The organism is Paenibacillus artemisiicola (assembly GCF_017652985.1).
GTDB classification, from domain to species: domain Bacteria; phylum Bacillota; class Bacilli; order Paenibacillales; family Paenibacillaceae; genus Paenibacillus_Z; species Paenibacillus_Z artemisiicola.
Map to the genome: position 1 here is coordinate 230160 of NZ_JAGGDJ010000001.1, position 56720 is coordinate 286879.

General features: G+C 63.9%; 53 protein-coding genes (2 of these 53 cut by a window edge). 40 read left to right on the forward strand and 13 right to left on the reverse strand.

Features of this window, described 5'->3' with window-relative positions; genetic code table 11:
• The 3 genes from I8J29_RS01015 to I8J29_RS01025 form a co-directional block, all read left to right on the forward strand.
• On the forward strand, positions 1–420 hold the 3' portion of the coding sequence (locus I8J29_RS01015) for an AEC family transporter (protein ID WP_208845729.1). The gene continues 498 nt to the left of window position 1, outside the view; the window shows 420 of its 918 coding nt (coding positions 499–918); its start codon lies off the left edge, out of view; the stop codon is at positions 418–420.
• Positions 421–627: 207 nt separating this feature from the next.
• Positions 628–1278 carry a VanZ family protein gene (locus I8J29_RS01020; RefSeq protein WP_208845730.1) on the forward strand — a complete coding sequence of 217 codons (651 nt, stop codon included), beginning with the start codon at positions 628–630 and terminating at the stop codon, positions 1276–1278.
• Between the two features lie 175 nt (positions 1279–1453).
• The gene (locus tag I8J29_RS01025) at positions 1454–2122 is read left to right on the forward strand and encodes an RNA polymerase sigma factor (RefSeq protein ID WP_208845731.1); all 669 of its coding nucleotides are present in this window, start codon (positions 1454–1456) and stop codon (positions 2120–2122) included.
• A 221-nt stretch (positions 2123–2343) separates the two neighbouring features.
• On the opposite strand, the gene I8J29_RS01030 is transcribed toward I8J29_RS01025, so the two are convergent.
• Together I8J29_RS01030 and I8J29_RS01035 are read right to left on the reverse strand one after the other, a co-directional pair.
• On the reverse strand, positions 2344–3180 hold the full coding sequence (locus I8J29_RS01030) for a phytanoyl-CoA dioxygenase family protein (RefSeq protein WP_208845732.1): 837 nt from the start codon (positions 3178–3180) through the stop codon (positions 2344–2346).
• A 50-nt stretch (positions 3181–3230) separates the two neighbouring features.
• Positions 3231–4112: a phytanoyl-CoA dioxygenase family protein gene (locus I8J29_RS01035; protein WP_240545808.1), complete on the reverse strand. Its 882-nt coding sequence runs from the start codon at positions 4110–4112 to the stop codon at positions 3231–3233.
• A gap of 109 nt (positions 4113–4221) precedes the next feature.
• Between I8J29_RS01035 and I8J29_RS01040 the strand changes: the two genes are divergently transcribed.
• The 7 genes from I8J29_RS01040 (at position 4222) to I8J29_RS01070 (ending at position 12775) form a co-directional block, all read left to right on the forward strand.
• Positions 4222–5061 carry an AraC family transcriptional regulator gene (locus I8J29_RS01040; protein WP_208845733.1) on the forward strand — a complete coding sequence of 280 codons (840 nt, stop codon included), beginning with the start codon at positions 4222–4224 and terminating at the stop codon, positions 5059–5061.
• Between the two features lie 335 nt (positions 5062–5396).
• Positions 5397–7169: a type 2 periplasmic-binding domain-containing protein gene (locus tag I8J29_RS01045; protein ID WP_208845734.1), complete on the forward strand. Its 1773-nt coding sequence runs from the start codon at positions 5397–5399 to the stop codon at positions 7167–7169.
• Positions 7170–7267: 98 nt separating this feature from the next.
• Positions 7268–8176, forward strand: coding sequence for an ABC transporter permease (locus I8J29_RS01050; protein ID WP_208845735.1), 909 nt, complete (start codon positions 7268–7270; stop codon positions 8174–8176).
• Between the two features lie 22 nt (positions 8177–8198).
• Positions 8199–9080 carry a carbohydrate ABC transporter permease gene (locus I8J29_RS01055; RefSeq protein ID WP_208845736.1) on the forward strand — a complete coding sequence of 294 codons (882 nt, stop codon included), beginning with the start codon at positions 8199–8201 and terminating at the stop codon, positions 9078–9080.
• Between the two features lie 164 nt (positions 9081–9244).
• On the forward strand, positions 9245–10567 hold the full coding sequence (locus tag I8J29_RS01060; RefSeq protein WP_208845737.1) for a spore germination protein: 1323 nt from the start codon (positions 9245–9247) through the stop codon (positions 10565–10567).
• Positions 10568–10571: 4 nt separating this feature from the next.
• Positions 10572–11681, forward strand: coding sequence for a GerAB/ArcD/ProY family transporter (locus I8J29_RS01065; RefSeq protein ID WP_208845738.1), 1110 nt, complete (start codon positions 10572–10574; stop codon positions 11679–11681).
• Positions 11678–12775 carry a Ger(x)C family spore germination protein gene (locus I8J29_RS01070; RefSeq protein ID WP_208845739.1) on the forward strand — a complete coding sequence of 366 codons (1098 nt, stop codon included), beginning with the start codon at positions 11678–11680 and terminating at the stop codon, positions 12773–12775. The genes I8J29_RS01065 and I8J29_RS01070 overlap by 4 nt, the downstream gene beginning before the upstream one ends.
• 282 nt (positions 12776–13057) lie before the next feature.
• Here I8J29_RS01070 and I8J29_RS01075 read toward each other — a convergent pair whose 3' ends face one another.
• Positions 13058–13960, reverse strand: coding sequence for a LysR family transcriptional regulator (locus tag I8J29_RS01075; protein WP_208845740.1), 903 nt, complete (start codon positions 13958–13960; stop codon positions 13058–13060).
• 195 nt (positions 13961–14155) lie between these two features.
• Between I8J29_RS01075 and I8J29_RS01080 the strand changes: the two genes are divergently transcribed.
• The 5 genes from I8J29_RS01080 (at position 14156) to I8J29_RS01100 (ending at position 19652) form a co-directional block, all read left to right on the forward strand.
• Complete coding sequence (locus I8J29_RS01080; RefSeq protein ID WP_208845741.1) at positions 14156–14626, forward strand: DinB family protein; 471 nt, start codon at positions 14156–14158, stop codon at positions 14624–14626.
• Positions 14627–14827: 201 nt separating this feature from the next.
• Positions 14828–15634, forward strand: coding sequence for an NAD-dependent epimerase/dehydratase family protein (locus tag I8J29_RS01085; RefSeq protein ID WP_208845742.1), 807 nt, complete (start codon positions 14828–14830; stop codon positions 15632–15634).
• Positions 15631–16425: an aldo/keto reductase gene (locus I8J29_RS01090; RefSeq protein ID WP_208845743.1), complete on the forward strand. Its 795-nt coding sequence runs from the start codon at positions 15631–15633 to the stop codon at positions 16423–16425. The genes I8J29_RS01085 and I8J29_RS01090 overlap by 4 nt, the downstream gene beginning before the upstream one ends.
• Positions 16426–16732: 307 nt before the next feature.
• Positions 16733–18907, forward strand: coding sequence for a copper amine oxidase N-terminal domain-containing protein (locus I8J29_RS34365; RefSeq protein ID WP_338113020.1), 2175 nt, complete (start codon positions 16733–16735; stop codon positions 18905–18907).
• Between the two features lie 127 nt (positions 18908–19034).
• Positions 19035–19652, forward strand: coding sequence for a LysE/ArgO family amino acid transporter (locus I8J29_RS01100; protein ID WP_208845745.1), 618 nt, complete (start codon positions 19035–19037; stop codon positions 19650–19652).
• On the opposite strand, the gene I8J29_RS01105 is transcribed toward I8J29_RS01100, so the two are convergent.
• The 4 genes from I8J29_RS01105 to I8J29_RS01120 all read right to left on the reverse strand — a co-directional run bounded on the left by I8J29_RS01105 (position 19634) and on the right by I8J29_RS01120 (position 22582).
• Positions 19634–19804 carry a hypothetical protein gene (locus I8J29_RS01105; RefSeq protein WP_208845746.1) on the reverse strand — a complete coding sequence of 57 codons (171 nt, stop codon included), beginning with the start codon at positions 19802–19804 and terminating at the stop codon, positions 19634–19636. The two genes, I8J29_RS01100 and I8J29_RS01105, sit on opposite strands and share 19 nt — an antisense overlap.
• 35 nt (positions 19805–19839) lie before the next feature.
• On the reverse strand, positions 19840–20742 hold the full coding sequence (locus I8J29_RS01110; RefSeq protein ID WP_208845747.1) for an ABC transporter permease: 903 nt from the start codon (positions 20740–20742) through the stop codon (positions 19840–19842).
• Complete coding sequence (locus I8J29_RS01115; RefSeq protein WP_208845748.1) at positions 20739–21623, reverse strand: ABC transporter permease subunit; 885 nt, start codon at positions 21621–21623, stop codon at positions 20739–20741. Before I8J29_RS01115 ends, I8J29_RS01110 begins: the two co-directional genes overlap by 4 nt.
• Before the next feature lie 170 nt (positions 21624–21793).
• Positions 21794–22582 carry a GNAT family N-acetyltransferase gene (locus I8J29_RS01120; RefSeq protein ID WP_208845749.1) on the reverse strand — a complete coding sequence of 263 codons (789 nt, stop codon included), beginning with the start codon at positions 22580–22582 and terminating at the stop codon, positions 21794–21796.
• Positions 22583–22854: 272 nt separating this feature from the next.
• On the opposite strand from I8J29_RS01120, the gene I8J29_RS01125 reads away from it, so the two are divergent.
• Genes I8J29_RS01125 through I8J29_RS01135 form a run of 3 tightly spaced genes read left to right on the forward strand, consistent with a single transcriptional unit; the run spans position 22855 to position 25889 of the window.
• Complete coding sequence (locus tag I8J29_RS01125; protein WP_208845750.1) at positions 22855–24441, forward strand: spore germination protein; 1587 nt, start codon at positions 22855–22857, stop codon at positions 24439–24441.
• Positions 24442–24486: 45 nt separating this feature from the next.
• On the forward strand, positions 24487–25665 hold the full coding sequence (locus I8J29_RS01130; protein ID WP_208845751.1) for a Ger(x)C family spore germination protein: 1179 nt from the start codon (positions 24487–24489) through the stop codon (positions 25663–25665).
• Positions 25662–25889 (forward strand): hypothetical protein, encoded by a 228-nt coding sequence (locus tag I8J29_RS01135; protein WP_208845752.1) that lies wholly within the window; start codon positions 25662–25664, stop codon positions 25887–25889. Before I8J29_RS01130 ends, I8J29_RS01135 begins: the two co-directional genes overlap by 4 nt.
• On the opposite strand, the gene I8J29_RS01140 is transcribed toward I8J29_RS01135, so the two are convergent.
• Both I8J29_RS01140 and I8J29_RS01145 read right to left on the reverse strand, forming a co-directional pair.
• Positions 25881–26984: a GerAB/ArcD/ProY family transporter gene (locus I8J29_RS01140; protein WP_208845753.1), complete on the reverse strand. Its 1104-nt coding sequence runs from the start codon at positions 26982–26984 to the stop codon at positions 25881–25883. The genes I8J29_RS01135 and I8J29_RS01140 overlap by 9 nt on opposite strands.
• A gap of 95 nt (positions 26985–27079) precedes the next feature.
• On the reverse strand, positions 27080–27949 hold the full coding sequence (locus I8J29_RS01145) for a LysR family transcriptional regulator (RefSeq protein ID WP_208845754.1): 870 nt from the start codon (positions 27947–27949) through the stop codon (positions 27080–27082).
• Between the two features lie 334 nt (positions 27950–28283).
• On the opposite strand from I8J29_RS01145, the gene I8J29_RS01150 reads away from it, so the two are divergent.
• The 14 genes from I8J29_RS01150 (at position 28284) to I8J29_RS01220 (ending at position 44979) form a co-directional block, all read left to right on the forward strand.
• Positions 28284–29039, forward strand: a complete 756-nt coding sequence (locus I8J29_RS01150; protein WP_208845755.1) for an SDR family NAD(P)-dependent oxidoreductase — start codon at positions 28284–28286, stop codon at positions 29037–29039.
• Between the two features lie 61 nt (positions 29040–29100).
• Positions 29101–29436, forward strand: coding sequence for an NIPSNAP family protein (locus tag I8J29_RS01155; protein WP_208845756.1), 336 nt, complete (start codon positions 29101–29103; stop codon positions 29434–29436).
• An 89-nt stretch (positions 29437–29525) separates the two neighbouring features.
• Positions 29526–30068 carry an NAD(P)H-dependent oxidoreductase gene (locus I8J29_RS01160; RefSeq protein WP_208845757.1) on the forward strand — a complete coding sequence of 181 codons (543 nt, stop codon included), beginning with the start codon at positions 29526–29528 and terminating at the stop codon, positions 30066–30068.
• 256 nt (positions 30069–30324) lie between these two features.
• Complete coding sequence (locus tag I8J29_RS01165) at positions 30325–31545, forward strand: MFS transporter (RefSeq protein WP_208845758.1); 1221 nt, start codon at positions 30325–30327, stop codon at positions 31543–31545.
• Between the two features lie 126 nt (positions 31546–31671).
• Entirely contained in the window at positions 31672–32025 is a 354-nt protein-coding gene (locus I8J29_RS01170) for a hypothetical protein (RefSeq protein WP_208845759.1), read from the forward strand.
• A 262-nt stretch (positions 32026–32287) separates the two neighbouring features.
• Entirely contained in the window at positions 32288–33538 is a 1251-nt protein-coding gene (locus I8J29_RS01175; RefSeq protein WP_208845760.1) for a stalk domain-containing protein, read from the forward strand.
• A gap of 487 nt (positions 33539–34025) precedes the next feature.
• Positions 34026–34532 (forward strand): MarR family winged helix-turn-helix transcriptional regulator, encoded by a 507-nt coding sequence (locus tag I8J29_RS01180; RefSeq protein ID WP_208845761.1) that lies wholly within the window; start codon positions 34026–34028, stop codon positions 34530–34532.
• Positions 34529–36106: an MDR family MFS transporter gene (locus I8J29_RS01185; protein ID WP_208845762.1), complete on the forward strand. Its 1578-nt coding sequence runs from the start codon at positions 34529–34531 to the stop codon at positions 36104–36106. Before I8J29_RS01180 ends, I8J29_RS01185 begins: the two co-directional genes overlap by 4 nt.
• A gap of 264 nt (positions 36107–36370) precedes the next feature.
• Complete coding sequence (locus I8J29_RS01190) at positions 36371–37879, forward strand: peptidase G2 autoproteolytic cleavage domain-containing protein (protein ID WP_208845763.1); 1509 nt, start codon at positions 36371–36373, stop codon at positions 37877–37879.
• An 810-nt stretch (positions 37880–38689) separates the two neighbouring features.
• Complete coding sequence (locus I8J29_RS01195) at positions 38690–40117, forward strand: MFS transporter (protein ID WP_240545809.1); 1428 nt, start codon at positions 38690–38692, stop codon at positions 40115–40117.
• 215 nt (positions 40118–40332) lie between these two features.
• Positions 40333–43755, forward strand: coding sequence for a methylmalonyl-CoA mutase family protein (locus I8J29_RS33605; protein ID WP_240545810.1), 3423 nt, complete (start codon positions 40333–40335; stop codon positions 43753–43755).
• A gap of 31 nt (positions 43756–43786) precedes the next feature.
• Entirely contained in the window at positions 43787–44344 is a 558-nt protein-coding gene (locus I8J29_RS01210; RefSeq protein ID WP_208845764.1) for a cob(I)yrinic acid a,c-diamide adenosyltransferase, read from the forward strand.
• Positions 44345–44454: 110 nt separating this feature from the next.
• The gene (locus tag I8J29_RS01215) at positions 44455–44586 is read left to right on the forward strand and encodes a DUF4023 family protein (protein WP_208845765.1); all 132 of its coding nucleotides are present in this window, start codon (positions 44455–44457) and stop codon (positions 44584–44586) included.
• A 189-nt stretch (positions 44587–44775) separates the two neighbouring features.
• On the forward strand, positions 44776–44979 hold the full coding sequence (locus I8J29_RS01220) for a hypothetical protein (RefSeq protein WP_143088877.1): 204 nt from the start codon (positions 44776–44778) through the stop codon (positions 44977–44979).
• A gap of 156 nt (positions 44980–45135) precedes the next feature.
• On the opposite strand, the gene pdxR is transcribed toward I8J29_RS01220, so the two are convergent.
• The gene (gene pdxR / locus I8J29_RS01225) at positions 45136–46587 is read right to left on the reverse strand and encodes a MocR-like pyridoxine biosynthesis transcription factor PdxR (protein WP_208845766.1); all 1452 of its coding nucleotides are present in this window, start codon (positions 46585–46587) and stop codon (positions 45136–45138) included.
• A 379-nt stretch (positions 46588–46966) separates the two neighbouring features.
• Here pdxR and I8J29_RS01230 point away from each other — a divergent pair, with 379 nt between their 5' ends.
• Positions 46967–47920, forward strand: coding sequence for a carbon-nitrogen hydrolase family protein (locus tag I8J29_RS01230; RefSeq protein ID WP_208845767.1), 954 nt, complete (start codon positions 46967–46969; stop codon positions 47918–47920).
• Between the two features lie 275 nt (positions 47921–48195).
• Positions 48196–49092: an aldo/keto reductase gene (locus tag I8J29_RS01235; RefSeq protein ID WP_208845768.1), complete on the forward strand. Its 897-nt coding sequence runs from the start codon at positions 48196–48198 to the stop codon at positions 49090–49092.
• Between the two features lie 104 nt (positions 49093–49196).
• Here the strand turns inward: I8J29_RS01235 and chrA are convergent, their stop codons facing one another.
• On the reverse strand, positions 49197–50381 hold the full coding sequence (gene chrA / locus I8J29_RS01240) for a chromate efflux transporter (protein ID WP_208845769.1): 1185 nt from the start codon (positions 50379–50381) through the stop codon (positions 49197–49199).
• Between the two features lie 223 nt (positions 50382–50604).
• Here chrA and I8J29_RS01245 point away from each other — a divergent pair, with 223 nt between their 5' ends.
• The gene (locus tag I8J29_RS01245) at positions 50605–51915 is read left to right on the forward strand and encodes a VTT domain-containing protein (protein WP_338113001.1); all 1311 of its coding nucleotides are present in this window, start codon (positions 50605–50607) and stop codon (positions 51913–51915) included.
• A 163-nt stretch (positions 51916–52078) separates the two neighbouring features.
• Here I8J29_RS01245 and thpR read toward each other — a convergent pair whose 3' ends face one another.
• Entirely contained in the window at positions 52079–52714 is a 636-nt protein-coding gene (thpR, locus tag I8J29_RS01250) for an RNA 2',3'-cyclic phosphodiesterase (protein WP_208845770.1), read from the reverse strand.
• A gap of 155 nt (positions 52715–52869) precedes the next feature.
• On the opposite strand from thpR, the gene I8J29_RS01255 reads away from it, so the two are divergent.
• Positions 52870–53190: a thioredoxin family protein gene (locus I8J29_RS01255; RefSeq protein WP_208845771.1), complete on the forward strand. Its 321-nt coding sequence runs from the start codon at positions 52870–52872 to the stop codon at positions 53188–53190.
• Positions 53191–53330: 140 nt separating this feature from the next.
• Here the strand turns inward: I8J29_RS01255 and lspA are convergent, their stop codons facing one another.
• Positions 53331–53792, reverse strand: coding sequence for a signal peptidase II (gene lspA, locus I8J29_RS01260; RefSeq protein WP_208845772.1), 462 nt, complete (start codon positions 53790–53792; stop codon positions 53331–53333).
• 210 nt (positions 53793–54002) lie between these two features.
• On the opposite strand from lspA, the gene I8J29_RS01265 reads away from it, so the two are divergent.
• The 4 genes from I8J29_RS01265 to I8J29_RS01280 form a co-directional block, all read left to right on the forward strand.
• A complete protein-coding gene (locus I8J29_RS01265; protein WP_208845773.1) occupies positions 54003–54752 on the forward strand; it encodes a phytanoyl-CoA dioxygenase family protein in 750 nt (249 codons plus the stop codon).
• 92 nt (positions 54753–54844) lie between these two features.
• Positions 54845–55789 carry a nucleoside hydrolase gene (locus tag I8J29_RS01270; protein WP_208845774.1) on the forward strand — a complete coding sequence of 315 codons (945 nt, stop codon included), beginning with the start codon at positions 54845–54847 and terminating at the stop codon, positions 55787–55789.
• 119 nt (positions 55790–55908) lie between these two features.
• A complete protein-coding gene (locus I8J29_RS01275; RefSeq protein WP_090636548.1) occupies positions 55909–56127 on the forward strand; it encodes a hypothetical protein in 219 nt (72 codons plus the stop codon).
• Positions 56128–56399: 272 nt separating this feature from the next.
• Positions 56400–56720, forward strand: partial view of a 3D domain-containing protein gene (locus I8J29_RS01280; RefSeq protein WP_208845775.1) — the 5' portion only. Its footprint extends 219 nt past the window's final position; only the first 321 of its 540 coding nucleotides appear in the window; its start codon is at positions 56400–56402; its stop codon lies off the right edge, out of view.

Here is a 56720-nt window from a genome sequence, read left to right on the forward strand (position 1 = left end):
TACGCCGCGGCCGTCGGCCTCCTGCTGTACGCGCTGCGCATCCCGCTGCCGGACAGCCTCGCGGACGGATTCCGGCTCATCGGCGGCGCCTATGCCGCGGTCGTGCTGCTTATCCTCGGCATGCAGCTGCGGAAGGCCAACTGGCGCAGCGGGATGCGGCGGGAGCTCTGGATCGCCGTCGCCATGCGGATCGCCGGGGTGCCGCTGCTGTCCTGGCTCACGATCTCGCTGCTCGGTCTGCGCGGGCTGGAGGCGTCCGTGCTGTTCGTCCAATCCTCGATGCCGTCGGCGATCAATTCCGTCGTCATGATGGAGAAGTACGGCGGCGATCCGGAGATGACGGCGCTGAACGTCGCGATCACGACGGTCGCGAGCTTCCTGTACCTGCCGCTCATCATCCATTGGGCGCACGGGTTCTGACGCGGCGCGGGAATCGGCGGAGCCGGTGGTGGCAGGACCTGCGCCGGACGCGGCCGCCGGCAGTACGGCGCTTCCCGCGCCGCGCACGCGCGCCGCGATCCGGGCGGCTTTTTAGGAAAACTTAAAAATTGCCCGCTTTCTCTTTAAGGAGTCTGCCTTAAGCTGGTCTTACGCGAAACAAAGACCACCGGAAAGCAGGGATTGCCCATGAAAGAAAAGCTGGCGCATAAGCTCGAGCTCGCGTCGTTCGTGCTGTATATGTACGTATTATTCAAAATCGTCCTCTTCAAGTTCAATCCGATCTCGCCCGGCTATCTGTGGGCGGAATTGCTGCGGAGCGTCCGCAACCCGCAGGACGTCGGCTGGCGAGTGCACGCGGGCAATCTCGTCCCGTTCGAGGAAATTTCGCGGACCGTTCACGTGATGACGCCGCACGGCTTCGTCAACGTCGCCGGCAACGTCGCGATATTCCTGCCCTTCGGCGTGTTTCTCGGCTTGCTGTCCCGCAACGGCATCTCGCTCTTCGGCGCGCTGATCTGTTCGTTCGGCCTGAGCTTCTGCTTCGAAAGCGCGCAGGCGGTCTTCGCCATCGGCCGCTTCGACGTCGACGACATGATTCTGAATTCCGCCGGCGGCCTGCTCGGCTGCATCGGCTACCGTCTCCTTGCGGCGAATCCGTTCCGCGGGCGGACGAACCGGGAGCAGGGCGGCAGGACGCGGGCTCCGTACGACACGGCGCGTCCGACGCCGGATAGGGCGGCGAACGGAACGGGCGATTCGCCGCCGATCGCGGCCGCTTTGACCGGCGCGGCCCAGGGGCGGCTGTTCGCCGCCGAAGCGCGCGACGCGCATACGTAAGCCGACAAGCGGTCCCGCGAGGGGCTGCTTTTTTTATTTTCGGCTATCGTACACGCGGTTCCGTACGACCCCGGGTTACGATTTTATAAAAATTTAAGAATTGCTTTGGTTCTCTTTAAAGTTCATTGTTTATGATGAAACGGACGAAACGGAAGCTCGAAAGCGAGGAAGCGAAATGTCACCAAACACGGAACGGCATCACGATGCTCCGGACGATTCGGGATACGGCGGTTATCTCGCCGCGCGGACAGGCCTCGGCGATTTCGGCGGGGACGCGGGGGAAGGCGAGCCGCGCGGCGCGGCTGCTCAGGCCGGCGGCCCGGCGGCCGCGTACGAGGCCGGGGATACGTTCGACGCCTGTTACCAACGGTATTACAAGCACGTCTATTATTGTGCGTACGCGATTTTGCGCGACCATTTTCTGGCCCAGGACGCGGCGCAGGAGACGTTCATCAAAATATTCCGCCGGCTCGGCGAGACGGGCGCGGCGGACGTTCAGGAAGGCTGGCTGACCGTCATCGCGCGCAATACCGCGATCGACCTGTACCGCAAGCGGGTGCGCAGCCTCGAAATCTCGAGCGAACGGATGGAAGCCGTCTCCGGCGCGGGCGACGGCGGAATCGGGCGGTTTGCCGAGGTGCCGGACGAATACGAGCTGCTCGAAAGCTTGAAGCCGGAAGCGCGCAAGGCGCTCGTGCTCGTGTACGAGTACGGCTTGTCGTACAAGCAGCTGGCGTCGATCCTGAACTTGTCCGTCGGCGCCGTAAAAACGCTCATTCACCGCGCCAAGAAGAAGCTGCAGGCGATGTCGGGCAAGGCGGAGGCGACGGAGACGTCCGCCTGACTTGGCGCCGGCGATGCTTCGGACTGCGGAAGCGCTGGCTTGCATGGCGCCATGAGACGGCTCGCTTGCCGCCGGCGCGAACCTGACCCGCTTGCGCAACCGCCGAAAGGCCCGTTCCTCCCGGAACGGGCCTTTCGTGCGTCCGCATGCCGCCGCGTACACGCAGCCGGCCGGTTAATCCAAGCCAGTCCCGGAAGCGGGCGACGATGACCGTGACGATCTTACCATTCCCACGGCATCATCACCGGATAGCCGACCTTCTCGGCGCGGAGCAGCTGCTGCGAGCGCTTCGGCAGGGCGTCGTAGGTTTCGCGCGGGATTTGGATGGAATAGCCCGAGCCGTACCAGTCGCGGTTGTAGATCAAGGCGATGTTCGTGCGGCGGTAGTCCGAACGGTTCGGCGTGCCGCGGTGCCACATCCGAATGTCGCGGATCACGATGGAGCCGGCGGACATGTACACCTTCTCGGAGTGCATGTACTGCGACGCGCGCACGATGTGCATGTGCGGATTGACGACGCCGCCGAGCGTGTCCTGGTTCGCCCGGTCGCCGTGCAGGTGCGTGCCGCCCGGCCAAACCTCGAGCGGGCCGTTCTCCTCGGTCGTGTCGACGAGCGGAATGTTCAGCACGAGGCTGAAGGGAGGCAGCGGCACCGACAGCTCGGGGAACAGCGGGTTGATGTCGCAATGCACGGCCTGATAGTCCGAGCCGGGCATCGGCGTGTCGGAGGCGAAATAGCTGATCTTGCTGTATGGGCCGAGCACTCCGTCGATGATGGCCATGGCGATCGGATGCTCGAGAATGGACGGGTCGTTGAACGGCGCTTGGAACGGCAGGTGCATCTGGGCGCGGTTCGTGCCGGTATTGTAGCCGCGGCGCTCGATGTACTCGTCGAACAGCGGGTCGAACGATCCGCGCAGCTCCGCCATTTGCTCGTCGCCGTACACTTTGTCGAGCACGATGTAACCGTTTGCTTTTACTTGCTCGACGGCGATCGCGAGCTTCTCGGGATCCAGCTTGCCGGACTGCCGTTCTTCGGGCGTCAGTTGCATTTTCATTGTCGGTACCTCCAGAGGCCCTTGTCGGCCGTATTTTTATGCGGGAGCGGTTAGTCTTGATGCGAATGTTCGGCGTACAGCAGCGGCCAATAGTGATTGTCGTAGCGCTGGCCTTCCTTCGGGCGCGGGCCGAGCAGCCGGATGTTGTCGACGTTGTGATGGCCGTGCTTCTTGTAGGCCATGCCGTCCGGCATGAGATGCGCGACGACGGAGAGGCGCGGATCCGCCGAATGATTTTGGCCGGAGCCGTGGATCGTCAGCGCGTGGTGAAAGCTGGCCTGGCCGGCCTTCAGCGTGACCGGGACTTCCTTCCATTCGCGTCCGGATTCCTGTGCGATGCGGTGCTTGACCGCCTCCAGATCGCGGTTGAAGAACGCGTCGCTGCCCCCGAGCAGCCCCCACTTGTGCGAACCGGGCACGACGGACATGCAGCCGTTCGTCAGGTCCGTATCCTGCAGGGCGATCCAGGCGGTGACCAGATTCGGGGTATCCGTGCACTGCCAGTAGATATAGTCCTGATGCCAGCCGACGTTGCCGGGGGACAAGGCATCCTTCTCGCCGGTGCCGGTGCCGGGCTTGTAAATGACCTGGTCGTACCACAGCCGCGCGCCGGAGCTGTCCATCAGGCCCGCCGCGATCCGGCCGAGCACGGGGTTCGTGACCGTCTTGCGGACGGCGTCGTTGATCCACCAGGAGTTGTCGATTTTGCGGAGCATCTTGGGATTGTTCGACGGGCGCCATTCTTCCAGCGGGTAGCCGTCGCCGTCGTAATCGAACGACCAGATGCGGTCGTGGGCGCGGCGGAGCTCCGCGATTTCGTCCTCGCCGAACAGCACCGGGCTGACCCAGTAGCCGTTCTCCTTGTAAAATTCTTTATCTTCTTGCGTGATATGTCCGACCGTCTCCTTCATGGCCCACATCCCTCTTCGCATGATAGTCCCCTGCAGAACTACTCCGAGTATAGTTCACAATCCGCGATCCGTATTGTATAGTTATTCTATCAATTGTAAAATTGTAAGAAAAACTGGGGGGTGCTGCGCGATGAACAGCTTCAAACCGGCGTCGCATCTGAAATCGCTGATCGAATTGTTCGACCGGGAATGGCACCGGTTTTCGTTCCCGGCGTTCGGCTTCTGGCGGGACCGGGGCTGGAACGGCGCGGGCTCGGGCTTCGAGCTGAACTATTACACGCGGGGGACGAACACCGTGGTGCAGGACAAGCGGACGCTGCGTTTCAAGCACGGCGACCTCATCTACGTGCCCGACGACGTCCGCAGCAGCTTCTGCGAGGAAGGTTCGTTCGATCTCTATTACGTGATGTTCCGGTTCGATGCGCCGGATCTGAACGCGCGCATGGCCGAGCTGTTCCGGCTGCTCGACTTCGAAGCGGCCCCGCTGGCGATGCCGGGCCTGCAGGCGGAATTCCGCGCTTTCATGACGGAGCTGCGCATGGACCGGCACGTCTCGGTGCTGGCCAAGAATTATTTCCTGCACATCTTCGTGAAAATCTACATGGAGCTCGCCGAGCATGCCGGCCACCGGAACAAGCACGAGCTGATCGTCCGGCAGGTCATCGAGGATTTGCAGGAACGGATGGACATCGGCGGCAAAATCCTGCTGCCGGACGTAGCCGCCCGCCACGGGCTGAACGAGCGCTACCTGAACCAGCTCTTCAAGGCGGTGACGGGGACGACGATCGGCCAATACGTGCTCGCCGCGCGCATCGAGAGCGCCAAGCGGCTGCTCGAGACGACGACGATGCCGATCACCGAGATCGCGATCGTCAGCGGCTTCTACGACGGGGCGCATTTCTCCAAGGCGTTCCGGGCGAGCGTCTCGCGGACGCCGCAGGAATACCGCGGGCAGCACGGCTATGCGTAGCGAAGCGGGTGGAGCGTCGATGGCCCCGGGACAAGCGGCAAGCAAAAATTTACAATTGGGGCCGGGTGCCTTAATGAAGCGGGACGGAGGAGGCCCGATCGGCCGAAGGCTGCAGCGGCGCGGAAAGTAGGCTTGAATCGAGGGAGAAACGGCGGCACCCGGGATCGGGGCCGCCATTTTTTTATGACAATTTTACAAATAGCATCGCGATTATACAATACGGCCCAAGGCGCGTGCTCTATAATGCATTCAGATCGTAAAGCGCTTACAACGCGAGACGTCCTGCGCATTTCAAAACGACGGGCTCATCCGGCTCGTACAGGGGGAAATTCAGCATGAACAAGAAGAACGCGGTTGCGCCGCTCGCCGTCGGCCTGTCCTTGACGCTGATTCTGGCGGCTTGCTCCGGCAACGGCAACGGCGGTACGGGGAACGCCTCGGGCGCGAACGCCGGGACGAAGAACGGCAACGCGGCCTCGGAGACGGCCGTGCAGCTCGATCCGAACGCGGAGCCGCCGCAGGATCCGTACGGCAAATACGATCCGCCGATCACGGTCACGACCGTGCACACGAACAACGAGGTGGCGACCAACCTCAAGAAGCCCGACACGCTCGAGAGCAACATCTACACGCGCACGTGGGCCGAGAAGCTCGGGATCGACCTGAAGTTCAACTGGACGTCGCCGGGCGCGCAGGGCGAAGAGAAGATGAACCTCATGATCGCGAGCGGCGACCTGCCGGATTTCTTCTACGTCTCCCCGTCGCAGTTCGAGCGGCTCGCTTCGACGGGACAGCTGGCGGATTTGACCCAGGCGCTGCAGGACTACGGCTCGACATACATGAAGAAATATTTGACCGGCGATTACGCGGGCTTGCTCGAAGGCGTCACCAAGAACGGCAAAGTCTACGGCATTCCGAACGGCCAGACGTACCACGATTCCGGCTTCATGCTGTGGATGCGCTCGGATAACGTGGAGAAGGCCGGCCTGACGCTGCCAAAGACGGTCGACGACCTCGACAAGATTCTAAGCGCGTTCAAGAACAACGACTACGACAACGGCGGCGGCGAGAAATACCCGATCGCGCTCGCGGACGCGAACATCGCGTCGAATTTCTGGGGCATCGGCGACGCGTTCTTCAACATGTTCCATGCCTACCCGAACATCTGGGTCAAGAACGGCAAGGGCGAGCTGGAGGACGGCATGTTCGGTCCCGAGCACCGCGAGAACACGCGCAAGGCGCTGCTCAAGCTGCAGGACTATTACAAGAAGGGCTACATCAACCCCGACTTCGCGACGTTCGACGATACGAAGTACAACGAGTCCATCGTCAACAACCAGTCCGGCGTCGTCTTCGGCGGGCTGTGGGACGCGTGGTGGCCGCTGAATCTGAACCTCGACAAGCATCCGGACAATAAGTGGCTGCCCGTTGCCATTCCGTCGGCGGACGGCGAGCAGGCCAAGTCCTCCGTGACGGCCGCGACCGTGCTCGGCATCAGCGTGGCGCGCAAAGGCGTCGAGCATCCCGAAGCGCTCGTGAAGATGGAGAACCTGTACCACGACTTGAACAACAATCCGGAGACGATGCAGTTCGGCAAGTACAACACCGATCCGAAGGACAATTCCGGCATCTTCCTGGCGTATCCGATGCCGGTGTACAATCCGTCGTTCAACTACGAGGCGTTCCAGGTCGTCAGCAATGCGTTCAAGACGGGCAAGGCGGACGGCATGCCGGAATCCGACAAGCTGTTTTACGACCAAGCGAAGGCGTACGCCGACAAGAACGACAAGGCCGGCTTCCCGTCCTACCTGTCGTATACCGACCAGGGCAGCCTCGCGGTCGTCGACGGCTACATCAAGAACAAGGCGTTCCAGATGAACGAATATACGGCGATGCCGACGCAGGAGATGATCGACAACGCGCCGATCATCAAGAAGGCGTACGACGTCATGTTCCTGAACGTGGTCAAAGGCGGCGACATCGGCCAATACGACGACTTTCTGAAGCAGTACGACGCGATCTACATGTCGGCGGTTTATTCCGGCGTAAACAAGTGGTTCGAAGCGAAGAACAAGGAAAGCATCCAAAGCTGGTTCGACAGCAAATAGACCGCCGGCGCCCGCGGCGGGCCGGCTGCGGACGGACGCTCGCCCGCGGCCGCCGTCATCCCGCGGGCGGCGGAAGCCGAATGGAGTGAAGGGAAGCCATGAAACTGCTGCATGCCTTAACGATCCCGCGCCGCCAGCTGGCCCTCTACGTCATGCTGATCGCGCCGGTCGTCGTCTTGTTCGTCTACGCCTATCTCCCGATGTTCGGGGTCGTCATGTCGTTCCAGCGGTTCGAGCCGAGCCTCGGGTTTTTCCGTTCCGACTGGGTCGGCTTCGATAACTTCCGGCGGCTCGCGTACATTCCCGACGTGAAGCAGGTCGTGCTGAACACGCTCTTCATCGCCTCGATGAAAATCGTCGTCGAGACGCTCGCGGCGATCGTCGTGGCGGTGCTGCTGAACGAGATCGTCTCGAAGCTCTTCCGCCGCGTCGTGCAGACGATCATCTATTTCCCGTATTTTCTGTCCTGGGTCATCCTCGGCGGCATCCTGCGCGACCTGCTCTCCCGGGAAGGGCTGATCAACATGCTGCTCGGCAAGCTCGGCTTCGAGCCGGTCGTGTTCCTGTCGAAGGCGTCGCTGTTCCCGTACGTGCTGGTCGGCACGGAGACGTGGCAAGTGACCGGCTTCGGGACGATCGTGTTCCTGGCCGCCATCACGATCATCGATCCGACGCTGTACGAGGCGGCCGTCATGGACGGGGCAAGCCGGTTCAAGCAGATCCTGCACATTACGATTCCCGGCATCAAATCGACGATCATCCTCATGATGACGCTCAGCATGGGCTACATCCTGAACGCCGGCTTCGAGCAGGTGCTCATGCTGTACAGCCCGCTCGTCTATTCGACGGGCGACGTCATCGACACGTGGGTGTACCGGATGGGCCTGCAGCAGTCGCAGTATTCGCTCGCGTCGGCGATCGGGCTGTTCCGGTCGGTCGTCAGCCTCGCGCTCATCTCGGTCTCGTATTACGTCGCGCGCAAAGTATCGGATCACCGGATCTTCTAGGAAAAGGAGGGGAACGCCGATTATGCCGGATCGTTCTATCGGAAGGCGTACGTTCGCGACGCTGAACGGATTGCTGTTCGTACTCTTCTCGCTGAGCTGCGTGGTGCCGATGATCCACGTGCTGTCCGTCTCGCTCAGCGCGAGCAGCGCGGTCAACGCGGGAGAGGTGACGCTGTGGCCGGTCAAGGCGACGCTCAAGTCGTACGAATACATTTTGAACAAATCGGAGTATTGGACCGCGATGGGCGTCTCGATCGAACGCGTCGTGCTCGGAACATTCGTTAGTATGCTGCTGACGATCCTGATCGCCTACCCGCTGTCGAAGAACAAAGCGTCGTTCAAGCACCAGTCGGCCTTCGCCTGGTACCTCGTCGTGACGATGCTGTTCTCGGGCGGCCTCGTGCCGTCGTTCATGATCGTCAAGTACACGGGCATTCTCGATTCCGTCTGGGCGCTCGTCCTGCCCGGCGCGGTGTCGGTCTTCAACGTGTTGCTGCTGTCCAACTTCTTCCGCGGCATCCCGAAGGAGATCGAGGAATCGGCGTTCATGGACGGCGCCGGCCACTTCCGGATCTTGGCGCGGCTGTACCTGGCCTTGTCGATGCCGATCCTGGCGACGCTCGTCGTGTTCATCGCCGTCGGCCACTGGAACGCCTGGTTCGACGGGCTGATCTACATGAACAACCAGAAGAACTATCCGCTGCAATCGTATCTGCAGACGATTCTGGTGCAGTCCAACTCGCAGGTCATGACGCAGCAGTACGCCAAGCTGATGAGCATGGTGTCCGACCGCACGATCAAATCGGCGCAGGTGTTCGTGGCGTCCATTCCGATCCTGTGCGTCTATCCGTTCCTGCAAAAGTATTTCATCTCCGGCATCATGCTCGGCTCCGTGAAGGAATAGGTCTTAGCTCCCTTCGCGAACGAGCGAGCACATGAACCCGGAACCGCGAGAAAAACCGCGAATGCCAATTCGCGGTTTTTTTGGCGCATCCGGCCGCTTATGGATACGAACCGCCGGCGCAGGGAAGCCTAACCGCCAAACGAACGACCAAGGAAGGTGGCGCCATGGAGCGGTTCAACCCGGAAGACGCCGTTCCCGGCGTGACGAAGTCCGTCGATCTGGTCAGCCGCGAACTGCGAATCGGATCCGACGCGGCGCGGCTGTATTATCTGTCCTCGCTCTGCGATAAGCTGTATATTCAGCAGACGATCCTGGACCCGTTCGGCTTGTCGGTCCGCATGCAGGACTTCATGGCCAGGCTGAAGCTGAGCTCGGGCTACCAGACGATCGAGCCGGGCGAGCAGACCGCCGACAAGCTGCTGCACGGCTATGCGCTCGTGATCCGGAACGGAAGCATCGCCGCGATTGAGGCGCGCAAAACGCCGACGACCAAGCCGACGGACGCGACGGTGGAGAGCATCCTGCAGGGTCCGCAGACGTCGTTCTCGGAGGACGTCGAGACGAACGTGCGGATCGTGCGGATGCGGTATCCTTCGAAGAACCTGCGCGTCGAATATACGGAGGTCGGACTCCAGAGCCGCACGCAGCTGGCGATCATCTACGACGAGTCGAAGGTCGAGCCGGATCTGCTGCTCGGGCTGGACCGCCGATTGACGAAGGTCAAAGCGGAGGTCGTGCAGGCGGCGAACCAGCTGTCGATGCTCCTGACGAACCGGTACCAGCTGTTCCCGACCGCGATGGCGACGGACCGCCCCGACCGCACGATCTTGAACCTTAGCCAAGGCAAAGTCATTCTGTTGCTGGACGGAACGCCGTTTGCCGTTTATTTCCCGGCGGTCTTCTACGATTTCATGGTCTCCATGGACGATGCCTACCAGTTTCCCTGGCTGGTTCACCCGCTGCAGGCGCTGCGGTATTTGAGCGCGTTCATTACGACGACGCTGCCGGCTTTATATATCGCGTTCGTGTCGTACAATCCGGAATTTCTGCGGGCCCAGCTCGCGATCGAGATCGCCGGCAGCCGCGCGGCGGTTCCGTATTCCTCGTTTTACGAGGTCTTCTTCATGCTGTTCCTGACCGAAGCGCTGACGGAAGCGAGCATCCGGCTGCCCAAGCATATCGGCTCCACGGCGACGACGGTCGGCGGCCTCATCCTGGGGCAGGCGGCGCAGGAAGCGGGACTCGTCAGCAGCATCATGATCATCATCGCGTCGGCGGTCGCGATCTCGAACTTCGTCATTCCGATCAATACGATGAGCTATGCCATGCGGGCGGCCAAGTTTCCGCTCGTGCTGCTGGCGATCTATTTCGGCTTGGCAGGCGTCGTGACCGGGATTTTCGGCTTTATCGTCTACGCGGCCAGCCTCCAGAGCTTCGGAAGGCCGTACTTAAAGCTGTTTCCCGGGGAACAGCGAAAAAGCAGGTGAGCGGATGACGCGCTATTTCTTTTATTTCGTGATCGTGGCCATGCTGATCCATACCGTCATCTTCGTCCCGCGCGTGCATATCGACGAACGGTTTCGCGGCGCGATCCTGTCGTTCGCCATCGGACCGGCGATCGCCGTCGTCTTGATCGCGGCGTTCACGGCGACCATGCGCAAATTCAAAGGGCAGGGCGTGCCCGAGATCTTCGCGGCTTCGCTCCCCAAGGCGGTGTACGTCCCGATTCTCTTCGTGATGGGCTTGGGCTCGCTGTCGGCGGGCGCGATCGTCTGGGTGCACTGCACGTTCGTGTTCGCCAAATATTTGAATCCGGACATGGCGCCGTCGATCCTGCTCATCCTGTTCGTGACGGTGACGTGCCTGGCGGCGGCGCAGTCGTCGAAAGCGGTGATGTACAGCACCGAAATCATCTTCGTGCTGAGCGTGCCGCTGCTGCTCGTGCTGCTGCTGCACGGCGTGTTCAGCAAGAGCCTGAACGTCGACTCGATCCGCGCCATGCTGGATTATACCTGGATCCCGCCGTCCTGGAACTGCCTCTCGGCCTCGACCAACACGTTCGCCGGCTTCTTGACGCTGTCGATCTTCAACCGCTTGTTCACGGAAGACCGGAAGATCCGGTACGTGTGGGCGATTCCGTTCATCGGCTTCGCGCTGGAAATCCTGTCGTTCTTCATCCCCATCGGGTTCCACGGGACGGACGGCGTGGACGATTACATCTATACGTGGGTTTCGACGATGGACGCCATCAGCATCAAATACATCTTGATCGAGCGCGTGATCTCCATTTACCTGCTCGTCTCGCTCGTGATCACGTTCACCTACACGATGTTCGTCTGGCACATCGGCGCGCAGACGATCGGCAGCTGCTTCCGCGCGTTCGACTATCGCAAGAACACGCCGCTCACCAAGCTGATCGCGTTCGGCATCTGCGCGCTCGCAGGCATCGCCACCATCGTGCTCGGCCTCCGGATCGACGAAGCGACGCTGTTCAAAACGATCTCGAAATGGATGCAGATCGGCCTGCCGATCGACCTGCTGTTCGTCGCGTGCGTGTATGTGGCGGGGAAACGGCTGCTGGCGCGGAGGGCCGGGTCATGAAGCGGTTCAGCGCCTGCCTCGCGGGGTGGCTGCTCCTGCTCGCGATTCTGTCCGGGTGCGGGTTCAAGGACATCGACCGCCGCTTCTTCGTCATGGCGATCGGCATCGACAAGTCGCATGCCGAAGAGAAGGCGTACCGCGTCTCCCTGAAGCTGGCCGTGCCGTTCGCCAAGATTCAGCCCGGCGAGACGAATACGTACCGGCTCGTCTCCGACGACGCCAGCTCCATCGCGGAAGCGGTACGCCACATCAAGTCGAAGGTCGACAAGGAGCTCGACTTCACGCAATCGAAAATGATCGTCGTCGGCAAGGACGTGAGCGACGAGCTGCTGCGCGAAGACCTGCTCGATTGGTTCTTGCGCCGGCGCGACATTCAAAGCGCTTCGTATATGGCGGTCGGCGACCCGTCGGCCGAGGCAGTGCTGAACGTCAAGACCAATTCCGAGCGGTTCCCGGGGGACAGCCTGTTCCTCAGCTTCGACCAGGACGGCACGGAATCGTCGTTTATCGCGACCGAGCATTTATTCGATTTTCACCGCAGGGTGCGGGAGAAGGGAATCGATCCGTATCTGCCCGTCATTCGCACGATCGACGACGGCGCGTTCCTGATCGATCAGGTCGCCGTCTTCGACGAGGAGCGGATGAAAGCCGTGCTCTCCGCGGACGAGACGCGCATCTTCAACGAGCTGGTGGAGCGCAATCAAAACTTCGACGTCGAGACGAAGACGGATAAGGTGCAATTCGCGCTGAACGTGCATCGCTTCCGATACGATTACAAGATTCAAGCTTCCCCGCCGGCCATCCATCTGAAGGGCCGCATCGTCGCGCAGGCGGAGGAGTCGACGGAAGCGTTCTATACGCGGCCTTGGAGCTATTACGAGCAGCTGGCCGAGCGGCAGACGGAAACGCGTTACGCGCGCCTGCTTCAAAAGCTGCAGCGCTTGAACGTGGACCCTGTCGGCTTCGGCCTTCGCTACCGCGCGACCCGGTACGGCGGAGCGAAAGAGTGGAAGGCGTGGCAGGCGCTCTACCCGAAGGTGACCTTCCATCCGAAGGTCAGCATCGACATTAAGAGCTCCGGGGGGATCAAATGACTGCTTCCGCCTACGGCGAACGGGCCTGCAAACCGGGCGTCGGACTAGGCGGCGTTCGCGTCGGCGGACCCGGTGGCTAGCAGCCGTTCGAATCGCAGAGGCCGCGGGACGCGGCAAGCAGGGAAGGCCAAAAACCGCCGGGGCGATCCCCGGCGGTTTTTTTGGCGGCCGGCGCAGCGAGCCGGTCGGACCAGAGGCCGCGGGACGCGGCAAGCAGGGAAGGCCAAACACCGCCGGGGCGATCCCCGGCGGTTTTTTTGGCGGCCGGCGCAGCGAGCCGGCTTACGACGTTTTCGCCTGCGCGACGATTGCTTCGACGTGGCCGCGCAGCGCCTTGATGAACGCGCGCATCGCATGGCCGACATAACGGTCGCTGCGGTAGATCAGGCAGATATCCTGGCTCGGCACGGGCTGCGTCAGGCGCACGGTCGCGATGTCCTTGCGGTCCATATGATCCAGCAGCAGGCGCGGCAGCACGCACGCGCCGATGCCGCTTTCGACCATGCGGAGCAGGGAGGAGAGCGTCGTCGATTCCATATGCGGCTTCAGGCGGAAGCCGTGCTCCATGCAGAAGCGGTCGATCAGCCGCCGGCATTGGTGCTCGGGCGGGAAGAGGACGGTCTTCACGCTCTGCAGCCGGCGCAGCGGGACGGATGCTTCCCGCGCAAGCGGGACGGACGCGGCGACCGCCAGCGCGAATTCCTCGCGGAAGAGCGGAATCTTCGTCAGGCGCTCGTCGGCGACCGGTTCGATCGTCACCCCGACGTCGATGGTCCGGTCGAGCACCCGCTCCGTCACGTCGGCGCTCTCCAGCAGGGAGAGCGAGATCGCCGGGTGCGCCCGATGGAACGCGAGCAGCAGCGAATCGAACATCAGGTCGGCGTCGCCGGGCAGCACGCCGATGACGAGGGCGCCGCCCTTCGTCTGCTTCAGGTCGGCGATAGCGTCGCTTGCGCGGCGCAAATGCCCGAAAACGGCCGCGCCGTGCTCCCGCAGGATTTCGCCGGCCTCGGTCAGGAGGATGCGTTTGCCGCTTCGCTCGAACAGGAGGACGCCGAGCTCTTCCTCCAGGCCGCGGATCTGCTGGCTGATGTTCGGCGCGCTGACGCCCGTCTTCTCGGCGGCCCGCGCGAAATGCAGCTCCTCGCATACCGCCATAAAATAGTGCAGCTGTTTCAGCTCCATGCCGGAACCTCCCTTCTTCGCCATAGCAATCTTTGTTCCGGTCTCACCCATTATAGCGTTCGCGCGGATGCGCTCCAAGGGCGTTCGGTAAGTCTCGCTTAATCCAATGGTAAGGCGCGCTGCATTGAGCGGACGCGGCAGGCGGCCTATACTGGGCACAGATCGGCCGTTACCATCCCAAAGGAGGAATCATCCATGTCCGAAATCATCGTAAACTCGGCGCTGACGCTGCGCCGCATCGTGCTGCAGCAGGTCGACGCCATCCCCGAGGAGCTGTTCGACGTCCAGCCCGCCGGCTTCAACAACACCGTTCGCTGGAACGTCGGGCATCTCGTCTATTGGGCGGACGCGTACATGACGCTCTGCTTCGGGTCCGGCTCCGGGATCCCGTCCGCATACGCCGCCTTCTTCAATTCCGGCACGAAGCCGGCGGATTGGACGGAGGCGCCGCCGTCCAAGGCGGAGCTGCTCCGCGAGCTGTCCGCCCAGCTCGACCGGTTCGCGGACATCGCCCCTGACCGTCTGAACGCGCCGCTTGCGCCGCCGCTGCGGCAGGGACCGCTCGAGTTCCATGCCGCGGGCGAATTGTTCAACTTCGCGCTGATGCACGAGGCGATGCATCTCGCGGCTTGCGGGAGCTTGCTGAAAGCCGCCGTCCCCGCCTAAGCGCCCGGCGTTCCGCCCGGCTGCGGCCGGGACGCGCGCCGGTCGGGCCGGATGCCGTACCGTTTGAGGCGCCTCCGGGCAGCGGCGGCAGTTACCTCAAGGTTACTGAGTAAACGTTTTTTCACTCCTTACCCCGCATCGGCGCCATTGGTATACTGAGGGCAGGTCCAACCGGCCGTTCACAGGGAAGGGGAAATCAGAATGAACATCTTGATCACCGGGGCTTCCGGAAGCGTGGGTTCGGGCGCCGCGGAGCAGCTGCGGGAAAACCACGACATCCGCTTGTCCGACGTCGTCGAGGTCGACGCGGAGCTGCCGTTCCATCTCGCGGACGTTCGCGAGCCGGGCGCGCTGGACGCCGCGTCCGAAGGCGCCGACGTCATCGTGCATACGCCGGCCTGGCACGGCATCCATATGGGGCAGCGCTCCGAAGAGGAATTTTACGCCTTGAACGTGACGGGGACGTTCAACATGTTCCGCTCGGCGGTCCGCAACCGCGTGCGCCGCGTGGTGTGGCTGTCGAGCATGTCCGTCTACGGCGATGATTTCTATGCGTACACGAAGAAGCTCGGCGAACAGCTGTGCCGCTATTATCACGAGCATCACGGCATCGAAGTCATCATGCTGCGGCCGGCGGATTTCACGCCGTTCCGGGATCTTCGCCACTATGGCGAACGCATGCTGCACGGCGGCGTCGACCGGCGGGACGTCCTGCAGGCCGTGGAGCTCGCGGTAGACGGGCCGCAGAAGTTCGGCGCCTATCATATCGTACGGGAGGACCGGTTCACGGAGGACGACGCGCGGTCGTACGCCGATGCGCCGGCGGATGCGTGGGAACGCTTGTATCCCGGCGCGAAACGCGTGATCGAGCGATACGGCTTCCGGCTGCCGGACGCCGTACGTCCGCCCGATCTGGCGAAGGAGCGGGAGGAGCTGGGCTACCGGCCGGCCTATCACTTCGGCACGTTCCTCGCGGAAAGCGCGCGGGACGGGGAGATCGTCGAATGACGGCGGCGAAGCTCGGCCTCGGCGGCCATTCGTTCATCGCCGAGCTCGGCAACGATCCGCAGGCCTCGTTCGAGGAGCAATGCGCGATCGTCGCCGCCTGCCTCGACAGCGGCGTCGGCTTGATCGATACGACGTATTACCAGGAGCGCGTCGCGCTCGGCGACGTGCTCGATCGGCTCGGACGCCGGGACGAGGCCGAGATCATGGCGTGGAATTTCTTCAAGCGGCCGGGCAAGGAAGGGGAACTCGTCGGCTTCACGCCGTACGAGCCGGAGCATCTCGCGGCGATGCTGGCGGAGCTGCGCACGGACCGGATCGACGTGCTCGTCGTGCACGTCCATGACGACGAAGCGCGGCTGCGCGCGGAGCTGGCGCTCGCCGCGCGCTGGGTGAGCGAGGGACGGGTCAAGCGCGTCGCGCTCGGCATGGCGCGTCCCGAGCATCTGCTTGCGCTGCCCGAAGGCCATCCGGTAACGGCGGTGTTGGCGCCGTACAACGCCTTCTACCGGGAGGCGGGAGAGCTGTTCCGGCTCGCGAAGGAGCGGGGCATCGCGACGATCGCGCTGTCTCCGTTCGTCCGCGGCTGGCGGCTGGACGAGCTCGGGGCGGACAAGGACGACGCGGCGGATATTTTGCTCCGCTGGGCCGCGACGCAGCCGGCGGTCGACCGCGTCATCGTCTCGATGCGCCGGGTGGAATGGGTCGACGCCAATCTGCGGGCGGTCCGAAGCGGTCCGCTGAGCGAAGCGGAATCGGCTCGACTGCGCGGCTGGCTGTCGCGAGGAGGCTGAACCGCCCGCGGTTCTTCTAAGTAATGGCCGTCAGGCATAGTCGGTCATCTATGGCCGTAACGAAGGGAAAAGCCCCGGGCTCCGGGGCTTTTTTTTCCTAATTTATGGAACCTTATGGCGCGCCGTCGCGTCTGGAAAGCGTATTCGTTCCGAATATCCATCGAACAGGGGGCCATGCCATGCTTCACCGATCACGCAATCGCACGCTGCTCTTGACCTCGCTTTTGACCGGCGCGTTCCTGCTGCCGGCATCCGCGCCGCCCGCACTCACCGCCGGCTCGGCCGTCGGCTCTATCGCCGCAGCCGCATCGGCCGACGGCAATGCCGTGAAGCTGACCTACAACGGAAAAGCGTTCGTACCGAAAGCGGCGCCTTTCGTCGCCGGCGGCACCGTCTATCTCCCGCTCCGGGACATCGGAGAGCTGCTCGGGCGCTCGTCTACTGGAACGCGGCTGATCAATCCGTCACGATGCAAGCTCCCGAACGGAAGGCGAGGCTGGCGTTCGGCTCGACGACCGCGACCGTCAACGGCAGGGAGGTCGCGCTGAGCGCGCCGCTGCGGCGCGCAGGCGGCCAGGTCTTCGCGCCGCTCCGGTTCTTCGCGGAAGCATTCGGGGTCGCCGTCGCATGGGACGAGGCGGGCAAGACCGCCGCCTTGACGCAAGCGAAGCCGTTCGTGAAGGCATACGACGGCGGCACGCTATGGCTGAACCGCGGCACGGGCGACCTGTACTGGGCGAAGGACGAGCAATCGCCCGTGCTCGGCATCGGACGGGTGGACGCCGATTTTCAAGGCGAGCTGACGATCCGCTCGAGCGGCTTCAGCGGCGGCCAAGCGGTCATCACCATCGTCGACAAGTACGGCGGACCGCCGGCGCATTACGACGCGTACGAGGCGTTCATTCGCGACCGGACCGTCTTCGCGCAGAAGAAAGCCAGCTACGACCGGCGGTTCGACCATAACGTCACCGTGCTGCCCGTCGAGGACGGGGCAGGCGGCTGGCTGTTCCGCACGGTGCTGACGGACGGGCGGACCGCGACCGTCTATGACGAGACGGGCAAGATCGCGGAGGAATACGATTTAACCAAGCTTGCTGGTGCCGAAGACAGCTATTCGCTGCTCTCGATCGGCGGCGACTATCTGCTCGTTCGGCCGAATCGGACGGGACTGCTGACGCTGATCGACCTGAAAGACCGTTCCGTCACGGCGCTCGCCGGCAAGCTCTTGACCGGGAAGGACCTGGATTACGCGCTCCATAACCAGGTTCCGTATCCGGGCGACGAGCTGAGCTTTGCCGCGGACATGGGACACGGCCAGCTGGATTTCTTCTACGACAGTCCGCTCGGCGGCCCGTACGCGCATGACCGGTTGTCGTATTTCCGCCCGTCTTACGCGGAGGAGCAGGCCGCGCTTCCCAAGCCCCGGACCGTCCGGGAGCAAGCGGCGGGCTGCGCGCCCGAGACCGTCAAGGCGGTCGACATGCAGGACGCCGACCAGCTCTACCTGCCGCTGATCGGCGCCGATCCGGACGACCGGGCGGCGATCGCGAAGGTCTGCGGCATGCTGAAGAAATTCGCGTCGAACGGCGTCCGCGAAGACATCCCGAAGGTGCCGGACGACCAATTCTTCCACGGCATGAGCATCGTCTTCGCCGGCGGCGACGGCGCCATCCTGTACGAGACGCAAGGGCCGATGCTCGTCTACGGCGGGACCGGCGGGAAGAACAGCCTCGTGCTCCGCGACGGCGCCGCCGTTCATGATTTCGAAGCGCTGAAGAAATTGCCGTACATGGACATCGCTCCGAACCCGCTCCGCTTCGGCCAATCGGCGCATTTGCGGGGGGACGACGGCGATACGGCGAAGAACGGCAAGCTCGCCGTCCATTGGACGCCGATGACCGGCGCGGCCGGTTCAGGGTCCTTGACGGTGTACGAAGGGACGACGACCTACGGCCGCTACGACGTCAGCTTCCCTATGCCGGCCTACGGCAAGGCGGAGGACGGAACGCTCCGTCCGATCGCGCCGGGCAAAGGGTACTTCTCCCTGGTCCCCTATACGGGCGGGGCGCCGTTTTACGCCGAGGTTCAACCGGCGGAAAGCGCGTTTCTGTCGGTCAACGGCGTGCCTGCCGCCGATCCCGCGCTGATGCCCTTCGCGAGCGAGGGCCGCGTCTACGTGCCGGTGCGCGCCGTCGCGTCGCTGTCGGGCCAACCCGTTCAATGGGATCCGGCAACCCGCGCCGTCTTGATCCGGACGAAGCCGTCCGAAGCGAAGCGCGGCGCGGGCATGCGCTTGTGGATCGACGGCAAGCCGGCGGCGGCGGAGCTGCAGCCGGTATTGCGCGGCGGGACGGCTTACGTGCCGGTCCGCGCGGTGACGGCGGCGTTCGGGCTGCCCGTCGCTTGGAACGCCGATAGCCGGAGCGTGAACGTGACGGTTCCGCCCGTCAATGCTGCCGCCAAAGCCGCCGGCAAGGCGTGACGGGCGGTCTATGCATTTGCGGCGGCGCGTGATAGAATAGGCTGACTTCGCCGTACAGACAGACGCAAGAACGATTTCCCTCCCGGAACCATCGCTTGGTCGTACGCGCAGCAAAGGGGGAATCGCAATGGTTAGCGCCGTCATTCAAGGCTTCGTCTTGGCGCTCGGTCTCATTCTGCCGCTCGGCGTGCAAAATATGTTCGTCTTCAATCAAGGGGCGACGCAGCGCCGCTATGTCCGGGCGCTCCCGGCCGTGCTCGTCGCCTCGCTCTGCGACACGCTGCTTATTCTGCTCGCGGTGCTCGGGGTCTCGACGGCCGCGTTCGGCATCGCGTGGCTCAAGCTGACGCTGATGCTCGCCGGCATCGTCTTCCTGCTGTACATGGGGCGGGCGACCTGGAAGAGCGGCGCCGGCACGGGCGGCGGCGGCGAACCGCCGGCTCCGCTCGGTCCGCGCCGGCAGGCGGCGTTCGCGCTGTCCGTGTCGCTGCTGAATCCGCACGCGCTGATGGACACGATCGGCGTGATCGGCACGAGCTCGCTCAATTACGAAGGCGCGGACAAGATCGCCTTCGCGGGCATCTGCATCCTCGTCTCGTGGCTGTGGTACTTTGCGCTTGCGCTCGCGGGCCGCATCGTCGGCGCGAAAGACCGCGCCGGCCGCCTGCAGGCGGGGCTGAATCGGTTTTCCGCCCTCGTCATGTGGGGGACGGCGGCGTACCTTGTCTACATGCTGCTGGCTTGAGCGCGCAGCACGGTCGCCGTCCGCGAATCCGCGCCGGCCATGCCGAACGCCGCGTCCGCCAGCAACGACAAAACGCCAACCCGATGGTTGGCGTTTGTCGAATGTCTTCTTCGTTTGAAGAACGCCAACCCGATGGTTGGCGTTTTGTTCATTGTGCGGCTTTTTCCGTATGCCGGCGCATGGCTGCTTATAACTGCGACGCCTTGGCGAACGTCTTCCGGTAATGCTTCTCCAAGCCGACCGAGATGAGATGGAAGCCGAGGATGAAGACCACGTAGGCGGCGAGCGGCACGAACAGAATCCACTGGTTCGTGAACAGGTTGTCCCGCGCCTGGCCGACGAGCCCGCTCCATTCGTTCGTCCGGCTGAGGTATTCGACCGGATCGAACAGCATTTTCGTGCCGCCGACGAAGATGTTCAGGATCGCCAGCTGGCCGAACAAGCCCAGAATCAGCACGATCTCCTGCACGAACAGGATGAGGAAGCTTTCCTTCATATGCGGAAACACGTGCTTCCGCAAAATCCGCCAGGAGCCGGCGCCGATCGAGCGGGCGGAGAGCACGAACTGTTTCTCGCGGACGATCGCCGTCTTCTCCTTCATCGTGCCGGCGACGGACGGGATCCCGACGGCCGTCAGCACGACGGCAAGTATAAGCGACATGGCCGGCGCGGACGCCCCGGGATTCATCGTGATGCCGATCATGATCATCCAGACGATGACGAAGACCGGAATGCCGTTCAGCACGTTCCAGAGCGGCAGGCGTCCCGCGCGCGGCTTCGCCTTGCCGAAGTAGCCGGCCATCAGCCCGAGAAGGCCGCCGATCGCCATGCGGGCGAGAGCTACCGCGAACGCGACGAAGATCGTGTACCGCGAACCCGCGAGCAGCTTGGCGAGCATGTCGTAGCCGTATTTGTCGGTGCCGAGCGGATACGACGCCGACGGCGGAAGCGGCGGAACGGTCAACGTGCCGCCGCTGTAGCTGACTTGCGCGGACTCGTTCAGATCGTGAGGCGCGAAGTAATGGCCGAACAGGGAGGCCAGGATCATGAAGGCCGTGACGACGAGGCCGGCCAGCAGCGTTTTGTTCATCGCACGATCACCTTCTCCCAGCCGTACACGACGGCGCGCAGCAGCGCGTACACGGCAGCGTAGAGCGCAAGCAGCGCGAGCAGTCCGTTGACCACGAGGCCGTATTGGTACCCTTTGTAGGCGAACGCGTTGGAGAAGACGAAGAGCGTCACGCCGTTCAGGTTGTACAAATATTCGAAAATGAACAGGTTGCCGAACAGGATGCCCATGAATTTATGCAGGTCGGCCTTAATGAAGGGGAGCACGTTCGGCAGGGCATGGAAGAACACGATGTAGGTTTTCCCGAGCCCGCGCGCTTTGGCGAAATTGATATAGTCCTCCGTGAACGCGTTGTTCATCTGCAGGGCAACGTTCCGGACCATGTAGTTGGCCGGTATCAGAATCGTCGAGATGAGCGGCAGCGCGAACGCCGGGTCATCCGAGGACGCGCTCGCGACTTTGAAGACGACCATGCCGGTCTCCGACGCGACGTACACGACGAGGAACTGCAGCAGGATGACGATAACGAAATCCGGCAATATGCCCGTCAGCTCCAGGACGCGCTTCATCCAGCGGGCGCGGGACACCGCGAAATACACCCCGAGCAGCACGCCGCCCGTCAAGCCCGCCAGTCCGCCGACGACGGTGTAGAACCCCGAGATGGAGAAGCTGGCGCCGATCTGCGCCCAGAACGACAGCTCCGTCTTGCCCGACAGATAACGGAACGAGCTGCCGGAAGAGAAGCCGGCGAAATAATGGCGGATGCCGGCGAAGCCGTCCCCCCAATGAAATTGCAGGGCGGCGCCTTGGCTGCCCTGCAGCACGGCGGGGAACATGGCGAACAAGAGAACGAACAACAAAATGCCGGGTACGATTAACACGGCCTGTAAGGCTTTTGACATGCGGGGCATTCCTTTCTTGGGATAATCGAACGATTCTCGTTCAAGTATAGCCCCTTCCGCGATAAAAACAAGACTTGACTCGACAGATTTTGACATATAACAAACATCTTATGTCAGCTTTATCGCACCGATAAGGAATCGCTGCCTTCCATGTCCGGTTTCGGCGCCGATCAGCCCAGGTAGAGCCCGATCTCGGCATCGTCCCGGAAACCGAGCTGCCGGTAGACGTTCAGTCCCATGCCGCTGGCCTGCAGCACGGCGAGCCGTCCGCCGGCGGCTTGTCCTTCGCGAACGGCATGCGCCGTCAGGACGCTCCCGATCCCGAGGCGCCGGAAGCCTTCGGACGTGGCCACGTTATAGATGCCGATCGTCTCGCCGTCATGCACCGCGGTCGCCGCGCCGGCCGGCTTGCCGTCCAGGAAGCCCACGTAATGACGGAACGCCGCGTCCTCGCCGGTCCCGGCGATTTTGTTGATTTGCATGAAGACCTCGCCCGCCTCGCCTTCCAGTCCGAAGGCCGGCAGGATGACGTCCTCGAGCCAAGCGAAATCCGCCTCCGTTCGGACCGGCCGGATGTCCAAGCCGGCCGGCGCGGGAACATCGGGCGTCCAATCGGCCAGCGGGAGCGACATCCCGGTCATGACGCCGGCATGCTTGAATCCGTGCGCTTCCAAAGCGCGCGCGAGCTCGGCGGCGTCGCGGTCATGCGACCAGGTCAGCCACGACAAGGGAAGACCGCGTTCGCGGTAACGGTTCGCGATCGCGCCGATGTCGGCGGCCGCGCCCGCTTCGTCTGCTCCTTCGTAGGCAATGACGCGGTTATACAGCGGATGCGGGAGGTCGGATTCGTATCGGATCGCCCGCGGCGTACGCTCGAAGACGATGCGAGGGCTGGACAGGCTCATGTGCTCCAGCGTGCGGATCATATTGCGTTTAATCGTTTCGGGGATGGTTGTCATGGGTCGGTCCTCGCTCTGCTGAATGAATTTGCCGTGCCCACAGGAGGACACGGCCTGTAGATTAAACGACAAAAAGTGACGTTTTGTTGCATGGTTCCGCTAAATACAGGCTGGCGGCGAAAGCTTCAGGGCCGAACCGCGATAGGGGGACCGCTCGCCCGGAGCTGAACGGCTTTGCCGTGCCGGGGACTTTGCGTCCCGACGGAAGAAATGGAATATTTTCGTCGGCGGCACGGGAAAATAACAGCTAACGCGGAACAGGAGGTATCAGGGTGAAACGGTTCAGCAAACGGAAGCGCACGCAGCCCGGGTATCCGGTTTTGCCGGAGGACTTCGACGCGGGAGACGGGGACGACACGGGCTTGTCGGCGGATTTGGAGCGGAACGAGGCGGAGTTCCGGGCGCGGTTCGACAACTGTTTCGACATCGTCTTTCACCGCGGGACGCTGAGCGGCGGCGAGCGGTGGCTGGTCATTTATTTGGCGAGCATCGCCGACGAGCGGCTGATCGACGAACAAATTCTGAAGCCGGTCAACGCCTTCGGCGAAGCGCGAATGGAGGGCCGGCCGCTCGGCGCGCGGGCGCTGGACGAGCGAGTCGTTACCGCGGGAGCGACCAAGCGGTCGTCCGACCCGAAGGAGATCGTCCGCAACGTGCTGGACGGATTCGCGGCGGTGCTGGCGGACGGAGACGATTCGGCGCTGCTGGTCATGGCCACGAACCCGAAGCAGCGCGGATTGGAGGAGCCTTCCTCCGAGCAAGTCATTCGCGGACCCCGGGACGGCTTCATCGAGAACCTCGCCGTCAACATCGGGCTGCTCCGCATCCGGCTCAAAACGGCGCGCTTGAAGATGGAACCGGTCACGCTGGGGGAGCTGACGCAAACCAAAGTGGTGCTGTCCTACATCGCCGGGCTCGCCGACGACTCGCTGGTCGAGGAGGTCCGGACGCGGGTCGAGCGGATCGAGATCGACGGCATTCTGGATTCCGGGTACATCGAGGAGTTCATCGAGGACCTGCCGTATTCGCCGTTTCCGCAGGTGCACAGCACGGAACGCCCCGACGTCGTCGCGGCCGAGCTGCTGGAAGGCAAAGCGGCCCTGCTCGTCGATAACACGCCGTTCGCCCTCGTCATGCCGATGACCTTCTGGACCGGCTTGCAGGCGAGCGAGGATTATTATACCCGCTGGCCCGTCGCGACCTTCGTTCGCTGGATCCGGTTCCTGTTCATCTTCATCGCCGTCTTCGCGCCGTCCCTGTACGTCGCGGTGACGACGTTCCATCAGGAAATGATTCCGACCAACCTCGTGATCAGCATCGCTTCCTCGCGGGAAGCCGTGCCGTTCCCGGCATTCATCGAAGCGATCTTGATGGAAATCACGTTCGAAGCGCTGCGGGAAGCGGGCATCCGCCTTCCCAAGCAGATCGGACAAGCGATCAGCATCGTCGGCGCCTTGGTCATCGGGCAGGCGGCCGTGCAAGCGGGCATCATCTCCGCGCCCGTCGTCATCATCGTCTCGATCACGGGCATCGCGACGTTCACGATTCCGCGCTATAGCTTCGCGAGCGGGGTCCGGCTGCTGCGGTTTCCGATGCTGTTCCTGGCGGGGACGCTCGGGCTCTATGGAATCGTGCTCGGCTTCCTCGGCATTCTGCTGCACGTCGCGTCCTTGCGGTCGTTCGGGGTGCCGTACTTCGCGCCGGCGGCGCCGACCATCGTATCGGACTTGAAAGACATTTACATCCGCGCGCCGATCTGGGCGAAGACGCGGCGCCCGAAGCTAATCAGCCGCGCCGATCCGGTTCGCGAGCCGGACGGCCAGAAGCCCGGCCCCGGCCGGGGCAGGCGTTCGCCGTAAAACGGACGGACGCAGCCGGAAGCGGACACAGAGAGGAACCGAGGCATGAACTTATTGCGATGCGCGTGCGCCTGCTTCGCCCTGATCTTCCTGAGCGGCTGCTGGGACCGGACGGAGATTAACGATCTGGCGTTCATTACGGGCGCCGCCTTCGACAAGACGAAGGAAGGCGCCTACCTGCTGTCGGTGCAGATCGCCATTCCGTCCGTTTCCGGCGAAGTCGGAGGCGGCGGGGGCGGCGGGAAGCAGAAGAAGTTCTTCGTCCTGTCCGCCGTCGGCAAGGACGCGAACGAAGCGTTTCTGATGATTCAGAAGAAGAGCTCCCGGAAGTTGTTCACCGCGCACCGCAGCGTCATTTTCATCGGCGAAGCGTTTGGCCGGCAGGGAATCGGGGAGATGCTGGACGTGTTCACCCACGATCCGAGGCAGCGGCTGCGAACGTACATGCTGGTCGTCAAAGGCGGGCAAGGGCGGGATATTCTGCAATCCTCGTATCCGTTCGAACAGGTTCCGGTGGAAGCCGTCAAGGAGATGGAGATCGGGCGAAGCGAGCTCGCGGTGACGCTGCGGGACTTCTTCATGGCGTCGTCCGGCCAAGGCGTCGATCCCGTGATCGGCGTCATTCAGGCGGAGACGCGGGAGAAAGCGGAGGTCCGAAGCGATACCGAGATGCTCGAGCTGGCCGGCACCGCCGTCTTCAAAGACCTGAAGCTGGTCGGCATGCTGGACGGGTACGAAACGGACGGCTTCATGTGGGCTGCGGGCCGCATGAAGCAAGGCCGCGTGAACGCCGCAATGCCTGATGGCGGCGTCGTCGGCATGGAAGTCAATCACGCCGAACGCCGCATTGTCGCGGACGCAAGCGGCAAACGGCTTCGGCTGAAGATCTCTCTGACGGGGGAGGGCACCATCATCGAAAATAACAGCCGGTACGATATCAGCCGGCCGGACAATCTGGACGCCGCCCGGCGCGCCTTGGAGAAGGCGACCGAAGGGCAGGTTCGCGCGGCGCTGACGAAGCTGCAAAAGCAGTTCCGGGCGGACAGCGCGGGATTCGGCTCCGCGCTTTACCGCCGTCATCCGAAGCAATGGCGCGCGCTTCAAGGGGATTGGCACCGAAGATATGCCGAAGCGGTCATCGCCGTCGACGTCCAATTAAAGATCGGCGGTTCCGGAATGGCGGGTCCTCCGCTGCAATTGAACGATAAGGAGATCATCAAATGATCGTGAAATTGACGGTTTTCGTCCTGATCGCCGCCGTATGGTCCGTGGCAGGCATCCGCGCTCTGCGCGGCCGGGAGCAAAACAAAGAAGCCGCGCTATACGGCGGCATCATGGGGATATCCGTCGCGCTCGGCTGCTTGTTCATCGCGCGCGTCCATGTCCCGAGCTTCATCCGGCCCTGCCAGATGGTGCTCGAGCCGATCGGAAAGCTGCTGCTACGGTAGCGACGGCTCGGCTGCCTTCCTGCGCAGGCTGTCGACCGCGAGCAGCAGCAGCGGAAGGAGCGTATGATTGAAGAAGGCAAGGAGCGGGAACGTGTAGATGAGGTAATTCACCAACTCCGCGCCGTTCCTGAAGATCCAGACCGATCCGACGGCCGACAACAACGTAAGCGGCGCGACGAGATCGCGGTAATTCCGGATGCCGAACAGCTCCTTGACGCACAGGCATAAAATGAAGAGCGAGACGGAGACCTTCACGAAGCAGCCCATGACCCACATCGACACGGCAACGGCTTCCAACCGCTCGAATGAACCGGAAATGCCGATGTATTGAATGACGCTCAGGAACGAATACGTCAGCTTGCTGGTCATCGGCCCGAGCACCATGATCGTCATGAGGACGATGGTAAACGACGAGAGGACGATGCCGGCAAGCGCGAGCAGCGAAGCCTTGCGGGCTTTGCCCGGGTGGTTCAAGTACGGCAGGAGCCACCCCAAAATAAAAAATTGATTCATGTACCCCCCGGCCGGGCTGAACGCGCCTTGGAGCACCGGCACGATGCCGTCCCCCAGCACTGGCTGCAGCTGCTTGAGATCGGAATCCATGGTCGTCAGCACCAAGAGCGGCAGCAGGAGCACGAGAATGAGCATAGTCAGAAATTCGTTGCTTCTGCCGATGACTTCGATGCCGGCCAAGGCGGCAAAGCCGCACAGGATCAAGAACGTTACCGTGGAGACGATCGACGGGCTGTTCGGCAGCAGGAGCGTCTTCAAGAATCCGGTGTGCTGATAGACGATCGTGGTGATCGACACGAACCAATAGTAGATGTAGTTCAGCGCCAGCAGCTTGCTAAGTCCTTTGCCGACGATTTTCGAGCTGTATTGGGTCACCGTAAGCCCCGGATACCGATTGCCAAGCACGATCATGATCCAGATGGTGACAAGCCCCGTCGCGGCGGCGGGAAAAACGGACATCCAGGCATTTTGCTTGCCGAACATCGCCATGATGGACGGGACGGTCAGCATATTGGTGGATACGATAAACGTAAAGAGCATGTAGCCAAGCTGGGAGCCGGTTATTTTCTCCGTAGTCTGCATCGTCGCCTCTCCTTGCCACTGTCAGGGTGTTTCCAGTATTCGCAGAGACCCACCCAATTATACCCAACCGAAGCAAGCGGTACGGAGAGTCCGTCTTAGGCGAAATGCGCCCGCACCGCGGATAAGAACGCGGTCAGCGCCGGCGTCTCGAGCGCGTCCTTGCGCCGGATGAACACGGTCCTGAGGATCGCGTGCTTGCCGGCGACGTCGTGACAGCGAATGCGCCCCTGCTCGGCGGGCTCGGCGACGATGGACCTCGGCATCAGCGAGATGCCGAGTCCGGCGCTGACGCAGGCGATGATCGTCTCGATCGAGGCGAACTCCATCAGCTTGTCGGGAATCAGCCCTTGCTCCTGCAGCAGCAGATTCATGCGCGCCCGGTACGAGCAGCCGGCTTTGAACGCGAGGATCGTGCGCAGCCCCGCGTCCCGGATCGAGTCGACGGGCGGGTGGGAGGCGGGGGTGACCAGCACGAGCTCCTCGTCGACGACGTGCTCCTGCACGAGCTCGGGATGCTCGACGGGACCGGTCACGAACGCGCCGTTCAGCTGATAATGAAGCACGTCGTTCACATGCTGCTCGGTCATGCCGGTGACCAGGGAGAAGTCGACGCCCGGATGCTCGCGATGATAGTCGGTCAGCAGCGCGGGCAGCCGGATGGCGGCCGTGGTCTCCAGCGCGCCGATCGCGAGCGGGCCGGCGGGCTTGGCGGAATCGCCGACGGCCGCGCGGGCTTCTTGGACGATGTGCAGGATTTTCTCGACGTACGTCTGCAGAATCTGCCCCGAGGCGGTGAGCGTAATGCCGCGGTTGTGGCGGTAGAACAGCTGCGTGCCCAGATCGGCCTCCAGCTGCTGAATTTTCTGGGTGACGTTGGATTGGGCGAAATTGAGCCGCTGCGCCGCTTTGGACAAGCTGCCCTCCTGGGCGGCGGCGTAAAACGCGCGTAGCAATTGAATATCCATGGCGTACTCCTTTTGCGATCGGATTTCGTGATACCGGCCATCTAGAATTCATAGTATGCACGATAGCGAGTTCATTGTATGATCGGTTTGCGGTCAGGAACGACGGAGGAGGCGGTCAAACGAGCGGCAGACGGACGGACGCGCTATTGCAATCGACCTACTGAAAGGTAGAATTACCGCTTAACCTAAACGATACCACAGGAATGCAGGAAATGAAAACTGTCCCGTCGTTTTTCGCATCGCTTGCGATCGTCAGGTCCATCCTAAGCAAGGCGGATTCATAAGCGACCATTACCTATTTACTAATAGATAAATTAAAAGGAGTGCATACACGATGAATTCCCTTCAAAACCTGCAAGGAAAAACATTCGCGATTACGGGCGGCAGCAGCGGGATCGGCAAAGCCGTCGCGATCGAACTGGGAAAGCGCGGCGCGAACGTCGTCATTAACGGCCGCCGCGAAGACGCGCTGGCGGCAGCCGCGCGCGAAATCGATCCGACGGGCGAACGCGTCGCGTACGTCAGCGGCAGCATCGCCGACCGTGCGGTCGCCGAACGTTTCGTTAACGCCGCGCTGACTCGCTTCGGCTCGCTGGACACGCTGGTGAACAACGCCGGCATCTTCATGGCCAAGCCGTTCACGGCTTACACCGCGGAGGATTACGACGCGCTCTTGACCACGAACCTGAACGGTTTCTTCCACGTGACCCAGCTGGCCGTGTCCGAAATGCAGAAGGCGGGTTCGGGCCACATCGTCAATATCACCGCGAGCGGCGCCGGCGAGCAGCCGATCAAAGGCGTGCCGTCCGTGCTGACGTCCTTGACCAAGGGCGGTTTAAACGCGGCGACGCGGTCGCTCGCGATCGAGCTGGCCGATCAAGGCATCCGCGTGAACGCGGTGGCGCCGGGCGTCATCAAGACGCCGATGCACGCGCCCGAGACGCACGCGGCCATGGCCCCGCTGCATCCGCTCGGCCGCTTGGGCGAAGAACGCGAAATCGTGGAGGCGATCCTGTATCTGGATGCCGTCGCCTTCATTACCGGGGAAATTCTTCACGTCGACGGCGGACAAAGCGCCGGCCGCTGGTAAAACGCCGATAGTAGACCTTTAGCCGTTCCGTTATTCAGCCAATCGAAAAGGGGCCGAGACTATGCTGTACGAGCTGCGCATATATACGATTCCGCCGGGCCGCATGCAGGCGATGCTGAACCGCTTCCGCGACGATACGATTCGGATTTTCGCCCGCTATGACATGAAGGTGACCGAATTTTGGGTCGACGCGGACGAGTCGAAGAACCGCTTGTATTACGTGCTGGAGCACCGCGACGCCGAAGCGCGCGAACGGAATTTCGAAGCGTTCATGAACGATCCGGAATGGCTGGCCGTACGGGCGAAGACCGAGCAGGACGGCCCGTTGTACGAACATATCGATATCGTGTACATGCACAAGGCGCCATTCTTCAAGGCGCCAGAACCGAACCGCTGATTTTCGCCGCTGATTTTCAGGGCTGCGCGGGCCAACCCCCGCAGCCCTATCAAACCAAACAAAACTCAACACGACAAGGAGCCAACATCATGAAAACATTGGTTATCGTCACGCACCCGAATATCGAAGCATCCCGCATCAACAAAGCATGGATCGAAGAACTTCGCCAGCAAACCGACGTCACGGTCCATGAACTGTACAAAGCGTATCCGGACGAAAAGATCGACGTCGCGGCCGAGCAGCGCCTGGTCGAAGCGCATGACCGCGTCATCTTCCAATATCCGATGTTCTGGTACAACACGCCGTACCTGCTGAAAAAATGGTTCGACGAAGTGCTCCAGTACGGGTGGGCGTTCGGACCGGAAGGCACCAAGACGGCCGGCAAAGAAATCGGCGCCGCCGTGTCGACGTACGGCACGGAAGAGTCGTACCAAGCGAACGGCTTCAACCGCTTCACGCTGCGCGAAATTCTGCGCCCGATCGAAGCGATCGCCCCGTTCATCGGCGCGACATATCTGCCGCCGTTCACGCTGAGCGACTCGTCGAACCTGTCGGACGAGCGCCTGGCGCAAAGCCGGATCGATTACGTCCGTCACATCCGGAACGCTAAGCCGGTCGGCGCGCGCGATTAATCGGTTCCGGTATAGCTTGGCCGAACCTGCGGCCTATCATCCAAGCCGCCTCCTTCGAGGCGGCTTTTGTCGTGTTCGGGAGGCGATGGGGAGCACGCGCGGCCAGGTTCGGATCGGTCATTCGATAGGGCGAACGGGGAGGGCGATATCAGATGTCCCGCCAATCGGGCAAAATCGGTTAAGCTTCGGACCGGTCGCGGTGGTATAATGCCTGTATTGTCTTCATACCCCCGTCCTAAGGAGTGTACTTGTCACGATGTCAGAACCCGATGAATCCGCGCTGAATGCCTCGTCCTTTACGAAGTTCTGGGTTTCGCGCACGTTGTCGTCCACGTCCTTCCAGATGCTGTCCGTCGCGATCGGCTGGCAAATGTACGACCTCACCCATGACGCCTACAGCCTCGGTCTGGTCGGGCTTGCGCAATTTTTGCCCATGCTGCTGCTGACGCTGGTCGTCGGACAGGCCGCGGACCGGTTCGACCGCCGGCTGATCGTCGTCCTCTGCCAGTTTCTCGAAGCCATTATTACCGTCCTGCTGCTCGTCGGCACGCTCGCGGGCTGGCTCGGGCGCACGGAAATTCTCGTCGCGGCCGCGGTTCTCGGCGCCTGCCGCGCGTTCGAAGGACCGTCCTCGTCCGCGCTGCTGCCAATGCTCGTGCCGAAAGCGCAGATGCAGAAGGCGATCGCGTGGACGACGTCCGCGGGCCAGACGTCGCAAATCGTCGGCCCGACGCTCGGCGGCGTGCTCATCGCCGCCGGTCCGGTCTACGCGTACGTCACGGCGGCGGCGGCGCTGCTGATCGGCGCCGTGCTCACGCTCGGGATCCGCATGGCGCGCACCGTGCGCATCGCCGCCCCGGTCACCTTGCGCTCCGTCTTCTCGGGACTGGTGTTCGTCCGCCGCCATCCGGTCATCCTCGGCACGATCTCGCTCGATCTGTTCGCCGTGCTGCTCGGCGGCGCGACGGCGCTGCTGCCGATCTTCGCGGAGGACATCCTGCACACGGGCGCGCTCGGGCTCGGTCTGATGCGGACCGCGCCGGCGGTGGGCGCGCTGCTCATGTCGCTCGCGCTGGCGTACTTCCCGCTGCGGCGGGCGCTCGGCCCGATCCTGTTCGGCGCGCTGGCCGTATTCGGACTCGCGACGATGCTGTTCGCCGTCTCGACCAGCATCTACCTGTCCTTGGTCGCGCTGCTGCTGATCGGCGCCTCGGACGTCATCAGCGTCGTCATCCGCTCGTCGCTCGTGCAGCTGCAGACGCCGGACGAGATGCGCGGACGCGTCAACGCGGTCAACTCGCTCTTCATCGGCACGTCGAATCAGCTCGGCGAGTTCGAATCAGGCACGCTCGCCGGCTGGCTCGGCGCGGTGCCGGCCGCCTTCATCGGCGGCGTCGGGACGATCGCGGTCGCCGCGCTGTGGATGGTGCTGTTCCCGTCGCTGCGCCGGCTGCGGTCGCTCGACGGCGAGGCATAGCCTTGGACCGGGCCGGGCGAATGATGCTGCCGGCGGCGGGCGAACGGTGCTCCCGGCGGCCGCTGTACAAAAACCTTCCTCGTTGAGGAAGGTTTTTGTTTTGCGGAAGAGGTGCGGGGCGCGGGCGTGACATTTGGCGAAAGAGCCGTATCGGTGCGGTACATGCGGGTGAAACCGGCGATTCGGACGAAAGAGCGGTACGAGGTACTGTACATGCGGGTGAAACTGGCGATTTGGACGAAAGAGCGGTACGAGGTACTGTACATGCGGGTGAAACTGGCGATTTGGACGAAAGAGCGGTACGAGGTACCGTACATGCGGGTGAAATCGCCGCTTTGTGCGAAAGAGCTGTACCAGATACGGTACATGCGAGCGAAATCGCCGCTTTGGACGAAAGAACGGTACCAGGTACCGTACATGCGAGCGAAATTGCCGCTTTGGGCGAAAGAGCGGTACGAGGTACGGTACATGCGAGCATAACCGTCGATTTGGGCGAAAGAGCGGTACAAGATACGGTACATGCGAGCATAACCGTCGATTTCGACGAAAGAGCGGTACGAGGTACCGTACATGCGAGCGCAACCGACGATTTCGACGAAAGAGCGGTACGAGGTACCGTACATGCGAGCGGAACCGCGCTGGCCGCCGCCATACGCGTTTCCAGTCTTTTGAAACTTTTCCTCCGAGCTCGCGTCTAGTAAACTGAAAGTCTATCTACTATACGCGAATAGGGAGAATAGCGATGAACCTCAAAAAGAACGCAATCCTGGCGATCGCCGCTTCCGCCATGCTGCTGGCGTCGGCAACGTCCGGCGCGCCGGACGCGGCAGCGGCCGCGGCGAAGCCCGTCAGCATCGTGCTGGACGGCTATCCGCTGCCGTTCCCGGCCGCGCCGTACGTGGCGAACGGCACGACGATGGTGCCGTTCCGCGCCATTGCCGAAGCGCTCGGCATTCAGGTTGACTGGGCGAACCGAACGCTGACGGCGACCAAATCGCAGAACGGCGCGGTCCGGAAGGTCGTCCTGCACCAGAACGACAAGAAAGCGCTCGTCAACGGGCAAGCCCAGCAGCTCCGGGTCGCGCCCGCGGCGAAGGACGGCTCGATCTTCGTGCCGCTCAGTTTCTTTAGCCAGCAATTCGGGGCGACGGTCGGCTGGGACGGTCCCTCGCAGACGGTGTCGATCACGTCGCCGGTCGCCAAGCTGTACACGGAAGCCTTCTACGCGATCTCGTCGTATAAGGAAGTCGGGCTCGTCCGGAAGTTCGATTCCGTCTCTTTCGGCTGGACGCGCATCGACGCGACGGGCAAGCTGACGCTGGCCGGCCAAGACTTCTTCTGGCCCAAGCCCGCGGGCGACGTGACGCCGGAGTCGATCGTGCAAGATGCCGCCGAAGCGGGCGGCAAACCGATGCTGATGGCCGTCGCGATGGACGGGAGCGGCGAGCTGACGAAGCTGCTGTCGGACAAAACCCTTCAGGCGGACGTGATCGGCCAGCTTGTCGGCTTGGCGGCGCAGAACGGGTTCGGCGGCATTACGCTCGACTTCGAGGGGCTCGGCTTAAGCGGCGATCTGCCGGCGATCCGGCAATCCTTCACCGATTTTGTCGCGGCCCTGAACAAGAGCGCCAAAGCGTCGAACCTGACGCTCGCGCTCGCGCTGCATCCGCTCAACAGCTCGTACCGCGGGTACGACTATAAATCGCTGGCCGCGCATGCGGACGAAATCATCATGATGGCGTACGAATATTCGTACGAGGACGGCCCGGAGCCGCTGAACCGCATCGACGAGGCGATCCGGCTCGCGCTTGCGGAGGTGCCGAAGAGCAAGCTCGTGCTCGGCATCTCCATGGGCAGCGAAACCGCGGCGACCGTCAACGGCAAAATCGGCCTCGCCAAGCGCTACGGCTTGAAAGGCGTGGCGTTCTGGCGCCTCGGTCTGATGGGCGACCAGACGCTGGCGGCCATTCAGAAGTCGGTATTCCTTCGCTAAAGGTTGACCTTTTGAAAGCGACTAACCTATAGGACAGCAGCTACTCGCCGAAGCGCGTACTTCCAAGCGGCCCGAAGATTGGCTATCCCGGGCAGCCCGCTGAGCGCGGCAGGCGTCGCGTTCGTGCGCGGCGCGCTTCAGGGCGCTTGATTCCGAAACCGAGTCGAGGTTAAGCGATGAATGAGAGCCGAGCGAGTCGATGCCGCTCGAATGGCTCGGCGAGCTTGCTGCGCAGGTCAAAAAGGACGAAAAAAGCGTCAAAACGAAGCAATGCTAGCAGCGTTTCATGCGAGAAGACATGGGTCCTGCCGCCTCCGGGCGCCGGCGCCGATGTCTTTTCGTTTTTGCCGGGCCTTGTGCGGCGACGGTCGTTTTGTCTTTTTGCCGAAACGTATTGACGCGGGCGGCGGATTGTTATATTTTCTTATAAGCTAAATATCTTACCGACTAAGTTATTTAATCATTAAGTTAGTGAGTCGGTAAACGAATGAAGCTCGGAAGGGAGGGAAGACCGATCGCGGAACCAACCGGCAAAGAGAAGAAGCTGAGCGAGCTGCTGCTGCTCGTGCAGCGGTGGGGCCAGCGCGCGAAGAACAGTTTGAAGACGGTCGAAAACCCGTTCCAGCTCGCCAACGGGCAGATCGTCGCCTTGATGTATTTGCAGCGCAACGGCGCCTGCCGGGTCAATGACGTCGCTCGGATACTCGGCATTACGTCGGGCGCGGCGACCGGCCTGACCGACAAGCTCGTCGGTCTCGGGCTCGTCGAACGGACGCGGCAGGAGAACGACCGCCGCGTGGTGCTGCTCAGCCTGACGGAGAAAGGCGCAGAGACCATCAACATGATTTGGGAGCAGCGCAGCGAATGGTTCGCCGGGATCGTCGGCCAGCTCGACGAAGCGAAGATCGACGTCGTCCTGGAGGCGTTCGGCCTGCTGCTTCAAGCATTGGAATCCCATCAGACACCAGAACCCAACAAGGAAGTGGAAAGATGAATTCGATAAGTCCAAGGCAGGTCCGATGGATCGTGACCGGGCTCATGCTGGGCCTCCTGCTCGGCTCGCTCGACCAAACGATCGTATCGACCGCCATGCCGCACGTCATTGCGGAATTGAACGGCTTCAACCTGTACAGCTGGGTATTCACCATCTACATGTTAACCTCGACGACGGCCGTGCCGATCTTCGGCAAGCTCGCCGACTTGTTCGGCCGCCGTCTCGTCTATTTGATCGGGATGGGGCTGTTCCTCGTCGGATCCGCGCTTTGCGGCCTGTCGCACGACATGACGCAGCTGATCGTGTTCCGCGCCATCCAAGGGATCGGGGCAGGCGCCCTGATGCCGATCGCCATGACGATCATCGGCGATATTTTCCCGCCGGACCGCCGCGGCAAAATGCAAGGCATCTTCGGCGCCGTGTTCGGCTTGTCCAGCGTCATCGGCCCGGCGGTCGGCGGCTTCATCGTCGACCACCTCGCGTGGCAGTGGATTTTCTACATCAACCTGCCGTTCGGCATCTTCGCGGCCATCATCCTGTCGATCGCGCTCAAGGAATCCAAGAGCGACGAAGAGAAGGCGATCGACTGGGGCGGCGCGGCCACGCTTACCGGCGCGATCGTGGCGTTCCTGCTGGCCATCGAGATGGGCGGCAGCGGAGGCTCCTCCTCCGAGGGCGGCATGACGCACTACGCGTGGAGCTCCCCGCAAATTCTCGGCTTGTTCGGCGCCAGCCTCGTGCTGATCCTGCTGTTCCTGTGGATCGAGTCCAAGGTGAAGGAGCCGATCATCCCGCTCAAGCTGTTCGGCAACCGCGCGATCTCCGTATCGAGCATCGTCGGCTTCTTGATGGGCATGGGCATGTTCGGCGCCATCACGTATATCCCGCTGTTCTCGCAGGCGGTTATCGGCACGTCGGCCTCTAATTCGGGCTATATCCTGACGCCGCTCATGCTGTCGCTCATTCTGTCGAGCATCATCGGCGGCCGGCTGATCATGAAGCTGAGCTACCGGACCATCGTCATGACGTCGATGGCGATCATGACCGTCGGCTATCTGTTCATGTCGCAAATGACCGTGAATACGAGCAGCTTCGAGCTGATCCTGTACATGATCATCATCGGCTTCGGCATGGGCGCGCTCATGCCGGTGCTCACGATCGCGGCGCAAAGCGCGGTCGGCCACGAGCTTCGCGGCGTCGCGACGTCGACGACCCAATTCACGCGTTCGATCGGCGGCACCGTCGGCGTCGCGATCATGGGCGTCATGATGTCGAGCAAAATGACGGACGGCATCGGCGGCCTGCAAAGCCAATTCAAGGACATTCCCGAGGATCAGCTGAGCACGCTGGCCAATCCGCAGGCGCTGCTGCAGCCCGAAGTGAAGGCGCAGGTGCCGCCGAAGCTGCTCGAGGCGCTGCAGCATATTTTGAGCAACGCGGTTACCTCCGTCTTCGTCATCGGCATCGTCGTGGTCGTCATCGGCCTGATTTCCGCGTTCTTCTTCGGCAAGCTTCGGATGCCGAAGCGCCAAGAGGGCGCCGCTCCGATGAAAGTCGAAGCGGAAATGATGTAAGCTTAGATTAGATTGCGCAAGGCCAAGAGTTCCTCCGTTAAGAAAAGCGTGTTGCGGCGATTTCGTTCGTCTTGCAATCATTCGTTCGGTTCCGCTTCACCGCCAAGCCCCTTCGGGGGCTTGGTTTTTTTGCGTTCGCCGTAAAGGAAGCCTGCTTTTTTGGGATAGTAGGCGGCCGCGCAAGCTTGAAAATCGCGATTTTCATAGAATGCAATGGAGCCCGCCGGACGGCGGGACAATCACGACGCAAGGAGAGGATCGCGAATGGCTTGCAATGCACAGGCTTTGGGGACATGCTCGGAAGCGGAAGGCACGAATACCGTCGCCGGCGGGGACTCCTCGCACGCGGAGGGGCTCGATACGTCCGCGAGCGCCGTCGCCGCGCACGCGGAAGGCTATCGGACGCAGGCGGACGCGCCGGCGTCGCATGCCGAAGGCGGGGGCTCGGTCGCGAGCGCGCTCTATGCGCACGCGGAGGGGCAAGCAACGCGGGCGCAGGGCGAGAGCTCGCACGCGGAAGGGTTCGCGACGTCCGCGGCGATCGCGGCGCACGCGGAAGGGTATTTGGCGCAGGCGCTCGGGCCGGCTTCGCATGCCGAGGGCGGCGCTTCGATCGCGAGCGGGCTGTACGCGCACGCGGAAGGCCGGGAGACGCGGGCGGCCGGGGACCAGTCGCACGCGGAGGGGCTGATTACGCTGGCGCAAGGCTTGAACGCGCACGCGGAAGGCGAGCTGACGCAGGCGACGGGGCTGGACGCGCATGCCGAGGGCTTGGAGACGGTCGCGTCCGGCCAAAGCGCCCATGCGGAAGGCGAGAGCAACGTCGCGAGCGGCCGCGCCTCGCATGCCGAAGGCAACCTGAACGCGGCCGGCGGCTTGTTCGCGCACGCGGAGGGCCAGCGGACGACGGCGAGCGGCGATCTGTCGCACGCGGAGGGCAGCCAGACGACGGCGGGCGGACAGGCCTCGCACGCGGAAGGCGCCGTCACGGCGGCGAGCGGGTTCGCGTCGCACGCGCAGGGCGTGAATACGGTCGCGGACGGCTTCGTCAGCCATGCGGAAGGGTTGGAGACGTCCGCAAACGGATTGGACGGCGTCCACGTGATGGGGCAATTCGGGGCGGCGAACGAGCTGCCTTACTCGTGGTACTTGGCCAACGGCGCAAGCGCGGAGGCGCCCGGACTGGCGGCGAAAATATTAAGCAACGGCGACGCCAAGCTCGACGGGACGGTCAGCAGCCCGGCGGCCGATTACGCGGAGCTGTTCGAGACGGCGGACGGCCGGCCGATCGGGCCGGGCTACTTCGTCGCGCTCGAAGGGGACAAGGTCCGGGTCGCCCGCTCCGGCGACCGGCTGGTTGTCGGCTTGACGAGCGCGAAGCCGGCGTTTCTGTCCGACAGCGGGGAACTGGCCTGGCAGGGGAAATACCTGACCGACGAATGGGGCGCGACGCTGTACGCGGACGCGACGGTGCCGGCCGTGGTCGGCCCGGACGGCGGGGTCATCGCGCCGGCCCGGACGGAACGCCGCCCCGTGCTGAACCCGGCATGGGACCCGGCGCGCACGTACGTCCCCCGGCTGCGGCGGCCGGAATGGACGGCCGTGGGCATGCTCGGCAAGCTGCTCGCGCGGGACGACGGCAGCTGCGCGGCCGGCGGCTTTTGCCAGCCGGGCGACGGCGGCATCGCGACGGCCGCCGACGCGGGTTATTACGTACTCAAGCGGACCGGCGCGAACCAAGTACTTGTGCTGATGGGCAAGACATTTGCTTGAGGCGGCGTGGCGAGGTGCCGGAAGGTGATGGGATCACCTACATGGATGATTAGAGATGCCAATGTGGAGCGAGAAGGTAATGGGATCGACAACGTGGATGGTTAGAGGTGCCGATTTGCAGCAAGAAGGTGATGGGATCACCTACATGGACGGTCAGAGGTGCTGATTTGCGGCAAGAAGGTGATGGGGTCACCTACATGGATGATTAGAGGTGCCAATGTGGAGCGAGAAGGTAATGGGATCACCTACATGGACGGTCAGAGGTGCCGATTGGGAGCCAGAAGGTAATGGGATCACCTACATGGACGGTTATGGCGCTGATTTGAAACCAGAAGGTGCCGGAGTAGCCTATATGGATGATTAGAGGTGCTGATTGCAGCAAGAAGGTACGATGGCAGCCAACTAATCGATTAGACAGGCAGTTCTGGCGCACGAGGAGGCTGCCTGCAGCTGCGAACAGACGGGAAATTCAAGGTTGGATCGCGCTACGGCGACCGCAAACCGGCGAAGCATGCCACGCATGCAGCCGGTTTTTTGTATGCGTTCAGGCATCGGCTGCATGCCTTGGAAACATAAGTGCGCATTTTCAAATACTAAATAGACAAAATACATACTTTTTGTTTACATCGAATAATCCCTGTGCTATGATTCAAATCAACGCACACGGAAAGGGAGTGAGCAAGGATGAAACGGCCTTGCGGCAGCGCGGTCTTCTAGCTTCGCGCGACGACGTTGCATAGCGCTCCGGCAGGCACGGGCCGCCGGTTTACCCCATACGAAAGGATGATAACTATCCAACACGCAAAGAATATGATACTGACGATCATCGTAGCCTGCCAGCTGATGATCATCCTGGACTCGTCGATCATGGTCACGGCGCTGCCCGAGATCGGCCGCACGCTTCATCTCACGACCACGAACCTGACCTGGGTGCAAAACGCGTATATCCTCGCCTTCGGCGGGCTGCTGCTGCTCGGCGCCCGGGCGGGCGACATCCTGGGCCGCAGGCGGATGTTCAGCATCGGCATCGCGCTGTTCACCGTCGCGTCCATGCTCGTCGGCCTCGCGCAATCGTCCGAATTTCTGCTGATCACGCGGGCGCTGCAGGGCGTCGCGGCGGCGTTCACGACGCCGTCCACGCTCGCGCTGCTCACGGTCAGCTTCCCGGAAGGCCCGGACCGCGCCAAGGCGCTCGCCTTGTACAGCGCCGTCGTCGGCGCCGGCGGCAGCGTCGGGCTCATTCTCGGCGGCCTGCTGACCGATCTCGTCTCGTGGCGGCTCGGCATGTTCATCAACGTGCCGATCGGCATCCTGCTGCTGATCATCGTGCCGCGCTACCTGAAAGAAACGGACCGCAGCACGGGACGCTTCGACCTGCCCGGCGCGATCACGTCCGTCGTCGGCATGACTTCGCTCGTCTTCGGCTTCGTCCGTGCCGCCGACGCGGGCTGGAGCGACGCGGTCACGCTCGGTTCGCTGGCGCTCGGCATCGTCATGCTGGCCGCGTTCATCGCCGTCGAGTCGCGGGCGAAGCAGCCCATTACGCCGCTGCGCCTGTTCTCGGACCGTCGCCGGACCGCCGCTTACCTCGGCCGGTTCCTGTTCGTCGGCGGGAATTTCTCGCTCTTCTTCTTCATCCCGCAGTTTCTGCAAAACGTGCTCGGGTTCGGGTCGTTCGCGGCGGGTCTCGCGTTCCTGCCCTTCACCGGCGTGATGTTCGGCATGCTGTACGCGATGCCGCGGCTGCTCGCCCGGTTCGGCAGCTTTAAAGTGCTGGTCGCGGGCATCGTCATTGCGATCGCCGGCACGGCGTGGCTCAGCCGGATATCGGCCGACGTGCATTACTTCCCGGACATGTTCTTCCCGCTCATCGTCATGGGTATCGGCGCCGGCCTGGTGTTCCAGCCGTTCACGGCGCTCGGCATCACCGGCGTGGAGCCGCGGGACGCGGGAGCCGCGTCCGGCCTCGTGAACGCCGCGCATCAAACCGGCGGCTCGATGGGCCTCGCGATACTCATCACCGTATTCGACGCGTTCAGCCGGCACGCCGAGGCTTCCAAGGCGGGGCTCGCGCATGCCGTGTCCGCTTCCATACTGGGTTCTGCGGCGTTCCTGACCGCTTCGCTCGCCGTCATTCTAATCTGGTTCCTGCCGACGGCGCGAAAGAAGCGGGCGTCCGCCCGCGATGCCGTGAACGAAGCGCCTAAAGCTCGCGAATCGGTGAATCCGGCTACGTAACGGCGCGGCATCAAAGCCAACGGCACGGTTCAAATCAGGAAAGACGCCAAGGCATACGGCCTTGGCGTCATTTTCGTATGCCCGCGTACCGGATAACGTCCGCACCCGCCGCGACCGGTTGGCCGAAACGGTATCTCTCGCGCGAAACCGAAATATGGTAATAAAGAACGCAGCAAATCGGCGCGGCGCTACGCCGCGGAAGGGCGGGTGCTTCCATGGACACGCAAGGGTATCGCCCGGCAAATCAGGTGCGCTTCGTAACGGCCGCCGCCTTGTTCGACGGGCACGACGCGTCCATCAATATCATGAGGCGGCTGCTCCAAGCCTCCGGCGTCGAGGTCGTCCATCTGGGCCACAACCGTTCGGTGCAGGAAGTGACGGCGGCGGCCATCCAGGAAGACGCGCAGGGCATCGCCGTCAGCTCGTACCAGGGCGGCCATGTGGAATATTTGACGTATATGCTGGACGTGCTGAAGGCGCAGGGCGCAGGCCATATCCGCGTCTTCGCCGGCGGAGGCGGCGTCATCCTGCCATCCGAAATCGAAGCGCTGGAGCGGTACGGCATCGCCAAAGTGTTTTCGCCGGAAGACGGGCGCGCGATGGGGCTGCAGGGCATGATCGACTACATGGTCCGCGCCTGCGACCGCCGTACGCCGCGGCGGGCGGAGGCGGATCTGCGGACGCTCGGCACGTCCGATTGGGGCGCCGTCGCCAGGCTGATCTCGCTCGCGGAGGACAAAGCGGGGGGCGCCGGGCTGGACGGCGCGGAAGCCGAGACGCTCGCGCGGCTGCATGCGGAGGACCTGCCGCCGGCGCCGGTGCTCGGCATCACGGGGACGGGCGGCGCCGGCAAGAGCTCGCTCACCGACGAGCTCGTGCGGCGGTACCTCGACGCCTATCCCGGCCGTACGATCGCGGTGCTGTCCATCGACCCGACGAAGCGGAAGTCGGGCGGCGCGCTGCTCGGCGACCGCATCCGGATGAACGCGATCCAGGATCCGCGCGCTTATATGCGCAGCCTCGCGACGCGAGGCTCCGGCTCGGAGATCAGCGAAGCGATCCGGGACGCGATCGCGGTCGTCAAACGGGCCGGCTACGACTTCGTCATCATCGAGACGAGCGGCATCGGCCAGGGCGGCGCGGCGGTCGTGGACGTCTGCGACGCGGCGATGTACGTCATGACGAGCGATTTCGGCGCCGCGAGCCAGCTGGAGAAGATCGACATGATCGATTACGCCGACGTCATCGTCATCAATAAGTTCGAGCGCCGCGGCTCGGCGGACGCGCTGCGGGACGTGCGCAAGCAGTTCAAGCGCAGCCGACAGGCGTTCAACGTGCCCGACGGGCAGCTGCCGGTGTTCGGCACGATCGCCAGCCAGTTCGACGATCCCGGCACGTCGCGGCTGTTCCGGCGGCTGATGGCGATCGTCGAGGCGAAGGCCGGGGGGAGCCGGGCGTCCGAGCGCCAAGCGTCGGAGACGGGAGACGGCCCGGCAGCGACGAACGCCGCTTCGAACGCCGCTTCGAATGAAGCTTCGAATGACGCTTCGATCGTCGCTTCGAACGCGACGACGGCTGCCGCGCGGGATGCCGCATCGACGGCAGGGGCATGGGAAGCCGGCGAACCGGCGGCGAGGCCCGGGATTATTCCGGCGGAGCGCAGCGGCTATTTGAACGAGATCGTGCAGACCGTCCGCCGCCGCAGGCGCTTCGTGGACGCGCAGGTCGCGGCCGCCCGGCGGATCGCCCAGCTCCGCGGCGCGAAGGAGCAGCTGGCGTCCGACGGCGGACGGCACATGGACGCGGAGGAGGCGGCCGCCGTCGCCGCGAAGCTGGGCGCGATGCTCGCGGCCCGCGAGACGGAGCTGGATGCGGAGAGCCGCAAGCTGCTCGGCGAATGGCCGGCGATCCGCGAGGCGTACCGGCCGGACCGGCAGGACCGGTCCGGCGGCGGGCCGGCACCGGCGGCGGAGGAGCTCGCCGCCGAGTCGCTTTCCGGGACGCGCATTCCGCGCGTAAGCCTGCCGAGGTTCGAGGACGATGGCGAGCTGCTGCGCTGGCGGCTGACGGAGAACCTCCCCGGCCATTATCCGTATACGGCCGGCGTCTTCCCGTTCAAACGGACCTCGGAGGACCCGAAACGGCAATTCGCCGGCGAAGGCACGCCGGAGCGGACGAACCGGCGCTTCCACTATCTCTGCCGGAACGACGAGGCCAAACGGCTGTCCACCGCCTTCGACAGCGTCACGCTGTACGGTCACGATCCCAGCGAGCGGCCGGACATCTTCGGGAAGATCGGCAACAGCGGCGTGAACGTCTGCACGCTGGACGACATGCGGAAGCTGTACGCCGGCTTCGATCTGTGCCATCCCTCCGTCAGCGTGTCCATGACGATCAACGGCCCGGCGCCGGCGATTCTGGCGATGTTCATGAACGCGGCGATCGCCCAGCAGACCGACCGCTTCGCCGCGGAGCACGGCCGGGAGCCGGACGAAGCCGAACGCGCGGCGCTTCAGGCCGCGACGCTGCGGTCGGTCCGCGGCACGGTGCAGGCGGATATTTTGAAGGAGGACCAGGGCCAGAACACGTGCATCTTCAGCACCGAGTTCGCCTTGAAAATGATGGGCGACATCCAGCAATACTTCATCGACCGCGGCGTGCGCCATTATTATTCCGTCAGCATCAGCGGGTACCACATCGCGGAGGCCGGCGCGAATCCCGTGACCCAGCTGGCCTTCACGCTCGCGAACGGATTCACGTACGTCGAATATTATTTGTCCCGCGGGATGCGCATCGACGATTTCGCTCCCAACCTGTCGTTCTTCTTCAGCAACGGGCTGGATCCCGAGTACAGCGTCATGGGACGGGTGGCGCGCCGGATCTGGGCGACGGTCATGAAGGAGAAATACGGCGCGAACGAGCGCAGCCAGAAGCTGAAATACCACATCCAGACCTCGGGCCGCTCGCTGCACGCGCAGGAGATGGACTTCAACGACATCCGCACGACGCTTCAGGCGCTGATCGCGATTTACGACAACTGCAATTCGCTGCATACCAATGCCTACGACGAAGCCGTCACGACGCCGACGGAAAGCTCGGTCCGGCGGGCGATGGCGATCCAGCTCATCATCAACCGGGAGTTCGGGCTGGCCAAGAACGAGAATCCGCTGCAGGGCGCCTTCATCGTCGAAGAACTGACCGACCTGCTGGAGGAAGCGGTGCTGCTGGAGTTTCAGCGGATCCACGACCGCGGCGGCGTGCTCGGCGCGATGGAAACCGGCTACCAGCGGGGCAAAATCCAGGACGAATCGCTGCACTACGAGCATAAGAAGCATTCCGGCGAGCTGCCCATCGTCGGCGTGAACACGTTCGTGAACCCGCGGCCGGAGCAGCGGCTGGACGACATGGAGCTGGCGCGTTCGACGGAGGCGGAGAAGCGCGAGCAGATTCGCAACCTGGAAGCCTTCCGGGAGCGGAACCGGGATCGGAGCGGGGCGGCGCTGGCGAAGCTGAAGGAAACCGCGCGGAGCGGCGGCAACGTGTTCGAGGCGCTGATGGACGTCGTGCGCCATGCGTCCCTCGGGCAGATTACGGCCGCCTTGTACGAAGTCGGAGGGCAGTACCGGCGGAACATGTAGCGCGAAGCGGAGGAAGAGGAGGAGGACCGGCATGAAAATTTACACGAAGTCGGGCGACAAAGGCCAAACGAGCCTGGTGTCCGGCAAACGGGTATCGAAGCATTCATCGCGGGTTCAGGCGTACGGCACGGTCGACGAGGCGAATTCGATGATCGGCGTCGCCTTGTCCGCGCTCGAAGGGGGCGATGCGTGGGAGACGTTCCGCGCCATGCTGCTCGAGGCGCAGGCGAAGCTGTTCCACGTCGGGGCGGAGCTGTCGACGCCGTCGCTGCTCAAGGTCGCGTGGCCGATCCGGGACGAGGACGTGGAACGGCTCGAGACGTACATCGACGGGATGGAGGCGGAGCTGCCGCCGCTGACGAACTTCATCCTGCCCGGCGGGCTTCCGTGCGGGGCGTCGCTGCACGCGGCGCGGACGGTCGTCCGCCGGGCGGAACGGCTGGCCGTCGAGGTGTGGCGGGAGGAGGATCTGAACCCGGTTGTCCTGAAGTATTTGAACCGGCTGTCCGATCTGCTGTTCGTGGCCGCCCGCTTCGCGAACCGCCGGCAAGGCGCGCCCGAGCCGGACCTGCCGCGTCCGTCCGGCTGATTCCATGCGCCGGCTTGCAAGCGCCTCCGGCCGGTACGGCTTCCGCTGCATACCCCTCCGGAAACGGGGAGACGCTATGGTCAGCCGAACGCAAAGGAGGAGGAATCCGAATGGAATCGACGAACGAATTCGTGAGCAAAGTGAAGAACGCGCAGGCGAAGCAGGAGAAAAACAAGGCGCATTACGGCAAAGGAACGCCTTCGCAAAACCTGTCGACCAAGCAGCATACGAACAATCCGTAACGAACGCCGGGCTCATCCGCATGAGCCGCTTCGTCGCCAAGCCGCCGGTTAAGGCGCGGCCGCAAGGCGCAAGCGCGGAACCTGCCCCGCCCGGGTTCCATCGCCGGTCAAGTGGATGGTCCCCTAACCTTCCGATTGGCGGGTGCCAACGGCGTGCCGGTTTCTTATAATGAAACCGGGTGATGACGAATGACGATTTTAATGATCTTGGTCGGCATCATCATGGCCGCGGGAGTCGTCGCGACGGTGATGATCGGGGAATCCAAAAGCAACAAGCAGGAAAATCCGGACTATTTTCGCAACACCGGCCGCAAGTGGATGAGTCTGACCGGCATCTATGCGATCGGGCTGGCGGTGGCGGCCATCTGTCTGATTATTTTCGTTGATCGATAACGCAAGCAATCCGAACGCGAACAACCGCGGAGCCCCGTGCCCCGCGGTTGTTCGCGTTCCGGCGAATCCGCCTGGCGGCCGGCGTCCGTCCGCGAGGCAAGCGGGCGGTTCGCGGTTGCCCGCAACTGCCCGCATGCTCCCAAGCGCGCGGCGATATTACGGGCCGCCCGGCCCGTGCTCCATCGCGCGCAGCGCCTCGGCGAACGCGGCGACGCCGGGACCGATGTCCTCCGCGCGCGGCCTCGCGTACGTGAACCGGACGTAGCCCGGCGCCGAGCCGTAGACGCTGCCGGGGACGAAGACCGTGCCTCGGCGAATCGCCTCGTCCAGCAGCTTGCCGTCCTGAACGGCGTGCCGAAGCCGGCACCACAGATGGAGACCGCCGCGCGGGACGGCGAATTCGACTTGATCGGGCAGCTCCTTGCGGAGCGCGTCGATCAGGAGATCGCGCTTGAACTGCAACTCCGTCCGCAGCCGTTCCAGGTGAGGCCGGAAATACGGCGATTCCAGGAACCGCGCGACGATTCGCTGCGGGATGACGCTCAAGCCGAAGTCCATCTGCTGCCGGGCGTCCGCCAGCCGTTCGACGATGGCGTTCGGGGCGACCATCCAGCCGATGCGCAGGCCGGAGGCCGCGATCTTGGAGAAGGAGCCGATATAAAGGACGGAGCCGTCCGCGTCCATGGCTTTCAGCGGGTCCGGCGGCCGTTCCCCGAACGCGGTCAGGCTGAACGGATCGTCTTCCACGATCGGCAGCCCGAGACCGCTGGCGGCTTCCAGCAGCTCCTTGCGGCGCTCCGCGCCGAGCACCGTGCCCGTCGGGTTTTGGTAGTTCGGGTTCAAAAACACCATTTTGACGCGATGCTTCTTGCGCAGCGCGCGAATGTCGCCGGGCCGCGTCCCGTGCTCGTCCACGGGCAGCCGGAAGACGCGGAGGCCGGCCGACTGGAACATCGGCAGCGAGCGGCAGTAGGACGGATCCTCGACCGCGACGGCATCGCCCGGCGCCAGCAGGCATTGCGCGATCAGGAACAGCGACTGCTGGGAGCCGGACGTGATGAGCACCGAGGAGGCCGTCGTCCGGATGCCCCGGTACCGCGCGAGATAGGACGCGAGCGCCTCGCGGAGCGGCATGTGGCCCTGCGGATTGTCGTAGCCCAGGTAGGCGATGTCGTCCTGTTCCCGCAGCAACGCCGCGATCTCCGCGGCCGGCGCCAAATCCGCGGACAGCTCCCCGCTCGCGAAATCGATCAGGGAAGGGTGCCGCGACAGCGCCTCCCGGATGCGCCGCATGAGCGGCAGGTTCGGCAGGAAGCCGCCGTCTTCGGCGTAGCGGCTCCAGTTGGGCGTCTGCTTGGGCGCCGCGCCCCAGCCGCCGCGGCTGACGCGCGTGCCGCTGCCGGTGCGGCTCTCGACGATGCCCGCCGCGCGAAGCTCGCCGAACGCCAATACCACCGTGCTCCGATTGACGCCGAGCAGCTCCGCCAGCGACCGTTCGGACGGGAGCCTGGTGCCCGGCGGAAATTCGCCGGACGAGATGCGCCGCGCCAAGTCGTCGGCGATTTGCGCGTAAAGCGGCTTATCGCTGCCGCGGTCGGGCTTCCACATCGGTCGATCGCCTCCAGGTAAAGTTTGTTCGAGATTCGTATTCATCATACCATGGCCCGCGCGCGCCGCGTCATCCGAATGGCGCCCGAAGGCGCCGATTGTTTTACCATCCCGTGAACATGGCCGGTCCGCCGCCGCCGAAATTGGCGGGTGCCCGCAGGCCGCGGGCGAACCGAAGCAATTGGCGGGCGTGAAGCGGCCGGTCATTGGCGGGTTCCATTCGCGGCCGGGACGGTTATGCTGGTACCGACGGCTTGCGAGGCCGCCGCGCAGCCATGCATCGGCGCGGACTCGCCCGGATCGAAGCGCAGCCGATTCAAAAAGATATGCCGATCGCATGCCGCCAGGAGACGGACGTCGGCACCAAGGAGGAATCGCCATGAAGGCACGACGCGTGACGGTCGCGGTCGCGCAGGCCGCGCCGGTCTTGTTCGAGACGGCGTCCGCGCTGGACAAAGCCGCGGGCTTGGCTAGGGAAGCAGCTAGGCAGGGAGCGGAGCTGCTCGTGTTCCCGGAGACGTACCTGACGGGTTATCCGCGCGGATTGGATTTCGGCGCGCGCATCGGCAGCCGCACGGATGCGGGCCGGCGCGACTGGGAGCGCTGCTGGGCGAGCGCCGTGGACGTGCCCGGCCCCGAGACGGCGGCGCTGGGCGAGCTGGCGGCGGAGCACGGCTTGACCCTCGTCGTCGGCGTGACGGAACGCGACGCGGCGTACAGCCGGGGCACCTTGTACAATACGATCGTCTATATCGGTCCGGACGGGGGGCTGCTGGGCAAGCACCGCAAGCTCGTGCCGACCGGCACGGAACGGCTGCTGTGGGGGCAAGGGGACGGCAGCACGCTGACGGTCGTCGACAGCCCGATCGGCCGCATCGGCGGGCTGATCTGCTGGGAGAACTACATGCCGCTCGCCCGCATGGCGATGTACGGCCAGGGCATCGAGCTGTACGCGGCGCCGACGGCGGACGCGCGCGATTCGTGGCAGGCGACGATCCGGCACATCGCCTGCGAGGGCCGCTGCTTCGTGCTGGCCGCCAATCAATTCGCGACGAAGGCCTCGTATCCCGCGGACTTGCTCGATCGCGCCGGGCTGCGGGACGATCCGGACGTCCTGTGCCGCGGCGGCAGCGCGATCGTCGGGCCGCTCGGCGATTACGTCGCCGGGCCTTTGTACGACCGGGAAGGGCTGCTCGTCGCCGAGCTGGATCTCGGGGAGGTCGTGCGGGGCCGATTCGATTTCGACGTTGCCGGGCATTACGGCCGGCCCGATATTTTCCGGCTGACCGTCGACCGCCGGGAACAGGCGAACGTACACGCGATCGCGGAGTGAGCGGGACTTGAGCAGCCTTGTATTGCTTTGTACCGCCGTCCATGGAGCGGCGGTTTCCCGAAGTTTGGCGGCGCCGCAGCGGGAAGCCGCGCCGCAGCTGGCGGTTCGCCGCGTCCGATTTGGGTGTAAGTGTAAGTGACGTCCGTTTACGGGTCTATCCTATACGCTGCATAACCGGCTAACCTTCATTCCACGTTTTGCCGGTCGTTAGCGGTCGGCCTGTAACGGGAGACGTCGCACCGAGTCCAATCGACGAAAGCGAGGCGGCATGCAGGATGGAGAAACGGCAGTACGGCAGAACCGATATGAACGTGAGCATACTCGGCTTCGGCGGCGCGGAGATCGGGTTCGAAGGCATCAACGCCGAACAGGCGGACAGGCTGCTCGGCAGCGCGCTCGACGCGGGTCTGAACGTCGTCGACACGGCGGAATGCTACGCGACGAGCGAGGAACTGATCGGCCGGACGATCGCGCGCCGGCGGGGAGAGTACTATCTGTTCACCAAATGCGGCCACGCGTCCGGCTTCGACCTGCCCGACTGGGATCCGGCGATGCTGGAGGCCAGCATCGACCGCAGCCTGAAGCGGCTGCGGACGGATTACGTCGACGTCGTGCACCTGCACAGCTGCTCCGAGGAGCTGCTGCGCCAAGGCGACGTCATCGACGTGCTGAAACGGGCGAAGGAAAAGGGCAAGACGCGCTACATCGGCTACAGCGGCGATCATAAAGCCGCGCTGTACGCGGTTCAATGCGGCGCCTTCGACTCGCTTGAGACGTCCGTCAACATCGCCGACCAGGAGGCGATCGCGCTGACGATTCCGGAGGCGCGGCGGCGCGGCATCGGCGTCGTCGCCAAGCGTCCGATCGCGAACGCGGCCTGGAAGAGCGGCGGCAAGCCGGAATCCGCGTACCACCATGCGTACTGGGACCGGCTGCAGGCGCTCGGCTATGATTTCCTGCGCGGCGATCTGAGCGAATCGATCGGCGCGGCGCTGCGTTTCACGCTGTCCGTGCCGGGCGTGCACGCCGCCATCGTCGGCACGGCGAAGCCGAACCGCTGGGCTGAGAACGCCCGCTTGCTGGAGCAGGGCTTGCTGCCGGCGGAGGAGTACGAGGCGATCCGCGCGCAGTGGAAGGCGAAGGCGCAAGCCGACTGGACCGGTCAGGGCTGAGCGATCGGAAATCGGCGAGCGCGATGCGAGAAGGGAACACGTTAAAGGCGGCCGCAGGGGCCGCCTTTTTCGTAGGAAGATTCGCGCTTTAGAAGATTCGCGCTTTAGAGGTATGGCAGCGCCAAGCCGCCGAGGGCCGACGCCGCGACGACGAGCCACGGGGGCAGCTTCCAGACGGTGAGCAGCCCGAACGCGATCAAAGCCAGGCCGAAGTCGGACGGCGCGCGCACGGCGCTCGTCCAGACGGGATCGTAGAGCGCCGCGGCGAGGATGCCGACGACGCCGGCGTTGACGCCCGCGAGCGCCGAGCGGAAAGCCGGCTTCGCGCGGATGACGTGCCAGAACGGGAGCGCGCCCGCGACGAGCAAGTACGCCGGCAGGAAGATCGCGGCGACCGCGAGCAGGCCGCCCGCGATGCCGTTCGGTGCCGGCCCGGACGCGAAGCCGAGGTACGCGGCCAGCGTGAACAACGGACCGGGCACGGCCTGCGCCGCGCCGTAGCCGGCAAGGAATTGGCCGTCGGTCATCCAGCCCGGCGGCACGACGCTCTGCTGCAGCAGCGGCAGCACGACGTGGCCGCCGCCGAAGACGAGGGCGCCCGCGCGATAGAAGCCGTCGGCCAGCGCGATCGCGTGGTTCGGCACGGCGGCGCGAAGCAGCGGCAGCGCCAGGAGCAGCGCGCCGAACGCCGCGAGGAACCACGCGCCCGTCCGGCGGCCGATCGGGGACGGCAGGATTTCGGCCGCCCCGGCGTTGTCCGCGCGCAGGCAGCGCCAGCCGAGCAGCCCCGCAGCCGCGATGATGCCCGCTTGGACGAAGGGCGAGGGAACGAGCAGCGCCGCGACGGCGGAGGCGATCGCGATGGCGGCCGTCGTCTTGCCGTTCGCCAGCTTCGCGGCCATGCCCCAGACGGCCTGCGCGACGACGGCGACCGCGGCGATCATGAGTCCGTGCAGCCAGCCCGCGTCGCGGACGTCCACGCCATGCAGCGCGTAGGCGAAAGCCATCAGCAGGACCACGGACGGCAGCGTAAAGCCGACCCAGGCGAGCAGCCCGCCGAGCAGGCCCGCCCGCCCGATGCCGATCGCGATGCCCACCTGGCTGCTCGCCGGCCCGGGCAGGAATTGGCAGAGCGCGACGACGTCCGCATAGCTCTCCTCCGTCAGCCACTTCCGCCGTTTCACGTATTCCTCGCGAAAATACCCCAAGTGCGCGATCGGCCCCCCGAACGACGTCAGCCCGAGACGCAAGGAAACCCGTAAGACTTCCAGCAATCGATTCACATTCATGTCTCCTCCCGCGCGGATGCGCGCAAACTCAGCCTTGATTATGGCAAGCATTTGTCATTCCCGTGTTAAGGGGACGGAATTTCCGAGAATCTTATAAGGGGAACGCGATTCGAACATACCTCGGTGCCGCGGAGGGCAACCTAGAGGTTGACGATACGCCAAGAAGGCCGCTTCCGTTTCGCCGGGACGCGGCACGGATGTCCGGGGAAGGGAGGAGAGCGCCGTGGGCGCGTTAAGCGATTTTTTGAGCCGGCTGTTGGAAACGTACGGCTATATCGTGCTGTTCCTGTCCTTATTCTTTGAAATGCTGGCGCTGCCGCTGCCGGGCGAGCTGCTGATGACTTATACGGGCCTGATCGTCTACGAAGGCCATTTGCATTGGCTGTTCAGCGTGCTCGCGGGCGGCGCCGGCGCTTCGCTCGGCATGACGGCTTCCTACTGGATCGGGTACCGGCTCGGGAATCCGTTCTTCGAGAAATACGGCGCTCGGTTCCACTTCGGACCGGATAAATTCAATCGGCTGTCCGGCTGGTTCGGGCGGTACGGCAACAAGCTGCTGCTGATCGCCTATTTCATTCCGGGGGTGCGCCACCTGACCGGCTACTTCTCGGGCACGACGAGACTGCCGTTCCGCAAGTACGCGGCGTACTCGTACGCGGGCGCGTTCCTCTGGGTGTTCGTCTTCATTACGCTCGGCATGGTGCTCGGTCCGAAGTGGGAGCAGTATCATCACCGGATTAACGCGTACCTGGTCGTTTTCGGCGTCGTTTCCGTCTGCGCGTACGGCGCCTATGCGCTGATCAAACGAAACCGCGCGCGGTATTACGCGCTCGCCAAGTCGTGGGTGGAACGCGCCGCGCGCCGGTACCGGTCCCTCGGAACGGTGCGCTTGCTTATCCTGGCGGCGGGCGCGTCGTTCCTGGGCTGCTTCTCGGTCATGATCGGCCTGATTCAGGACTTCCTGGCGCACGAATTCGCGCAGTTCGACGAAGTCGTCCTCTACCTCGTCGGACGCCTGTTCGGCCCGGAGTGGCACGCGCCGCTGACGCGCTTCGCCGCGCTCGGCGCCATGCCGGCGCTCGTCGCGGCGATCCTGCCGACGCTGCTCTGGATCCGGTTCCGCAGCCGGAATCGGCTGCTCGAGCTGGCTTTCTGCCTCGCGGTCGCCGCCGGCGGCGAAGGGCTCGAGGAAGGACTGCGGCAGCTGTTCCATCGGATCGGGCCGACCGGCGGCGCGCTGACGTTTCCGAGCGAGCAGACGTTCATGGCGCTGACCGTATACGGCTTCTCGGCTTATTTGATCGTGCGCCATCGCGGCCAACCGAAGCATCGCGTGCTGGCCGCCGCGGCGGTGACCGGATTATGCTGCTTGACCGGAGTCGGCATGGTCGCGCTCCGGCTGAACTATCCCTGCGACGCCGCGGCCGGCTTCGCGTTCGGCGGCATGTGGCTGTCGATGAACGTCGCGCTCATGGAAGGCTTCCGCTACACGGCGGCGGGCGCGCTTCGGCCGAGGGCCAAGGTCGACGCTTGAACGAGGCGCGTTAACGAACAAGCCGCCGCGGGTTCCGGTCTAGGAACCCGCGGCGGCTTGTTCGGCATGCTGTACGGCTAGCGGTTCTTCGCACTGCCGCATTCCGTCCGGGTGCACCGCATCGGCCTCTCCGGGCTCGCCGCAACCGGGCAGTCGGCGCCGCTCAGCCCAGCCGGAACCGGCCGGCCGCTTCGTACATCGGCCTTCGGCCCATTAGGGTGCGGTACAAGACGATCTCGTCGACGACCCAGCTCCCGGAATCGCCGTCCGTCGCCGCCCTGCCATCCGCGGTCGGCGCGGGCGCGAGCTCCGGCGGCAAGATCGGCAGGACGAACGGGTCACGGCCGGTAAAGTTTCGGGCGAGGGTGAGATGCGGGCTGTACGAACGCTTCTCCGCTTCGTAGCCCAGCGGAGCCGTCGCCTCGACGACGAGGCGCTGCAAGCGGCGCAGCTCCCCGTTCTCGCCGCCGAGGCTCGCCCAGAACACGCGCGGCCGCTCCGGCAGGCCGAACGTGCCGACGCCGGCGAGCGCAAGGCGGAAGGGACGGAGCGCGCCGGACGCCGCGGCAGCGGCGAGAGATTCTGTCAGCGCCGGGACCCGGTCAGGAGCCGTGTCGCCCAGAAACTGCAGCGTCACGTGCAGGTCGGCTTCATGCGTCCATTTGCGGAAGGGCTGCGCGGCTTGGAGCGAACGCGCCCATTCGCCCAGCGTCCGCTTCAGGCCGTCCGGCAGCGGCGCCGCCACGAAGAGGCGCTGCGGCCGGCTCTCGCCGGCGGATTCGGTCATCGATTCGCCCATACGCTGCTGCTTCCTCCTTCGGTCGTGCATGCTTATAGGGTAACCCGGCGGATCGCTGCGCAACCGCTGCGCGCCGGCGCTTGACTCTGCCATTGGCGTCAGCCTCTATAATAAGCGCGCAACCCCATGCAAGCACCGAAGGAGGAGAAGCCCCTATGAGCTTGATTACGCAAGCGGAAAGCATGAACCGCTTACGCGAGTTGACGCGGGAAGGCATCGTGCTGGTCGATTACGGCGCGCCATGGTGCCCGCCCTGCAGAACGCTGGAGCCGATTCTGGAGGAGCTGGGCCAAGAGCTGGCGGACTCGGCCCGCGTCGTGTACGTCGACTGCGACGCGCTTCCGGACGCCGCGGCCGCGGCCGGCGTGATGGGCACGCCGACGGTGGTCGTCTACAAGGACGGCCAGCCGATGGAGAAGCTGGTCGGCCTCCGGTCCAAAGCCGCGTACCGGCTGGCGGCGGAAAAGCAAGGTTGACCGCCCTCGCGTCCGTCAGGCGCGCTCCGGTCGCGTAAAACCGCGGCGGCTGCGGCGCCGTTCGCCGAACAAGGGGCTGTCCCGAAGCGTATCGCTTCCGGGACAGCCCCTTGCGGCGTCTTATGCCGGCCGCCGCGGCGTTACGACGCGACGCCGGTGTCCTTCGGTTTCCGCAGGAGCAGCAGCTGCTGCAGCAGGACGGCGGCGATGCCCGCGTTGATGCACAGATCCGCGATGTTCAGAATGCCGTCGCCCGAGCCGAAGACGAGAAAATCCGTGACCTTGCCGAACAGCAGCCGCTCGACGCCGTTGCCCGCGGCGCCCGCGACGAGCAGGGCGAGGCCGGCATCCGTCAATCGGCTGCCGCGGCCCTTCGTCCTGCGGTAGTAGAGGACGAGGACGATGAAGAGGACGGCGACGACGCCGAAGAGCCGCCCGTAGCCCTGGAACGAGCTCCGCGCCGCGCCGGAATTTTGGTAATACGAGAAGTGCAGCAGGCCGTCCAGGAACGGACGGCTGTCGCCGACGCTCATCGTCGACGCCACGATCCGCTTCGCCGCGAGGTCGACCGCGGTCATCAGCAGGGCGATCCAATAGAACATGTCCGGCTTCACCGACCTTTCGTTCGCATACGTCCAGCATACCCGGGTTTGCTCCTCCGCACAACCCGGCCGGCCGCAGCGGGGCGGGCCGCCTCAAAATCGCCGTTTCGCTTCCGCAACTTTTCAGTCATGGAAGCGTTTTAAAGCATGTAAAATAGTACCAGACGCAATGCCAAGCCAAGCGAGCCGATAATGAGGAGGAGGTTTCTCATGCAACTGACGTTCGAGCAAAAAACCGCCATGCTGGAGCACGGCTACGTGCACGTCCCCGGCGCCGTGCCGAAAATCATGGTCGACCGGGCGATGCGCCACATCAACCATTCGGTCGGGCAAGGGATGGATCCCGCGCGGATGACGACGTTCCGCTCCCAATCGTACTGCCCGGAGCTGCAGGGCACGCCGCCGATCGCGGACCTGTTCAACGCGACGCCGGTCAAATCGCTGGTCGAGGACTTGATCGGCGAAGGCCGGGCGCTGCCGGTCCGCGACGGCCAGATCGCGCTGCGCTTCCCGTCGCTGAACGAGCCGCCGCCGAAGCCGGGCATTCATCTGGACGGCATGTACACGCCGACGAACGGCATGAAGGAAGGGACGATCGGGAATTTCACGATGCTCGTCGGCGTGCTGCTGAGCCCGGTCCGGGAGGACAACGCGGGGAACTTCACCGTGTGGCCGGGCACGCATCGCCTCTACGAGGCGTACTTCAAGGAGCACGGACCCGAATCGCTGCTGAACGGCATGCCCCCGGTCGACCTGCCGGCGCCGGTGCAGACGCGCGGGGAGCCGGGCGACGTCTTCCTGGTCCATTACCAGATCGGGCACGGCGTCGCGCCGAACGTCTCGCCGCTGCCGCGGTACGCGATCTTCTTCCGCGTGAAGCACGTGGAGCATCACCTGGATTGGAAGGCGCCGATGCGGGACATCTGGCTGCATTGGCCGGGGATTCGCGCCATCCGGTGACGGGCGGTTTTGCCAGCGCGCCCGTCCAAGCCGTATAATCGAAGGCAGGGCGCGCCGCCCGATTCCAACGCAGAAAGAGTGAACCCCAGATCATGGCTATCCCGAAATTCATCATCGACGCCGATACGGGCATCGACGACGCCTTGGCGATTCTATACGGCTTGAAGTCGGACAAGGCCGACATCGTCGGCATCACGACCGGCTTCGGCAACATTCCCGTCGAGCAAGCGACGGACAACACGCTCCGCATCGTGAAGCTGGCCGGCTTCGAGCACCTCGTTCCCGTGAGCATGGGGGCCGCCCGCCCGCTAGTCCGCCACCCGGAATTCGCGACCCGCGTGCACGGCCGCAACGGCATCGGCGACGTCGAGCTCCCGCCGTCGTCCCAACGGCCGGCCGAGGAGCCCGCGGACGCGTTCATCGTCCGCATGGCCGGCGAGCTCGGCGGCGAGCTGTCGCTCGTGACGCTCGGCCGGCTGACCAATGTCGCGCACGCGCTCCGCAGGGACCCCGGGCTGCCGGCCAAAATCAAGCACGTCTACGTCATGGGCGGCGCCGTCCGCGTGCCCGGCAACGTCACGCCGGTCGCCGAAGCCAACATCTGGGGCGACCCCGACGCCGCGGATCTCGTCTTCCGGTCCGGCCTCGCGGTCACGATGATCGGCCTCGACGTGACGCTCCGCACGCGCCTGCACCAGCATCAGCTGGACGCGCTGCGCCTGCATTGCAAGCCCGAGAACCGCGAAGTCGTCGATTTTATCGACCGTTCGATGCAAGCTTACTTCCGCTTCTACGGCGAATCGAACGGATTCGACGCTTGCGCGCCGCTGCACGACCCGCTGACGATGCTGGCGGCCGTCGAACCCGGGATCGTGCATACCGAGACGCTGCGTCTGTCGGTCGAATGCGAAGGCAAGCATTGCCTCGGCATGACCGTCGCGGACCTGCGGCACCGCGCGGCCGTCGGACATCCCGTGCGGGTCGGGGTAGAGGTGGACGCGGCGTCGGCCGTCGAGAAGCTGCTCGCCGTCTTTTAAGCCGCCGGCCGATCCTGACCGTGCCCGGTTAGTTAGATGACGATCGTACAATCCGCCGTTCCGTGGTATAATGGATAAGCATAGGAAGTGCAGAACAATGCGGATGGGAGAGGATCGACATGACGCGGTTCCTGTTTGAATACGAAGTGCCGTCGACGGGCAAGAAGGCGACGTTCAGCTGGATCGGCAAGACCGAAGAGGAGGCGCGCGCGGCCGTGCACGCCAAGGTCGCCGATTTCGAGTTCATGGAATTGTCCGACATCGTCGTCGGCAACGTGCTCGAAGCCAAAGAAACGACCGGCAACCAATACTACGAATGCGAAGGCTGCAGCGCCTAAGCGTTCCAGCCGCGCGATCGCGCGGCGCATGAAGAAAGCCCTGGCGACAGGGCTTTTTTTCGTGCGCTCCGAACGAGCGGGATACGCCCGCATCGCCGGCAAAATATGGCCGCGGCTGGCAAATTCCGAGTCTCCATCCAAGATGTAACTGGTTACAGATCCCGCGAAAAGGGTTATAAAAGGGGAATGCGTATGCGAAGCCAAAGGCAAGGTTTGGCAATGCCCTAACAGATCGCCAGGATACGTACTTTAGATTGGAGGAATTCTCGCTCATGATCGCAGCAAGAACCATCGCATGCAGCGCGCTCGCGCTGACGCTCTTCATAATGACTCAATTTCCGGCGACGGAAGAAGCGAGCGCCGTCGGCGCGCCGGCCGCGCTGCCGGCGACGCCGCTCTTCTCGGCGTCGCTCGCCAAGTCGCTGACCGTTCCGAACCTCGACGAAGCCCGCGCGTCCGCGCGCAAGGCGAAGGCGAAAACGGCCGCCAAGCAGGCCGTAAAACGCGCCGCCAAGCCGGCGGGGAAGACGCGCCATTTCGAAGTGACCGCGTATACGGTCGGCGACGACTTCACGCCGTCGCACGGCATTACG

Bases quoted from the DNA above. Each gene is read 5' to 3' on its own strand.
- I8J29_RS01020 (WP_208845730.1), top strand. From the start codon at position 628: ATGAAAGAAAAGCTGGCGCATAAGCTCGAGCTCGCGTCGTTCGTGCTG.
- I8J29_RS01025 (WP_208845731.1), top strand. From the start codon at position 1,454: ATGTCACCAAACACGGAACGGCATCACGATGCTCCGGACGATTCGGGA.
- I8J29_RS01030 (WP_208845732.1), bottom strand. From the start codon at position 3,180: ATGAAAATGCAACTGACGCCCGAAGAACGGCAGTCCGGCAAGCTGGAT.
- I8J29_RS01035 (WP_240545808.1), bottom strand. From the start codon at position 4,112: ATGCGAAGAGGGATGTGGGCCATGAAGGAGACGGTCGGACATATCACG.
- I8J29_RS01040 (WP_208845733.1), top strand. From the start codon at position 4,222: ATGAACAGCTTCAAACCGGCGTCGCATCTGAAATCGCTGATCGAATTG.
- I8J29_RS01045 (WP_208845734.1), top strand. From the start codon at position 5,397: ATGAACAAGAAGAACGCGGTTGCGCCGCTCGCCGTCGGCCTGTCCTTG.
- I8J29_RS01050 (WP_208845735.1), top strand. From the start codon at position 7,268: ATGAAACTGCTGCATGCCTTAACGATCCCGCGCCGCCAGCTGGCCCTC.
- I8J29_RS01055 (WP_208845736.1), top strand. From the start codon at position 8,199: ATGCCGGATCGTTCTATCGGAAGGCGTACGTTCGCGACGCTGAACGGA.
- I8J29_RS01060 (WP_208845737.1), top strand. From the start codon at position 9,245: ATGGAGCGGTTCAACCCGGAAGACGCCGTTCCCGGCGTGACGAAGTCC.
- I8J29_RS01065 (WP_208845738.1), top strand. From the start codon at position 10,572: ATGACGCGCTATTTCTTTTATTTCGTGATCGTGGCCATGCTGATCCAT.
- I8J29_RS01070 (WP_208845739.1), top strand. From the start codon at position 11,678: ATGAAGCGGTTCAGCGCCTGCCTCGCGGGGTGGCTGCTCCTGCTCGCG.
- I8J29_RS01075 (WP_208845740.1), bottom strand. From the start codon at position 13,960: ATGGAGCTGAAACAGCTGCACTATTTTATGGCGGTATGCGAGGAGCTG.
- I8J29_RS01080 (WP_208845741.1), top strand. From the start codon at position 14,156: ATGTCCGAAATCATCGTAAACTCGGCGCTGACGCTGCGCCGCATCGTG.
- I8J29_RS01085 (WP_208845742.1), top strand. From the start codon at position 14,828: ATGAACATCTTGATCACCGGGGCTTCCGGAAGCGTGGGTTCGGGCGCC.
- I8J29_RS01090 (WP_208845743.1), top strand. From the start codon at position 15,631: ATGACGGCGGCGAAGCTCGGCCTCGGCGGCCATTCGTTCATCGCCGAG.
- I8J29_RS01100 (WP_208845745.1), top strand. From the start codon at position 19,035: ATGGTTAGCGCCGTCATTCAAGGCTTCGTCTTGGCGCTCGGTCTCATT.
- I8J29_RS01105 (WP_208845746.1), bottom strand. From the start codon at position 19,804: ATGAACAAAACGCCAACCATCGGGTTGGCGTTCTTCAAACGAAGAAGA.
- I8J29_RS01110 (WP_208845747.1), bottom strand. From the start codon at position 20,742: ATGAACAAAACGCTGCTGGCCGGCCTCGTCGTCACGGCCTTCATGATC.
- I8J29_RS01115 (WP_208845748.1), bottom strand. From the start codon at position 21,623: ATGTCAAAAGCCTTACAGGCCGTGTTAATCGTACCCGGCATTTTGTTG.
- I8J29_RS01120 (WP_208845749.1), bottom strand. From the start codon at position 22,582: ATGACAACCATCCCCGAAACGATTAAACGCAATATGATCCGCACGCTG.
- I8J29_RS01130 (WP_208845751.1), top strand. From the start codon at position 24,487: ATGAACTTATTGCGATGCGCGTGCGCCTGCTTCGCCCTGATCTTCCTG.
- I8J29_RS01135 (WP_208845752.1), top strand. From the start codon at position 25,662: ATGATCGTGAAATTGACGGTTTTCGTCCTGATCGCCGCCGTATGGTCC.
- I8J29_RS01140 (WP_208845753.1), bottom strand. From the start codon at position 26,984: ATGCAGACTACGGAGAAAATAACCGGCTCCCAGCTTGGCTACATGCTC.
- I8J29_RS01145 (WP_208845754.1), bottom strand. From the start codon at position 27,949: ATGGATATTCAATTGCTACGCGCGTTTTACGCCGCCGCCCAGGAGGGC.
- I8J29_RS01150 (WP_208845755.1), top strand. From the start codon at position 28,284: ATGAATTCCCTTCAAAACCTGCAAGGAAAAACATTCGCGATTACGGGC.
- I8J29_RS01155 (WP_208845756.1), top strand. From the start codon at position 29,101: ATGCTGTACGAGCTGCGCATATATACGATTCCGCCGGGCCGCATGCAG.
- I8J29_RS01160 (WP_208845757.1), top strand. From the start codon at position 29,526: ATGAAAACATTGGTTATCGTCACGCACCCGAATATCGAAGCATCCCGC.
- I8J29_RS01165 (WP_208845758.1), top strand. From the start codon at position 30,325: ATGTCAGAACCCGATGAATCCGCGCTGAATGCCTCGTCCTTTACGAAG.
- I8J29_RS01175 (WP_208845760.1), top strand. From the start codon at position 32,288: ATGAACCTCAAAAAGAACGCAATCCTGGCGATCGCCGCTTCCGCCATG.
- I8J29_RS01180 (WP_208845761.1), top strand. From the start codon at position 34,026: ATGAAGCTCGGAAGGGAGGGAAGACCGATCGCGGAACCAACCGGCAAA.
- I8J29_RS01185 (WP_208845762.1), top strand. From the start codon at position 34,529: ATGAATTCGATAAGTCCAAGGCAGGTCCGATGGATCGTGACCGGGCTC.
- I8J29_RS01190 (WP_208845763.1), top strand. From the start codon at position 36,371: ATGGCTTGCAATGCACAGGCTTTGGGGACATGCTCGGAAGCGGAAGGC.
- I8J29_RS01195 (WP_240545809.1), top strand. From the start codon at position 38,690: ATGATACTGACGATCATCGTAGCCTGCCAGCTGATGATCATCCTGGAC.
- I8J29_RS33605 (WP_240545810.1), top strand. From the start codon at position 40,333: ATGGACACGCAAGGGTATCGCCCGGCAAATCAGGTGCGCTTCGTAACG.
- I8J29_RS01210 (WP_208845764.1), top strand. From the start codon at position 43,787: ATGAAAATTTACACGAAGTCGGGCGACAAAGGCCAAACGAGCCTGGTG.
- I8J29_RS01215 (WP_208845765.1), top strand. From the start codon at position 44,455: ATGGAATCGACGAACGAATTCGTGAGCAAAGTGAAGAACGCGCAGGCG.
- I8J29_RS01220 (WP_143088877.1), top strand. From the start codon at position 44,776: ATGACGATTTTAATGATCTTGGTCGGCATCATCATGGCCGCGGGAGTC.
- pdxR (WP_208845766.1), bottom strand. From the start codon at position 46,587: ATGTGGAAGCCCGACCGCGGCAGCGATAAGCCGCTTTACGCGCAAATC.
- I8J29_RS01230 (WP_208845767.1), top strand. From the start codon at position 46,967: ATGAAGGCACGACGCGTGACGGTCGCGGTCGCGCAGGCCGCGCCGGTC.
- I8J29_RS01235 (WP_208845768.1), top strand. From the start codon at position 48,196: ATGGAGAAACGGCAGTACGGCAGAACCGATATGAACGTGAGCATACTC.
- chrA (WP_208845769.1), bottom strand. From the start codon at position 50,381: ATGAATGTGAATCGATTGCTGGAAGTCTTACGGGTTTCCTTGCGTCTC.
- thpR (WP_208845770.1), bottom strand. From the start codon at position 52,714: ATGGGCGAATCGATGACCGAATCCGCCGGCGAGAGCCGGCCGCAGCGC.
- I8J29_RS01255 (WP_208845771.1), top strand. From the start codon at position 52,870: ATGAGCTTGATTACGCAAGCGGAAAGCATGAACCGCTTACGCGAGTTG.
- lspA (WP_208845772.1), bottom strand. From the start codon at position 53,792: ATGTTCTATTGGATCGCCCTGCTGATGACCGCGGTCGACCTCGCGGCG.
- I8J29_RS01265 (WP_208845773.1), top strand. From the start codon at position 54,003: ATGCAACTGACGTTCGAGCAAAAAACCGCCATGCTGGAGCACGGCTAC.
- I8J29_RS01270 (WP_208845774.1), top strand. From the start codon at position 54,845: ATGGCTATCCCGAAATTCATCATCGACGCCGATACGGGCATCGACGAC.
- I8J29_RS01275 (WP_090636548.1), top strand. From the start codon at position 55,909: ATGACGCGGTTCCTGTTTGAATACGAAGTGCCGTCGACGGGCAAGAAG.